The 43,431-nt window shown below is 44.1% G+C and carries 32 protein-coding genes; 18 read left to right on the forward strand and 14 right to left on the reverse strand.

The window, feature by feature from the left end:
- Positions 1-202 precede the first annotated feature (202 nt).
- Positions 203-901 (reverse strand): DNA glycosylase, encoded by a 699-nt coding sequence (locus B3Q63_RS04730; RefSeq protein WP_414706308.1) that lies wholly within the window; start codon positions 899-901, stop codon positions 203-205.
- A 271-nt stretch (positions 902-1,172) separates the two neighbouring features.
- Here B3Q63_RS04730 and upp point away from each other — a divergent pair, with 271 nt between their 5' ends.
- Positions 1,173-1,820 carry a uracil phosphoribosyltransferase gene (upp, locus tag B3Q63_RS04735; RefSeq protein WP_149490868.1) on the forward strand — a complete coding sequence of 216 codons (648 nt, stop codon included), beginning with the start codon at positions 1,173-1,175 and terminating at the stop codon, positions 1,818-1,820.
- An 80-nt stretch (positions 1,821-1,900) separates the two neighbouring features.
- Entirely contained in the window at positions 1,901-2,653 is a 753-nt protein-coding gene (locus B3Q63_RS04740) for an SDR family NAD(P)-dependent oxidoreductase (protein WP_296174370.1), read from the forward strand.
- 24 nt (positions 2,654-2,677) lie between these two features.
- On the opposite strand, the gene B3Q63_RS04745 is transcribed toward B3Q63_RS04740, so the two are convergent.
- The gene (locus B3Q63_RS04745) at positions 2,678-3,334 is read right to left on the reverse strand and encodes a hypothetical protein (protein ID WP_296174372.1); all 657 of its coding nucleotides are present in this window, start codon (positions 3,332-3,334) and stop codon (positions 2,678-2,680) included.
- Positions 3,335-3,569: 235 nt separating this feature from the next.
- On the opposite strand from B3Q63_RS04745, the gene B3Q63_RS04750 reads away from it, so the two are divergent.
- Positions 3,570-4,526 carry an alpha/beta fold hydrolase gene (locus B3Q63_RS04750; RefSeq protein ID WP_296174374.1) on the forward strand — a complete coding sequence of 319 codons (957 nt, stop codon included), beginning with the start codon at positions 3,570-3,572 and terminating at the stop codon, positions 4,524-4,526.
- A 76-nt stretch (positions 4,527-4,602) separates the two neighbouring features.
- On the opposite strand, the gene B3Q63_RS04755 is transcribed toward B3Q63_RS04750, so the two are convergent.
- Together B3Q63_RS04755 and tyrS are read right to left on the reverse strand one after the other, a co-directional pair.
- The gene (locus tag B3Q63_RS04755) at positions 4,603-4,830 is read right to left on the reverse strand and encodes a DUF1653 domain-containing protein (RefSeq protein ID WP_296174376.1); all 228 of its coding nucleotides are present in this window, start codon (positions 4,828-4,830) and stop codon (positions 4,603-4,605) included.
- 132 nt (positions 4,831-4,962) lie between these two features.
- Positions 4,963-6,174 (reverse strand): tyrosine--tRNA ligase, encoded by a 1,212-nt coding sequence (gene tyrS, locus B3Q63_RS04760; protein WP_296174378.1) that lies wholly within the window; start codon positions 6,172-6,174, stop codon positions 4,963-4,965.
- A gap of 230 nt (positions 6,175-6,404) precedes the next feature.
- Here tyrS and B3Q63_RS04765 point away from each other — a divergent pair, with 230 nt between their 5' ends.
- The 3 genes from B3Q63_RS04765 (at position 6,405) to B3Q63_RS04775 (ending at position 10,323) form a co-directional block, all read left to right on the forward strand.
- Entirely contained in the window at positions 6,405-7,757 is a 1,353-nt protein-coding gene (locus tag B3Q63_RS04765; RefSeq protein ID WP_296174381.1) for an anhydro-N-acetylmuramic acid kinase, read from the forward strand.
- A gap of 227 nt (positions 7,758-7,984) precedes the next feature.
- Positions 7,985-9,256: a beta-ketoacyl-ACP synthase II gene (fabF, locus tag B3Q63_RS04770; RefSeq protein ID WP_414706312.1), complete on the forward strand. Its 1,272-nt coding sequence runs from the start codon at positions 7,985-7,987 to the stop codon at positions 9,254-9,256.
- Between the two features lie 140 nt (positions 9,257-9,396).
- On the forward strand, positions 9,397-10,323 hold the full coding sequence (locus tag B3Q63_RS04775; protein ID WP_296174382.1) for a hypothetical protein: 927 nt from the start codon (positions 9,397-9,399) through the stop codon (positions 10,321-10,323).
- 118 nt (positions 10,324-10,441) lie between these two features.
- Here the strand turns inward: B3Q63_RS04775 and B3Q63_RS04780 are convergent, their stop codons facing one another.
- The 5 genes from B3Q63_RS04780 to B3Q63_RS04800 all read right to left on the reverse strand — a co-directional run bounded on the left by B3Q63_RS04780 (position 10,442) and on the right by B3Q63_RS04800 (position 18,084).
- A complete protein-coding gene (locus tag B3Q63_RS04780; protein WP_296174383.1) occupies positions 10,442-12,277 on the reverse strand; it encodes an aminopeptidase P family protein in 1,836 nt (611 codons plus the stop codon).
- A gap of 455 nt (positions 12,278-12,732) precedes the next feature.
- Positions 12,733-14,289 (reverse strand): peptide MFS transporter, encoded by a 1,557-nt coding sequence (locus B3Q63_RS04785; protein ID WP_201565152.1) that lies wholly within the window; start codon positions 14,287-14,289, stop codon positions 12,733-12,735.
- A gap of 352 nt (positions 14,290-14,641) precedes the next feature.
- Positions 14,642-15,088 carry a hypothetical protein gene (locus B3Q63_RS04790; RefSeq protein WP_296174384.1) on the reverse strand — a complete coding sequence of 149 codons (447 nt, stop codon included), beginning with the start codon at positions 15,086-15,088 and terminating at the stop codon, positions 14,642-14,644.
- A gap of 161 nt (positions 15,089-15,249) precedes the next feature.
- Entirely contained in the window at positions 15,250-16,824 is a 1,575-nt protein-coding gene (gene lnt / locus B3Q63_RS04795; protein ID WP_296174386.1) for an apolipoprotein N-acyltransferase, read from the reverse strand.
- Positions 16,825-17,184: 360 nt separating this feature from the next.
- On the reverse strand, positions 17,185-18,084 hold the full coding sequence (locus B3Q63_RS04800) for a CBS domain-containing protein (protein ID WP_201565149.1): 900 nt from the start codon (positions 18,082-18,084) through the stop codon (positions 17,185-17,187).
- Between the two features lie 278 nt (positions 18,085-18,362).
- Between B3Q63_RS04800 and B3Q63_RS04805 the strand changes: the two genes are divergently transcribed.
- Complete coding sequence (locus B3Q63_RS04805) at positions 18,363-19,670, forward strand: DUF4105 domain-containing protein (protein ID WP_296174388.1); 1,308 nt, start codon at positions 18,363-18,365, stop codon at positions 19,668-19,670.
- Here B3Q63_RS04805 and B3Q63_RS04810 read toward each other — a convergent pair.
- Positions 19,660-20,205, reverse strand: a complete 546-nt coding sequence (locus B3Q63_RS04810) for a YcgN family cysteine cluster protein (protein WP_296174697.1) — start codon at positions 20,203-20,205, stop codon at positions 19,660-19,662. The two genes, B3Q63_RS04805 and B3Q63_RS04810, sit on opposite strands and share 11 nt — an antisense overlap.
- Before the next feature lie 307 nt (positions 20,206-20,512).
- Here B3Q63_RS04810 and B3Q63_RS04815 point away from each other — a divergent pair, with 307 nt between their 5' ends.
- From B3Q63_RS04815 to mutY, 5 genes are all read left to right on the forward strand, one after another.
- The gene (locus B3Q63_RS04815) at positions 20,513-21,250 is read left to right on the forward strand and encodes a dienelactone hydrolase family protein (protein ID WP_296174390.1); all 738 of its coding nucleotides are present in this window, start codon (positions 20,513-20,515) and stop codon (positions 21,248-21,250) included.
- 178 nt (positions 21,251-21,428) lie between these two features.
- Positions 21,429-24,554 (forward strand): DUF2339 domain-containing protein, encoded by a 3,126-nt coding sequence (locus tag B3Q63_RS04820; protein ID WP_296174392.1) that lies wholly within the window; start codon positions 21,429-21,431, stop codon positions 24,552-24,554.
- Between the two features lie 150 nt (positions 24,555-24,704).
- Positions 24,705-25,661 (forward strand): ribosome biogenesis GTPase YlqF, encoded by a 957-nt coding sequence (gene ylqF / locus B3Q63_RS04825; RefSeq protein WP_296174394.1) that lies wholly within the window; start codon positions 24,705-24,707, stop codon positions 25,659-25,661.
- A 24-nt stretch (positions 25,662-25,685) separates the two neighbouring features.
- Positions 25,686-26,624, forward strand: a complete 939-nt coding sequence (locus tag B3Q63_RS04830) for a GIY-YIG nuclease family protein (RefSeq protein WP_296174396.1) — start codon at positions 25,686-25,688, stop codon at positions 26,622-26,624.
- A 67-nt stretch (positions 26,625-26,691) separates the two neighbouring features.
- Positions 26,692-27,954, forward strand: a complete 1,263-nt coding sequence (mutY, locus tag B3Q63_RS04835) for an A/G-specific adenine glycosylase (RefSeq protein ID WP_296174397.1) — start codon at positions 26,692-26,694, stop codon at positions 27,952-27,954.
- A gap of 89 nt (positions 27,955-28,043) precedes the next feature.
- Here the strand turns inward: mutY and B3Q63_RS04840 are convergent, their stop codons facing one another.
- Complete coding sequence (locus tag B3Q63_RS04840; RefSeq protein WP_201565142.1) at positions 28,044-28,946, reverse strand: acyl-CoA thioesterase; 903 nt, start codon at positions 28,944-28,946, stop codon at positions 28,044-28,046.
- Between the two features lie 356 nt (positions 28,947-29,302).
- Positions 29,303-32,191 carry an RNA polymerase-associated protein RapA gene (rapA, locus tag B3Q63_RS04845; RefSeq protein WP_296174399.1) on the reverse strand — a complete coding sequence of 963 codons (2,889 nt, stop codon included), beginning with the start codon at positions 32,189-32,191 and terminating at the stop codon, positions 29,303-29,305.
- A gap of 811 nt (positions 32,192-33,002) precedes the next feature.
- On the opposite strand from rapA, the gene B3Q63_RS04850 reads away from it, so the two are divergent.
- From B3Q63_RS04850 to B3Q63_RS04860, 3 genes are all read left to right on the forward strand, one after another.
- Positions 33,003-35,315, forward strand: a complete 2,313-nt coding sequence (locus B3Q63_RS04850) for a sensor histidine kinase (RefSeq protein WP_296174401.1) — start codon at positions 33,003-33,005, stop codon at positions 35,313-35,315.
- An 83-nt stretch (positions 35,316-35,398) separates the two neighbouring features.
- The gene (locus B3Q63_RS04855; protein ID WP_183620982.1) at positions 35,399-36,355 is read left to right on the forward strand and encodes a response regulator; all 957 of its coding nucleotides are present in this window, start codon (positions 35,399-35,401) and stop codon (positions 36,353-36,355) included.
- Positions 36,356-36,598: 243 nt separating this feature from the next.
- A complete protein-coding gene (locus tag B3Q63_RS04860; RefSeq protein ID WP_201624982.1) occupies positions 36,599-37,534 on the forward strand; it encodes a D-2-hydroxyacid dehydrogenase in 936 nt (311 codons plus the stop codon).
- Positions 37,535-37,726: 192 nt separating this feature from the next.
- On the opposite strand, the gene B3Q63_RS04865 is transcribed toward B3Q63_RS04860, so the two are convergent.
- Positions 37,727-39,358, reverse strand: a complete 1,632-nt coding sequence (locus B3Q63_RS04865) for a flavin-containing monooxygenase (RefSeq protein WP_201624981.1) — start codon at positions 39,356-39,358, stop codon at positions 37,727-37,729.
- Between the two features lie 78 nt (positions 39,359-39,436).
- On the reverse strand, positions 39,437-40,150 hold the full coding sequence (locus B3Q63_RS04870; protein WP_296174410.1) for an RluA family pseudouridine synthase: 714 nt from the start codon (positions 40,148-40,150) through the stop codon (positions 39,437-39,439).
- A 432-nt stretch (positions 40,151-40,582) separates the two neighbouring features.
- Between B3Q63_RS04870 and trxA the strand changes: the two genes are divergently transcribed.
- From trxA to B3Q63_RS04885, 3 genes are all read left to right on the forward strand, one after another.
- Positions 40,583-40,909, forward strand: coding sequence for a thioredoxin (gene trxA / locus B3Q63_RS04875; protein WP_149490841.1), 327 nt, complete (start codon positions 40,583-40,585; stop codon positions 40,907-40,909).
- Positions 40,910-41,436: 527 nt separating this feature from the next.
- Positions 41,437-42,705, forward strand: coding sequence for a transcription termination factor Rho (gene rho / locus B3Q63_RS04880; protein WP_149490840.1), 1,269 nt, complete (start codon positions 41,437-41,439; stop codon positions 42,703-42,705).
- Between the two features lie 391 nt (positions 42,706-43,096).
- On the forward strand, positions 43,097-43,333 hold the full coding sequence (locus B3Q63_RS04885) for a hypothetical protein (protein ID WP_201563623.1): 237 nt from the start codon (positions 43,097-43,099) through the stop codon (positions 43,331-43,333).
- Positions 43,334-43,431: the final 98 nt, after the last annotated feature.

A 43,431-nucleotide genomic window follows, 5' to 3' on the forward strand; every position in this document is an offset into this window, starting at 1 on the left:
ACGCGCTTTGGGATGGGGGTCAAGGGGGTTTGTCGGCTATTTTAAAGATTCTCTCGCCTTATTATTAATACCCTCTATTTATCAGTCAGTTAGGATTAAAAATAGTTTTACCGCTATTATAAATAGCCTTTTTTGCTTAAAACCGCTTATCTCTTCTATATAACAGTATCCTATATATAGCATTTTTCTATGTATGACACTTTTATAGCTTACCTATCTTTTTAAAGAAGTCTTTATAGGCAGCCACTTTCTTATCTAAGGCTAGTGGATAAGCACGCGAGGTAGAAGGCAGTCTATATAAGGTAAGATTATTCACATCGGCTTTTTTATTATTGTCACTCTGCCACTCATAAGGATAATCCATACTTTGATTGGTCTTCGGATACTTGGACTTGGCAGGTGGTTCGGCTAATAAATTGAGTAGCACCTCAGTTGCTTTACCGCCCGTGGTAAATAAGGTCTCAACCTTTGGCACTTGTGGCAAGATACTATCTAGGTTAACGGCGGTGACAACGGTTAAGTTTTTATCTGAGGCATTGCCGGTTTCGCGGATAGCCTGACTAACTGTCGGGCAAGAAGCAATGCCGCGCTCGAACATAAAGGCGCGAATACGCTCAGGGTCAAAACGCTTTTCATCGCCTACTCTGAAATAATTAACATCGTCAAAAAATACGCTGCCATAGATACGCCACATATCATTATAAAAGTTTGGATAGTGAAAGCGCATTGCCCATTTATCAGCGGTCGGTGGAAAAGTACCCATCATCATCACAGTGGCATCGGGCGGTAACACCGGACCAAAGGGATGAGTTTCTACTTCTGCGGCGCGAGCTTCGGACAATATCGAGTTAGTATCCATTTTATGAGTATTATCTTGCGTATGGGATGGTTGTGTAGTCATAAGATTCTTCATCAGAAAAGCGGTTTTTTTGCTATCATAGCAAGCCTAAACACTACTTCATTTATCAGCGCGCTATTATAGTCAAACATAGTCGGCTTAAATAAAATTAATCCTGTTATAAAGGCACTTGGCTTACTTTTTTATTAAAGCATTAAGCTTACTATTGATAGGCCAAATATAGGGTTGAAGTGCAGTAAGTGTTTGTATCTTTTATACTAATGGCAACCGCAGTAACTGCGCAAGCATCAGACCAAAAACCAAGAGAGACCTTATGAGCGACTTAAAAATCACCGTCATCGATCACCCGTTAGTCCGTCATAAACTCAGCCTCATGCGCGAAAAAGACTGTAGCACCTATAAGTTTCGTACATTGACCAAAGAGCTTGCTCGCTTGATGGCGTATGAAGCGAGCCGTGATTTTGAAATTGAAACCTTTCCGATGGAAGGCTGGTGTGGTGAAATCACGGGTGAGCAAATCATCGGTAAGACCGCAACGATTGTACCGATTTTACGTGCCGGTATTGGTATGCTCGACGGCGTGCTCGATTTGATTCCGACAGCGAAAATCTCTGTCGTTGGTTTACAGCGCGATGAAGAAACTTTGCAACCTGTACCCTTCTTTGAAAAGTTTGTCAGCCACATGGACAAACGCCCAGCCCTTATCATTGACCCAATGTTAGCGACTGGTGGCTCAATGGTTGCGACCATCGAGATGTTAAAGAAAAATGGCTGTACTAATATTAAAGCATTGGTATTGGTTGCGGCACCTGAAGGCGTACGTGTGGTCAATGAAGCGCATCCTGATGTGACTATTTATACCGCCGCACTAGATAGCCATTTAGATGAGCACGGTTATATCATCCCAGGTCTTGGCGATGCGGGCGATAAAATATTTGGTAAGCAGTTATTTAACAAGTAAGACAACGCCAATAAATCAAGACAAGCCGTCGTTATAAAAATCATGACACATGTATAAAATATCAATGATAAGGATATAAGATGAACGTATTGATTACAGGCGCAAGCGCGGGTTTCGGTAAAGCGCTGGCTGAGCGTTTGGTTGCCAATGGCCATCGCGTGATTGGTTGCGCCAGACGCCTAGATAAGCTCAATGCGCTAGCAGAAACTTTGGGCGAGGCATTTTTACCTGTGGTCATGGATGTCAGTGACACGGCGTCTATTCCACAAATCATTGCGGATTTGCCGGCTGATTTCAAGCAAATCGATGTTTTGGTGAATAACGCTGGGTTAGCGTTAGGTACAGAGCCTGCACACAGCGCCAGTCTCGATGACTGGATGCGCATGACCGATACCAATGTTAAAGGTTTGATGGCGATAACGCACGCAGTCTTACCAGCGATGGTCGCACGTGATAGCGGTTATATCATTAATGTTGGTTCGATTGCTGGTAGCTGGCCTTACTTTGGCGGTAACGTTTATGGCGCGACCAAAGCCTTTGTAAAACAATTTAGCTTAAACCTGCGTGCGGATCTCATCGGTACGCAAGTGCGCGTGACCAACCTTGAACCGGGTAATGTGGCGGGCACTGAGTTTTCAAACGTGCGCTATCATGGTGATGATGATAAGGCTGCTCAAGTTTATGATGGCTTTAAAACCATGACCGGCGATGATATTGGCGATATTTTATTATGGCTGATCGAGTCGCCTGCCCATATTAACGTCAATCGCTTAGAAGTCATGCCGGTTGCGCAAACCTATAATGGTCTAACGATTGCTAAGCAAGATTCTTAAACGCTTAACCAACCGTTTGGCTCATTAACGTAACTCGTAAGACCGAAGCAATATAGATTCCTCTATGTTGCTTCTTTTTTTGCCTTTGATATTCATCTCATTAACCAAACGCAATTCCTGAAAGTCTAGAATTAATACCTCATTACGTAAGCGTTCGCTGGTACGTTTATTGTGGCGTATCGGAAATCCTAAGACTTGCTTACCCTTAACCACTATCTGATTGATAATCATGGTCGGATTATTGATGGTAGCTTTTGCACTTACCTTCTGAGAATTAATGATGGCGGTAGCAGGATTAACCGTTGTGCTTAAAACCTTTGTCTGGCGCACGCTTTTTGGCATATCAACTGCAAAAAACAATACCTGCTCTAATGGCAAATACTGCGCGTGCCGCATTAATTCCTGACGAAATAGCAAAGGCATATCTGCATTAAAGCTGTCTTCTGTTTGCTGAGAGAACGCCGTAAAATTACGCTGTAAGTAACGTCCAAATATACTGCTATTAATCCAGTCTTGATAAGTATCATTTTTTAACAGCTGCTTTGTGAAAGCATCGGCATCTGCCGTGATATCTGCCGTAAGCATTGCTAACAGTAACGCCTGCGGATTGGTAAATTTTTTCTGCTGCCAGATTTGCGGATATAGGCTGCTATCAAGCAATGGTAACATCGACTTGTTCATACCTTAATATCCTTATATTTTACTTGCTGACGTTTGATTCGATTGGTCAAAGTCTATGACAATTCGCTACTTTTACCGCTCAACTGCTTTCAACACTTAACAAATTTTATGCTATGGTCAGTTACCTATTTTAATATAGTAGTCCTTCATTAGTGGCATAAATAATTCCACAATAAAGCATTTCGGCTAAATCGGCTTTATAAAATTGCTTAATGAAAACAAGGTATACTGCCTTATGAAGAAAAATTTAATTAACTTGCCTGCTAACTACCAGTTGAAAACGATTGATATCGCTTTGACTGACGGTACATTACTACCCGTATCTGTCATAGGCAATGGCAAACCCGTACTGCTGCTACACGCTTATGGCATGGATGCACGTGAATTTTTGCCATTTATTTTACCTTTGGTTGGCAAATATGCATTTTACCTGCCGCATTTGCGAGGGTTTGGCGCGGCAAAAGACATCAAGCTGACCCAGTTTGATTTTGTGCGCCAGTATGCCGATGATATCAGTGCCGTCATTGAGCAAATTTGCTTGGCGCGTAATATAGAATCCTTACCTGTTGCCGCTATTTCGATGGGTGCGCAAGTGATGTGGGCGTATTTTGAGCGTTATGGCAGCGAAAGAGTCAGCCGCTATTTAAATATCGACCAAAGTCCTGCTATCCATAACCAGTCCGACTGGCAAGGTGGCTTGTTTGGCACGCGCCAGCAAGAAGTGTTTGATATTTTTCATGAGGTGATTGATAGGACGTTACCTTATGCTGACATCGAAAGCTTTACCCATCTGCCTTTTGCCCTGAAACGCCGTGCAACGGATGTCGAACGGCTGTTTTCTCTATTATCCGTCAATCGCACACGCTCAAAAGCCTTTATACAAGTGATGACCTATAAAAACGACCCCAAACTTGCGCTTTATGATCATAGTATTTGGCATCATAAGATGCGCTGCTTACAAGCTTATTTAACATTACCCTATGACTTTCGCGGCGCTTTAGAGCGGGTCACTATTCCAGTGGTCAATCTGATTGGCGGGCGCTCAAAGCTATATGATGCTAAATGGCAGCAAAAAATCACCCAAATGCTACCTAATGCCACTGAGGTCGTATTGCCCCGCTCAGGTCATGCGATACCAATGGATGAGCCTGTTGGATTTTATAAAGTATTAAAAGGGTTTTTACAGGATTAGTTGTTCATCCATATAAAAAAGCGACCTTAACGGGTCGCTTTTTATTTGTGCAATAAATTTTGAACATTTTGAGATATCAATTAGCTAATACTTTAACTAACTCAAATCTAGCTACTTGCTTACCATCAACTTCAACAGTTTCAGTAAACATCGCTAATGGTCGTACCCACACGCCATACTCACCGTATAGGCAGCGGTAAACAACTAATATTTCTTCCGTTTCTGAATGCTGCGCGGTATGCAATACTTGGTAAAGGCTGCCTTTATAATGGCGGTAGATGCCTTGGGGAATGGCTTGGTTCATTTTCAAATCCTAAATTTTATTATAAATGTACGAATCACATACTGCCGAAGTATATTCATATCGCAAAATAAGTAAGGCCGACAATCAATGTCGACCTTATTTTTAATACCAATAGCTTGTCCCATTCACTTATTAAGCAACCGTCACTTTCGCATACGCCTTTTTGCCTGCTTGGATAACGACTGTCTGACCAGCAGTTAAACTAAAGCCCGCATCGACGACTTCGCCATCTACTTTTACCGCGCCACGTTTAATCATATCTTTAGCCGATGAGCTATTTTTGGCAAGCTCTGCTTGATTTAATATCTGCGTGATAAATAATGCGTCCTGCCCTTCTAACTCTAACGTCACTTCTGGTAAATCGACTGGTAATTCGCCATCAGCAAGTACGTTACCCGCTGATTTGTGCGCATTAGCAGCCGCATCAGCATCATGGAAACGCTCGATTAGTTCTTCAGCAAGAATACGTTTGATTTCTTGTGGGTTGCGACCGTTTTCCATCTCTGCCATTAACGCTTCGACTTCTTCCATCGGCTTAAAGCTTAAAAATTCAAAGTAGCGACGGATTAAGGTATCTGGCATCGACAGCAGCTTTTGGTACATGGTGCCCGGCGCATCGTAAATGCCGACATAGTTGCCAAGTGACTTAGACATTTTATTAACGCCGTCTAGTCCTTCTAAAATTGGCACTGTGATACAAACTTGTGGCTCTTGACCATAACGACCTTGCAGGGTGCGCCCCATCAGGATGTTAAAGGTTTGATCAGTACCGCCAAGCTCGACGTCGGCTTTTAGCGCGATAGAGTCATAACCTTGCACCAATGGGTATAAAAACTCATGGATAGCAATTGGCGTTTGCGCCGCGTAGCGTTTAGAGAAATCATCGCGCTCTAGCATGCGTGAGACGGTCAACTGGCTAGAAAGCTGAATCATATCGCCCGCTGACATATCCTTGAACCATTCAGAGTTAAAGACAATCTTGGTTTTTTCTTTATCCAAAATCTTAAAGACTTGTTCAGCATAAGTCTGCGCGTTGACTTTGATTTGCTCATCGGTCAAGGGCGGACGCGTGCTGTTTTTGCCAGAAGGGTCACCAATCTTGGCGGTATAGTCACCGATTAGAAAATAAATCTCATGACCCAAATCTTGAAAATGCTTCAGCTTATTAATCAATACGGTATGACCCAAATGTAGGTCAGGCGCGGTGGGATCAAAGCCTGCTTTGATACGTAGCGGGCGATTCAGTTTCAACTTCTTAACCAAATCCTCTTCAGATAGGATTTCTTGTGTACCGCGTTGGATTAAGGCAAGTTGTTCTTCTAGGGTATAAGTTTGGGTGGTCATGATGCTCTCTTTATTGTCTTTATTTAAAGGGTAAAGCGTTTGGGCTATTTATACCAAGCCAAAAAAATACGATTAGCAGCGTCAAACTCGTTTAGTCTACTATCTACTAAATGTAGTACTTGCACTCGTTTATCACTACTCTGGTTTTTGGAAATGGGATTAAAGTCTCGTAGCCGGTAAAAGATGTTAGAATTTGACAGATATACTAGCGTTTTTTAAGGTAAATTGCCATGACCAACCCTACATCGATTGCTGAGACCAATGATAATACTCATTCGACTATAAATTATGATAATAATTTAGATAACACTTTGGATAATGGTCTAGAAAATAGCTTAGCGCATATTGACGACTTAAATTATGCCACCTTGACCGATGCGCTTGAGCAAACAGTGTTTGAAAACTTCGATGATGGCTTATATATCGGCATGATGTCTGGCACCAGCTTAGATGGTATGGACGCCGTGCTTTGTCAATTCGGTGGTGAAGGAAATACTCAACAACCCATGCGACTATTAGCCACTCGTAGTCAGGATTTCCCACCGCGCCTGCGTGAAGTGTTATTGGCTTTATGTCAGCCTAATGGTGTGCAAGAATTAGTACCAGCAGTGGGTGAACCAAACAGCGAATTAGACTGGTTCGGCTGGGCTAGTAAAGAATATGCTGAATTTGCCAGCGACGTGGTCAATAATTTATTGCAGCAGTCCAATACTGATGTAGAGTCGGTGCTGGCGATTGGCTGTCATGGTCAAACGGTGCGCCACCGTCCGCAGATGGGTTTTAGCTTGCAATTGCTCGATGCCAACATCATCGCTGAGCGTACTGGCATTAGTGTGGTCAGTGATTTTCGCCGCCGCGATATGGCTGTTGGTGGGCAAGGAGCGCCCTTGGTTCCTGCCTTTCACCAAGCCTTATTTGCCACACCTGATAGCACACGAGTGTTATTAAACTTGGGCGGTATTGCCAATATCACGGTATTGCCAACCGATGAGAGCCCGGTAATTGGCTATGATACCGGCCCTGCCAATTTATTATTAGATGCGTGGACAGCTTTGCATACTGATAAAGGTTACGATGCTGGTGGCGCATGGGCGCAGTCAGGACAAGTCGTTGAGCCGCTACTTAACCAGCTGATAGAACATCCGTTTTTTGCGCGAACCTATCCGAAAAGCACGGGGCGTGAAGACTTTAACTTAGCATGGCTACAAAGCGAGCTGCAAAAATTTGACCAAGCATCTGCTCATATTCGCTATTCATCAGCCGATGTACAGGCAACGCTCACTGAGCTGACCGCCATGAGTGCTAGTATGCAAATCAATATGTTTATTAATGCACAAGAAAATAGCTCGGTTTACGTCTGCGGTGGCGGTGCATTAAATGATTATTTAATGACCCGCTTACAGGCACATTTGCCTCATTGCAAAGTAGAAACCACTGCCAGCTTAGGGCTTAATCCCGCTTGGGTCGAAGCCGTCGCCTTTGCGTGGCTGGCACGCCAAACCCTAATGGGCGAAACTGGTAACTTGCCAGCTGTAACTGGTGCAAGTAAAGGCGTTGTACTGGGTCAGGTTTGTTTTGCCTGATTGGTCAAATTTTAGTTTACATACGTACACTTATGTGTTTTATAATGGCTTTTGAAATAACATCCTCTTAGGACCGTAAGTACAGGATATAGCGCATGAGCCAGCATAGCAGTTTACCGACCGACTCACTTACCGAGCAAACGATGAATAATACTCCCGTGGATATTGCTGCCAAACAGGTATATAAGCCAAGACAAAAACCACCGCACTACGAGCGTTCTGACGATATGCGCGTGGTGGTCACCGGTATGGGCGCGGTGACGCCTTTGGGATTAGATGTCGAAAGCTCATGGACAAGCCTGCTTAATGGCGAGAGCGGTATCGCGCCAATTACCCATTTTGATGCAACAGACTATCGGGCGCGAATTGCCGGTGTGGTCAAGGATTTTGACGCCAAGCAATATATGAATGCCAAAGACGCGCGCCGCTATGATGAATTTATGCATTATGCCGTTGCAGCGTCTGCTATGGCATTAAAAAATGCCGGCTTTATCGATGAAGTCAGCGCTGCTGATGCGCCTGTGCAAAATGTCGACCAAGAGCGCTTTGGGGTGATTTTGGGTTCAGGCATTGGTGGTATCCAAACCATTGAAAACAGTCGCGATACCCTGCGTGAAAAAGGCGCGCTGAAAGTGTCACCTTTTATCATCCCTGGCTCTATCGTCAATATGGCAGCAGGTTTGGTTGCGATTAAACACACTTTAAAAGGTCCAAACCTTGCGACCTCGACTGCTTGTACCACCGCGACCCATGCGATAGGGATTGCCGCACGCTTGATTGCGTATGGTGATGTCGATGTGATGCTAGCAGGTGGCAGTGAAAAAGGCTCAAGCCCACTTGGTATATCAGGTTTTGGGGCGATGCATGCCCTCTCAACTCGTAATGACGAGCCAACCAAAGCCTCACGTCCTTTTGATAAAGACCGTGATGGTTTTGTGCTTGGAGATGGCGCTGGTGTCGTCGTCCTTGAAAGCCTTGCCCATGCTAAAGCGCGCGGAGCAACGATATTGGCTGAACTGGTTGGCTTTGGTATGAGTGATGATGCCAGCCACATTACCGCACCCCCAGAAGATGGTAGCGGTGCGGCACGAGCCATGCGCAATGCCTTAAACGATGCCGGTATCGAGCCTGCCGCAGTTGGCTACGTCAACGCCCATGGGACCAGTACTCCTGCTGGCGATGTCGCCGAATCTATTGCCATTGAAACCGTCTTTGCGCCAGTGAAAGACAGCATATTGGTCAGCTCTACCAAATCCATGACTGGTCATTTATTGGGTGCTGCTGGTGGTGTTGAAGCGATATTTACCGTCCTTGCTCTGCAACATCAGCATGTACCGCCAACCATCAATTTGGACAATGTCGAAGACAACTGTAATCTTGATTATGTTGCCAATCAATCACGCAAAGTTGAGAACTTACAATATGCAGTGTCTAACAGCTTTGGCTTTGGCGGCACTAACGGCTCATTGATATTTGCCCGTTGGCCGGTGCAACCCTAAAGCTAAAAGAAATACCAGAAACAGCGCCAAAAAGCTTTGGATAGTCGCCGTTGTAACCTTGGTGTCAGATTTACTACGTTTGTCCACTTGCAGCCCCTTATCGTACTTGCGTATGATAAGGGGTAATTTTTGGAACATTTATGGAAGATACCATGTCAAGCTACTCATTTTCCCATCAGTTTTACCAACGCTGGACGTGTGCACCTGAGCCTATACGCGCGGCAATCACCCAAGAACTAAAAGACATCACCACCTTACTGCAAACAGAGACACCATTTGAAAGCTTTGTTTTTAGCACCCATGACTTAGACGCGCATCTTGACAATCTTTATGAGAATCATGACGCTGAGCAAGCCATTGCCAAAGCCATCGCGGACAAACAAGCCCAAGCGCGCGCTGCTGCTGAAAAAGAACGGCTAGAAGAACAACAAAAAATACAAGCGGCCGAAGAAGCCAATCGTAAAGCAGAGGCTAAGATAGAAGAAGAAACCCGACTGCGTGAAGAGGCAGCGCAACAAGCACCACAGAAAAATGAGCCCCTAGCAGCGGATAAAAACAGTTCAGATAAAAGCGGTTCTGATGCTAAAACTGCTATCACTCATGCTAATGACACTAGCAAGGTCACAGCGCCAAGCGTAGATAATGTTGATAACAGTGCTGATGGCAATGCTGCTAAAGCTCAGCCTACTGAACCATCAAATGCCGTAAAAACTGATGTTAATAACGACTCTAGTGCTAGCTCTGAAAATAAAACTGTCAGCGAGCATGCCAATACGATTAGCGGCAATGCAATTAGCGATAGCCATATTGCTAATGATAAGCGCATTAAAGAAGATAGCAGCATTAAAACAATCAATGATAAAGCCAGCGCCGCCATCAAGCTGGCTTTAAAAGATGCAAAGCTAAATACCACCCATCAAGAGCTAATCCGTGAGCTTGAAATGCAAATTGATGATTATCTTAGTGAACAAATGATGCTGATGTCTGAAAACTTAAAATCTTGGTTACGAGCGGAGATGACTCAAAATTTAAGTGAAGATAAAGTAGAAACTAATAAAGAATCGTAAAAAAGCTAAATATTGCTATCCGTTCATAAATCGATAGCAACAAATCTCTAGAATAGAAAAAGCCCCGTAAATTTACGGGGCTTTTTTTGTTTTAAATTCAGGAATATAAGCTTTTATTTTAGATAGCTTTTGTACGCTCGGTTAACCATTCAAGTGCCGCACCGTCAACGCGGTCTTTTAGCTCGGCATAAACTTGGCTATGATAATTATTCAACCAATCTATCTCTGCTTGGGTTAGTAGTGCAGGCTCAATCAAACGCGTATCGATTGGGCAATAAGTGATGGTCTCAAAGTTTAAGAATTTGCCAAACTCAGTCTCAGTCGGACTCGCCACTGGCATATTGACCACCAAGTTTTCAATACGAATACCCCATTTGCCTTCACGGTATAAACCTGGCTCATTACTAGATATCATGCCTACTTTCATGGCGCGCTCTTTTGGCGTACTGGCACTATAAGCAATGACTTGTGGGCCTTCATGCACATTTAAGAAGTAACCAACACCATGTCCGGTACCATGACCATAATCCATTTGTGCCTGCCATAATGGCGCACGGCAAATCGCATCGATAAGTGGTGAAGCAATGCCATCAGGGAAGTGTGCTTTTGCCAACGCAATATGGGCTTTTAGCACGGTGGTAAAGTCACGTTTATGCTCAGAACTTACTTTGCCAATACCGACCACACGGGTGATATCGGTAGTACCGTTTTGATACTGGGCGCCTGAGTCAATCAGCAACAAACCGCCCTCGCCTTCATTAACATCAAGGTAGCTGAATTTTTCTGGCGTCGCGCGGTAATGCGGCAGTGCACCGTTTTCATTAAAGCCTGCAATCGTTGGAAAGCTTGGCGAGACATAATGCGGCTGCTGACTGCGTGCTTCGATGAGCATACTATCGACGTCAAGCTCACTTAAACGCTCGCCGGCTGCTAGACGCTGCTCAAATGTAGCGAAAAACTCACTTAATGCCGCCCCATCTTGACGCATGGCTTCACGTACATGATCGATGTCTGAGTCAGATTTAACAGATTTAAGCAAAGTACTTGGTGCCATTTGCTCGATAAAGCCAACATCGTCCGCCATTTTCGATAGCGTACCGACTGCGACTTTACTTGGGTCTAGCAATAATAAATCTTCTGGTGTTAATGTAGCCAATGCCTCTTGCACTGCTTCATAATCAGCAAGCGTGATACCGCTGTCTTTTAGGGCTTTTTCAATGTCAGCGCTGACTTTATTATTATCAATAAACAAGGTCGCTTTATCCGCATCAATCAGCATATGCGCCAAAAAGACAGGGTTATAATCGACGTCCGCACCGCGTAAGTTGGTCAACCAAGCGATATCATCTAAGCTTGAAAGCAAATGATGGGTTGCGCCTGCATCCGCCATACCTGCACGCACGGCGGCAAGTTTTGAAGTCGCAGACTGCGCAACAAATTGCTCATCGTGTTGGTATAGTTGTGCTGATGGCAGCGCTGGACGATCGCTCCATATATCTGTCAATACATCGCGTTCAGTGATTAAGGTAATATCGTTGGCATCAAAAGCGTCTAGTAATTTATCTTGCTCAGCGATAGACAGCACATTACCATCGACGGCCACGCTATCGCCCTCGGCCAAGTGCCCAGCAAGCCAATCGATATGGTTTGGCTGACCGGGTGCTAATTTTTCTAAAGTGATACCGGTGCCTGCTAATTGATGAGCGGCGTGTACCCAATAGCGGCTATCAGTCCACAGTCCCGCAAAATCAGCGGTAACGACCAGTGTACCGACTGAACCGGTAAACCCTGATAACCATAAACGCGCTTGCCAATACTCAGGCAAGTACTCAGATAAATGTGGATCTGCTGACGGCACGATAATCGCGGTCAGGTCTTGCGCCGCAATAGCAGCACGCAAGCTGGTAATACGTTGTTGAATTTCAGTTTTTGGAATGGCTTCTTGAGTAGACATAACGTCCCTTATTGTATATAAAAAATTAGTATAAAAGCACGAGCACCATGCTGTTTAAAGCGCTGCATAAAATGCTGTATAAGTAGAAAAAACTCACCGCAATACAGCGCCGTAGAATCGATAGGTTCTCGATATATTGTTATTATAAACTGACATCATCAGCTGATTATTAGCGGTTAATTAAGTGGGCGTTTATTAAGTTTGCTACAGATACAACCTAGCGCATATAACGATATGGGGATGATAACTGACTTATAAATGCCTTTAACAGCAATACCCATTTAATCGTGAAAGAATCGTGAACAAATCGTAAAAATGACCGATAACTCAAAATAAAAGAAGCCACTGTTTAGTAGCTTCTTTATTTTTATCACCTATCAAACGACGGCTATAGAGTGCTATAAATAGTACTAATACTCTTGTGCTTATATTAGCCTCTTACTTACATTCTTTGCTTACATTCTGATATTACTGCTGTTTTTAATCATATTGCTCATCGGTTTTGACAATGCTAATAAAATCAGCGCGGTCACTACCAAGAACATGGTCATAATAGAGAATAAATCCGGTAAACCTTCGATTTTATCAGCGGTGACATGGCTACCAAAGAAGGCGGCGACCAAGTTACCCATCGCAATAGAAGCAAAAAACAGCCCCATGATTTGACCTTGCATCCCTTCAGGTGCCAAGCGCGTCATTGACGACATACCAACAGGACTTAGCGCCAGCTCACCTAGCGTCAGTAAAAACAAACTGCCAACCAACCACAGTGGTGATGCCAAAGCACCGGGAGCGACCAAGATACTTTTTGATGCCATAATCATCAGCCCAAAACCTGCAGCGGCTAACAACATACCAAGCGCAAATTTTACCATGCTATTAGGCTCAAGACCTTTAGCACCGAGCTTCACCCACAAAATACTGATAATGGGCGCTAATAATAAAATAAATAACGGATTGAGCGACTGAAACCAGATACTTGGGATATGAAAACCCATGACTTCCAAATCCGTATAACGGTCAGCAAATAAGTTAAACGAGGTTGGCTGCTGATCAAAACTTGACCAAAACAAGGTCGAACCAATAATCAATAAAAGACAGACCAGTAAGCGTTTTTTATCAGAGGAGCTCAACCGTGATGACATAAACATCACCGCAAAATATAGCAGCACCACAGCTGCGATGGTATAGGTCATATACTCTGCGACCAATATCGGATTAAATGGCATCAAACCGGTGCTAATGAGCACAATCAATACCACAAAAATAGCCGCAACGCCTAATACCCAGCGCCCTATATTTTGGAAGCGGTCATTTGCATGCTCCCAATCAGCGGTGATGTTTTTGGCACGCGCATAACGATTTAATGTCTTTCTGGCTGAAAAACGGTAAATCAGTAACGAAGCCAGCATACCAATACCACCGACGCCAAAGCCTGCATGCCACATGCCTTTTTCTCTAAACACCCCAACAATCAGCGCTGCCAATAGCGCACCAATATTGATACCCATATAAAACAGCGTAAATCCTGCGTCACGGCGATTGTCCGTTTCGGGATATAACGCCCCAACCATGACCGTAATACAGGTCTTAAACAACCCTGACCCAATGACAATAAACATCAAACCGACAAAGAATAGCACCATGCCAAACATAGCTGACAACGCAATACATAAATGCCCAAGCGCAATAATGATACTGCCCCACCACAGCGCCCGCTCCTGACCAAGCCAGTTATCCGCCAACCAGCCGCCCGGTACTGCCGCCAAATATAATGAACCGGCGAAAATACCATAGATGGCAGAAGCCGTTGCTTCATCAAAACCGAAACCACCACTGCCAACCGTCGCCACCATAAAGAGTACTAATAATGGACGAATACTATAATAAGAAAAACGCTCCCACATCTCGGTGAAAAATAACGAGCTTAAGGGTTTAGGATGCCCCATAAAGCCATTATCTAATGCTTCTAATTCAGCAGCACTAGCGTTCGATTGTGAGTCTGTGCTCATAAATCTATTCCTTTAAAAACCACTGTAATGATGACCAAACTTCTAATTATTCTGCTAGGCGGTCACATAGGCGCATTATTGTTTCACTTGCCTAGAACCAAGTAAAGAAAAAAAGGTTTAATAATTACACAAACACTCACAAAAAAACCCGCCCTCAATTCGCTAAGGGCGGGTTTTTTGTGAGCTGTACAAATAAAACAATCGCCATGACCGTTTTAATTAATCAGTATTATTAATCAATACCATAGACATTAGAAGCAATATTATAAGAGATAGGGCTATGACAAACTCTATTGCTAGGTTTAGAAATTGCTAGGTCTAAAAATTGAATCAGCAGCTATCTGAATAAAAATTACTCTGCTGTCGCAGCTTTTTCAGTCGTGCCAGCATCCAAATCAGCATCGGCTTGCTCGGCTGTCACGTCAGCATCAGCAACCGCTGCTTGATTAACCGTACCTTCAGCCGTGGCTGTACCAGCTTCAGCGCTAACCACAGCACTGTCCGCATCGGTAGCTGGCGTTGCGTTAGCATCCGCTGCAGTATCGCTCGTTGCTGCTGCATCAGTCTCTGCAGCAGCCGCAGCCGCTGTTTCAGCAGTCGCAGCTTCTTCCGGAGCCGCAGTTGCTTCTGCTTCCTCGGCGGCTGACGCTTCAATGGTCTCAGGAGTGATATGCTCACCCGCTGGACGCAAGAAACCAGAAATGCCAATCAATAAGACGATACCTAAAAATAAGGCAACACCGCCTAAAGCATATAGGAATTCTTTCTTGGGGTTGTTATTAACGATATCTTCTGACATACCTTATCCACCTTGCACAGAATATTTAAAATATTGGGCTATTATATCGCAATTTATACTGATTTGTGAAAACCCTTAACTATTTAAAGGTTTTATTCATAAAAAAAGTGAAATCCGCTCTATATTGCCATGCTTAACGTATCAAATTACTAAATGGCAACCTAGGCAACCAAACGCGTCCGCGGGGTCGCACGCTTGCCAAGATAGCTTAATAATAATAGAAGCGTAATAAGGATTAAAATAGGATAATTACCAAAGTTCATAAACGGCGTGTTACCCACACGGGCTTGAATATCACCGCGTAATACCGTGCGCTCAAACTGCGGGGCGCGCTCAACGATACGACCTTTATGGTCAATAATAGCAGTAACCCCCGTATTGGTCGCGCGCATAAACCAGCGACCATTTTCTAACGCGCGCATTTGTACCATTTGCAGATGCTGCAGTGGACCTGCTGAAGTGCCAAACCATGCATCATTTGAGATGGTCAATAAAAAGTCAGTATTGATGGCGTTTTTACGGGTGGTATCAGGATAAGCAACCTCATAACACACTGCTGCGCCCAAGTTATGTCCACGAACCCGCAGCGGTGATTGATTGTCACTACCGCGACTGTAGCTTAAAATCTCTTGGCTACCCGCCAGATTAGGCAGAATATCTAACATGCCTTCAAACGGAATATATTCGCCAAACGGTACTAAGCGCTGTTTTTTATACAGTCCTTCTGCTTCCGCACCTAACGCAATCACACTATTATAAAACGGTGGATATTTGTCAGTTTTGGCATCAAAAGCCGCTTCATCTTTATAAGGAATACCGGTCACCCAAGTGGTATTGGTTTCTTTGGCCATTTTTACCATTTCGGTGATAAAACCAACCGCATCAGTCTGAAACATCGGAATCGACGATTCAGGCCATAAAACAATGTCACGCCCCCACTCGGTACGCGTCAGATTTGCATAGATTTTTAGCGTTTCTATCTGATATTCAGTCAGCCACTTTAAATCTTGCGGGATATTGCCTTGGATTAATGACACCGATAAATCAGGCGTACCTTTTGGCTTCGTCCACTGTGGATTTATCAACCATAATGCACAGCTGACTACCAGTAAAGCGCTGGCAGGAATCATATAACCGCCGCGACGACGCAGCAGCTCGACCAAACTTGCCGCCAATAATACCGCAACGAAAGAGACAGCAAACACGCCGGCAACGGGCGCTAATGACGATAGCCAATACTGCTCAGTAAAGGCATAACCGACAAATAACCACGGGAAACCCGTAAATAGCCAGGTTTTCATCCACTCTTGTAGTACCCAAAGCGCTGCAAATGATAACGGTTGCTTGCCGACCACCCGATTAAAAATTAACGCCAAAAAGCCATGGAATAACCCCATGCCCAAACCCATTAGCGCAATCATAATCAGCGCCAGCCAGACGGGCGTATCGCCATAAACATGGATAGAGGTATAGAGCCAAAATGCTCCCACACACCAAAGTCCCGTGCCATAAGCCTGACCAATGACAAACGCTCGCTTACCGCTCATCTGCGGCATCAGTAACGCGTATAAAATAGCAGGTGATACCAAGGCGACTGGCCAAAAGCCATACGGCGCGAGCGCAAAGATAAACACTGCCCCTGCCAGCAACGCAATCAATATAGTCAGCACCATAGGTAAGCCCTTTGGCTTATCGGGGTTCAGGCGTTTTTGCAAATCAACAGTAGACAGACGCATAGCAGTTATCCAAAACCTTATTATTCAGTAATTTAAAACTTATAAAACTTAAATGTTAACTTTGAGGGATTCAATTAGTAGCGCATTCAACGCTTACTTGATAGCCCTCTATATAACGATAAAGACATTACTCAAAAATCAAACCTGCCCATGATACCAGTCTGTACCACTCAATGGGTAAATTTGCGTTGCAAAACACGGCTTTTAAAAGCGAAAAAAAACACGACCGCAATCGTGTTTTTTATAGCTATAAAGACATCAAGTTATAACGTTACTGATAAACTTGCTAGGCCGTTATGAAAAGCTTAATAATAAAAAGCTCAGTCATAAAAACTCAGTCATAAAAAGCTGAATAATAAATTAATGGCTACCTATCAGTATTTGCTGGTCAGCATTGATTTTAGTCAGCTCTAAATTTTGGATAAAGCGCCCTTCGACATCGGTAATGGTGATTTGCCAATCATCGATAACCACGCTTTCACCTTCCAAATCACCAACGTAACCAAGCGCCTGCATGACCAAACCGCCCATGGTATCGACATCGGTATCATCGAAGTGGCTACCTAGCTCATCATTACAGTCTTCAATCACGGTCGACGCTTGCACGCGCCAGGTATTTGGCTTTTCAGGGTCGGCAACAATATTATTGATATCACTGTCTTCGTCGAAGTCATCATGCTCATCGACGATATCACCAACGATTTCCTCAAGTAAGTCTTCCATGGTTACCACACCGCCAAAGTTACCAAACTCATCGACCACAATCGCCATATGCACTTGGGTACGCTGCAATGAGCGTAACAAAGTATCAGAACGCGCGGTTTCACTGATATAGAGTGGCTGACGGACAAGGTCTCTGAGACGTTTGCTGTCGATTTTGTCTTCTTGGTCGCGCACCATATGCACGAGGATAGGAATCAAATCTTTTGCCAATAAAATACCGATAACAGCGTCGTCGTCTTGGCTATCAAATACCGGATAGCGCGAGTGCGTGGTCTCAAGAATGATGTCCATTACTTCAGCAAGACTGGTACTTTCATGCAGCCCAACCACTTGCGGGCGCGGGGTCATAATTTCGCGAACTTGGGTCGCAGGCAGGTCGAGCACGCCTTCTAGCATATCGACGGTATCAGGCTCTAAGAATTGACGCGAGTCCTGTACCAAACGAATCAGTTCATCACGGGTTTCGGGGGCGGTCGATAGCCAGCGTTTTAAGCCGCGCATCGACCAACTACTCGGGCTGGGAGTGTCGTCAGACATGGTGGTGTGATTTAACCTCTTTAGTTAATAGAATGAGTTAATAGCAATTGTGAATGTCATGTAAAATCATAAAAAATGTAGATGGGGATTAAAGTAATAAATAAAACCGGCCATTTATCATTAGATGATTAAATAATAAATATAAATAGACCAGCTTAATGTGTTTCACTTTATCGCAAGGCTTGCTGACATTCAACGACAAATTCACTCAAATTGTATTGTCAGTGTGTTATAAACTTTGCTATGGTCAAAGCCTTTATTTATCAATAACAAACACTATGTCCCTACGCGCGTTTTTCTCTCGCCTGCTCACGCCGCTCTCAAATAGCCATCGCTCAGAGAATGGCGCCGCTCATGGTCGCCAGCAAAAGCGGACTTGGCGATATTACCTTGTGCAGTTTTTTATCATTACTACCTTACTGCTATCTGCTATTTGGCTATTGATGGCGCTTTGGTATCAGTTTGGGATGCGCGCGCTTATCACGTGGCTGGCAACTATCGTGATTGTTGGCGTACTGATAGCCTTGCTTAGTAGCCGTTATTGGCCAAAAACCGCTAAGCAACTGAATAACCAGCAAGCGACTAGTCAATCAATTACTAAGGCAAAAACAAGCACAAATAAAAAATCAGCAAGCAAATGGCTAATGGGTTTATATGCCGCTATTTGGTTTGTCGGTCTTGGCTGGTTTTTCTCTATTAAGCCTGAGCAAGATCGCGATTGGATGCCTGAAGTCAGTGAGCGAGTCACGTATGAGCGTGATGCCAATAATCCTAATTTGGTTACTTTCACCAATGTACGTAACTTTGATTGGCATACGGATCAGGAAGCGACCGAACACTGGGACACGCGCACCATTGATATGTCTAAATTATCTGGCGTCGATGTCACCAACTCCTATTGGATGGGACCGCTGATAGCTCATACCTTGGTCAGTTTCCGCTTCGAAAATGATAGACCGCTTGCCTTCTCGTTTGAGATTCGTAAAGAAAATGGCGAATCGTTTTCGGCATTGGCAGGGTTTTTTAGACGTTTTGAATTGAGCCTGATTGCCGCAGAGGAGCGCGATATTATTTACACGCGTACCAATGCGCGTGGCGAGCAAGTTTATCTGTTTCCGGTCAGCAACCTACAGCAGCATGAGGTCAAGTCATTATTTGAATCTTACCTAACCGCCGCCGATGAATTGAATGCCAAGCCAGCGTGGTATAACACCTTGATTAGCAACTGTACCAATATCATTTTTTATATGGCGCGTATTGTCAGTGGTGACCGTCTGCCATGGGATTACCGGATTTGGGTATCTGGTTGGCTGCCAAACTATTTATACGATGTCGGCATGCTCGACGCCAATCCTGAAAAAGACGGCCAGCCTTGGTCAATGGATACTTGGTACGAGCGTACCCATATCAACGCCAAGGTTCGCGGCTTTGATAATCAGGCTAACTTAGAATCTGACATTAACAGTCGCGAAAACAGCCGCCAGTTCTCTGAGCAAATTCGGCAAGGTATCCCTATGCCGCTATTAGCTGATTCGCAAACGGATGCCGAAGCAAGTGCTAAATTGGCGGCTGATGCTAAGGATTAACCCAATTTACCACCCGCGTTTCCATCTCTTCATCAGACATACCAATCTCGGAAACACAGCGCCCTGCTACGCCAACATTGGCAGCGCGCATTTGCTGCTGGGTTGCCACCGCATCTTGGGTTAATAACAAATGCCAACTTGGCAAACCTTGTCCTTTATACAAGCGTTTATAAGCGCAGTGCGACGGTAGCCACATCATCTGCGGCAAATTCTCCATAGTCAGTTGAATACAATCGGGCACATGTTCTTGGCGCGTGTCATAGTGCTGACAATAGCCCGTCGCACAATCCATCAGCTGGCAAGTCACATCGGTATATTCGACCATTTCTGCTTCATGACTATTGTCATCGTCGCTAACGTGCTCATCGTCGATATATTTGATGAGACAGCAACTGCCGCAGCCATCACACAAGGCTTCCCATTCGCTATGGTTTAATTCTGACAGCGCAAAACGTGACCAAAACTGCGGACGCAATGTTTCAGTCGATTTATTGTCGCTGTCCTCGTCATTGGCACTGTCACTGCCACTGCTAATATTGCTAGCAGGAAATAGGCTCACGATTGGTTTTGACCCTGAATCTAAAACAGCATCTGAAGAAGATTTCAGCGGCTGAACAGAATCAGCGTTTAAATTGGCAGCAGATTGATTTAACAAGTTGATAGTCATAGCGTTGTAGTCGTTTTTTTATAAAGAGACATTTTGATAAAGAGCGTTACAGTATTATAGCTGTTTTTGCTCAACTTGGGCGTTAAGGTAGTACGAGTAAGCAAAAGGATTGCGCTAGCATACGCATTATTCATATTTATAGAACAACACTCATAACATAAAAAAGGACAATAATATGTCAATTAAGACCTTTGAATTAATCAGTACCACTGAAAATAACGTCCAACTGATCAGCTATGTGGCGCTGCCAGAATCGGCCTCAGATGATAATCCAGTAGCAGGGATTTTGGTCGCGCCAGAATGGTGGGGCGTGGTCGATCACCCAAAATCGGTGGTTGAGCGTTTGGCAGAAGCAGGCTATGCTGCCGTGGCGATGGATGTCTACGGTGAAGGCAAACTGACCAGCGATGCAGCAATGGCAAACATGTGGATGACACAAGTACTGGAAGATCAAGACATGCTGATGGCGCGCTGTCGTTTAATCCTCAATGATTTTGGTGACCAATTGGCCGTTAATCGCGATAACTTAGCAGCGATTGGGTTTTGCTTTGGCGGTAAAGTCGTCCTCGATATGGCACGCGAAGGCATGCCATTAAAAGCGGTAGCTACCTTCCATGGCAACCCATCGGCAAAACAGCCAGCGGACAAAAACTTTAAAGCTAAAGTGTTGGTCGCTCATGGTCGTGATGATTCAATGGTATCCATGGAGGCCATAGAAGGTCTGAAATCTGAGCTAGATGCCGCTGATGTCGACTACACTATCGATGTCTATGATAACGCTAAGCATGGATTTACCAATCCGCATGCTGATGAGCGCGCTGCCAAAAATGGTGTCGACCTTGGCTATAATGAAGCCGCGGCTAAGCAAAGCTGGGAGAATATGCTTGAGTTTATGAAAACCAACTTGGCATAAATCTCTGCAAAAAACGCCTATAAAAGGTAGTTAAAAAAGGGCCGCTTATCTATTAAGCGGCCCTTTTTATTTGTCTGATCGATTTTATGTTTATGACTTATCTTGTACTTCTGATTAAATCGCGTCATTATCGCTTTATTATCAAGTGGATTGAGTGACGAGGATGCTATATCTATTAATGAGCCCGTTGGGTTGGCTGGCTTTTATTGTTCTATTAATCGTGGTTGTGGTGCTATATAGCAAGATTAATCGGCAAATTGAGCAGCTGCGCCATGATATGACGGCGCTACAAGCTGAGCTTGAGCAATTTGCAGATAGCGTAAATATAGCAAAGCCCTCGCACGCTGCGTATATACATCCTACTCAACAGAGCCGGTCTGAATCAGTAGATTCATTAACACAATCAGTAGAAGAACTGGCTATATCCGCTGTTCTCATTCCCGATGCTACTTTTATTCCTAATGTCGAATCTACAAAAAACCAGCATTTAGAAATAACACCTCCAGAGCTGCCGATATTATCAAAGTCACCACAATCGCCCTCACCGCCACAATCGAAAATCCCACAAAAAACTATCGCAACCATAGAGCCGGACGAGCGCTCCTTGCCTATCGTCACCTCCGTTATTCACTCTATGCAAAATTGGTTTTTTGGTGGCAACTTAGTGGTGCGCGTTGGGGTATTGGTATTGCTCGTCGGCGTGGTGTTATTGCTACGCTTATTAAGCGATTATATCGAAATCCCTATTACCGCTAAGCTTATTAGCATTGGTATCATGGGCTTAGGACTTGCAGCGCTGGGATTAAAATTAGCAAAAAACCGTTTTGCTTATGGTATTACCCTGCAAGGAGCAGGTTTAGCGATTGCTTATTTAACCACCTTTTTTGCCTATAGCGTCTATCACGTGCTGGCGAGTGTGCCGAGCTTTATTGGACTTGGCATCTTGTCAGCCATCACCATTGGCTTAGCTGTGCGTCAAAATGCCTTACCGTTGGCATTACTAGCATTATCTGGCGGGTTTTTTGCGCCGATATTGACCAGTAGTGATATTGGTAATTTAGTGACATTATTCAGCTACTATCTATTATTAAACGTCACCATTGCCATTATCGCTCACTACCGCACTTGGAAAATGCTCAATCTGCTCGGCGTAATGGTCACCTTTGGACTGGCCTATTATTGGGGTGCGACTGAAAACTTAAGCGCTGTTATTGAGGCGCAGCGTTGGTCATTGGTATTACTAGTGACGCTGCATGTATTGTTATATTTATTTGTCGTCATTCGCTACGCGCAACAAATTATCGCTTATAACACGCTTAATGAAGCAGGTTTCGCTGATACAGATGCTGTAGATACTTTTAATAGTACAAGCAACGTCAACCACATGGATAAGGTTCATCTAGGAAACAACTCCTATGTATTTCCTATTGATACCGGTTTACTGTTTTCCGTACCGATACTAGCCTTTGGTTTATTTTCAGCATTATTGGATGGTATTCCTAACGCTTTAACCATTACCAGTGCTGTTTTAGCAGCGATTTATTTGGGCATTGGCTGGCTATTTGTGCAGCGTAGTCAGCGATATGCCTTAATTACTGAGGGCATGCTAGCGTTAGGGTTTGGCTTTTTAGCGTTGGTCATCCCACTGGCATTCGATGCTGAATGGATTGCCTTTGGCTGGTCGGTACAAGGGCTGGCGCTGGTATGGTTTGGACGGCGCTCGCTACGTGCATGGTCAGTATTGTTTGGATTGTTATTACAGCTACTCAGTATCGCCATGCTGATGATAAATGTGTTCTTTACGATCAAAGATTATCCAACGCTGGCATTGACGATTTCAGCTCTTAGCTATCTAGCAACGATGTTTATCTTACGCGCCAGCAACTCGCCTGTCGCTTTAGATAACAGTCTAAGCCGCGCTTCACAGCAGCATATGCCGTCTGATTTACCATCTTCAATCACCGATATAACAGCAAATGTCGCTGAGTCACTAGGTATTAGTAGCCAAGCTGCTCAGCAATGGCTTACCAGTATTAATAGCCAAAGTATGGCGTTTAATATGATGTGGCGCAGTCCGATTTTGAGTCGCTGTTTGACCTTTACCGCAATGGTTTGGCTGCTGTATGTATTGGTCATCGATTTTGACCAATGGCTTACCAGCTGGCAATTAGCAACGACGGCACTGCTAGGGTTGGCAATGTTAACGAGCTTAGTTATTTATCAAGCAATTAATCATTATCATTCGTGGCGTGAGATTAGGCAGTTTAGCCATGGTTTATTGCTGCTATTTTATGCCATGTTACTGTTTCAACTGCCGCAAAAATATGAATTTGATTATCAATGGACAACCTTTCATCGGCCGATATTTATTACCTTACTCATAGGCTGGTTGGTCGTTGGGCAACTATGGTTAAAAACATGGCATAAAGAAGCGGAATTAAAAAGTTTTGATAGCGCGAGCTGGCTTGGTGCTGGAATTATCCTGTTGGCAGAAGCCATGCATTATGGCTTGCCCGATTCAAAAGGCGTCATGACTATTTTAGTTCCGGTTGCCTTTATGCTGGCTGGATTATGGTGGACACAGCGTCATGCTATGGTTCAGTACAATGATAAGCAATCAAAAGCAGCTAATTCAGCGCTTGTACCTTATTGGTTTGATTGGCATCAGGCACTGTTAGACAGTGCCAAAATATTTGTACCTATTACCTTAGGCTGGGCCATTTTTACCAACTTCACTTACGATGGCGTCATTTGGCAGCTACCCTATTTCCCCCTATTTAACTTATATGATGTGACGTTATGGCTGGTGGTTTTTTACAGCTTGGGCGTTTATTTGCTCCGTCAGCCATATGGTAGGCAATCAAGAAATCTATTAAGCGCCATTCCTAAAAACGATATGCTATTAATTATCTTAGCGCTGATTGGCCTTTGGATAGGCTCTAGTATGTTGGTTAGAACGCTGCATGCATTTATCGGTACGCCTTTATGGACTGGCGGTTTATACGACGTTATAGGGGGCGCTTGGAATAGCGAGCAGGTACAGACGGGATTGACCATTTTATGGACGCTCATTGCTTTGGTCGCTACCATTATCGCCAGCCGCTACGGTCAACGAACACTATGGTTTATGGGCATTGGACTGTTGGGCGTTGTCGTGCTAAAACTGGTAATTGTCGATTTATCACAAACCGAGGCAATTTGGCGGGTGATTTCCTTCCTTGGCGCGGGTAGCTTAATTTTAGTCATTGGTTATTTAGCACCATTACCACCAGCGCGCGAGGATTTAACAGACGAATCTGCATGATAGTCTGCTATGAGCGTTAAATGAAATTATAACGTGATAACTTGATAACGTTGGGTGATAGCGCTGGTTGTGTAGTAAACTGGACGCCATTAAAGAGTAAGCAAAGAGTGTCTTACTTTTAGCATTTTTTATAAAAGGTTATAAAAGCAGATGGATAAGAGAGCAAGTATTCAGTGGTTCCCTGGGCATATGAACAAGGCCCGTAACGAAATCAAAGAAATCATGCCGCAGATGGACGTCGTCATTGAAGTGATTGACGCGCGTATTCCTTATAGTAGCGAAAACCCAATGGTCGCGGCATTACGCGGCGAAAAACCGGTCATCAAAATTTTAAATAAAGCCGACCTTGCTGATCCTGAATTGACCAAAGCGTGGATGGAATATCTTGAGCAACAAGATGGCGTCAAAGCCATCGCGTGCGACAATAATAAAGCCGATGACGTCAAGCGTATCATTGCGCTATGTAAAAAAATGGTGCCCAATAAGGTCGGCACCGGTCGCCAAATCAAAGCCATGATTATGGGTATTCCAAACGTCGGTAAATCGACCTTGATTAATACCTTAGCTGGACGCGCCGTGGCAAGAACCGGCGACGAGCCTGCCGTCACTAAGTCGCAGCAGCTGATTAAGCTTGACGATGACATTATGCTCTATGATACCCCCGGTATGCTATGGCCAAAGGTTGAAAACGAAAATTCTGGCTATCGTCTAGCAGCGACCGGCGGTATTCGTGATACTGCTTTTGACTTCGCTGATGTGGCCAGTTATACCGCTGAGTATTTGCTGACAGCCTATCCTGAGCTACTAAAAACCCGCTATAAAATCGAAGAATTACCTAAGACCGATTGGGAGTTTTTTGAAGTGGCGGGACGCAATCGCGGCTGTGTGCGCGCGGGCAATCAAGTCGATACTTATCGCATGTCTGAGATTCTGATTAATGAGCTGCGTAGCGGCAAGCTTGGGCGTATCACGCTCGAGACGCCTGCCATGATAGAAGCTGAAGAGCTGGTCGTCGCCGAACAACGCATCGCTGCCGAAGAGAAAAGAATCGCTAAAGAAGAAGAGAAACGTTTGCGTCGTCTAAAAACGCGGAAGAATCGTAAATAAATTGCATAAAGAATACTGGCTACTATGAATCCGTTAATACCCTCTGCTAAAACCATTCAAATTTATCTGCCAAAAGGTAATCCTCGCGGATTGCGCTTGGCAGAGATGACCACGCGTACGGTGCGTTTGATTGAGATTCCACGCATTCATATTGATGATTTTTTTGCGATGCCAGACGCCAATCAAGTTGGCTTATATTTTTTGATTGGTGACACCGACAGTATAGATAAGCCTTTACTTTATATCGGGCAAACTGGCGATTTGAAAACTCGTCTCAATCAACATCATAAAAAAGACTTTTGGACGCGGGCTTTTGTCATGCTTTCAACCAATAATTCCATGACCCAAACCCATGCGCTGTATATGGAGCATAAAGCGATTGCCACTGCCCTTGACGTGGGGCGCTATGAGCTAAAAAATGGTAATAGTGGTAATAAGCCGCATACACCCGACCCATTAAAAGCTGACTGCGAAGAGTTGTTTCACACCCTTGATGTTTTGCTATCAACCTTGGGGCAACCTATTTTTGAATCTTTAGCTATTCACGATAGCTTTTATAGCAACAAGACTGATGCACATAAACTGACTACATCTATTGGTGTTAAAGTTGAAAAAGCAGCTGAAGTATCTCCAATTAAACCTGTCCCAGTATTGTTTTATTACAAGGTAAAAGATGGCGATGCACAAGGCTATTATGATGACGATGGCTTTGTAATATTGGCAGGGTCTTTAATACGACAAACACAAACGTCATCAGCTCCACCATTCGTAGCTAAATTGAAAGAGAGTTTGCTTAGTAGCGGCAAACTCATAGCGGTAAATGATACAAGCTATAAGCTCACTGAAAACCATTTATTTAAAACACCCAGTGGCGCTAGTGCATTGATATCAGGTCGTTCAACTAACGGCTGGATTGAATGGAAAAATGCCACAGGTCAAACTTTAGACAGTGTTTATCGATAACGCCTTTAATCCCAACATCCGACCCTCATATAACCTTCATACTTTTTGAATTGCTCGCCCATTGCCTATGACAGCTATTAGTTTTATCCATACCGATACCAACCTCGACTCCCTCGCCCCACGCCTACTCCATTGGTTTAGTGAAAACGGTCGCCACGACTTACCTTGGCAACAGCACCAAACTGACACGCCCAATCCTTATATCGTTTGGCTATCAGAAGTCATGCTACAGCAAACGCAAGTAACGACAGTGCTGCCCTACTTTGTCCGTTTTATGGATAGCTTTCCGACGGTACAGGATTTAGCAGCTGCAGAATGGGATATGGTGGCGGAGCATTGGGCAGGGCTTGGCTACTATGCGCGCGCGCGTAATTTACATAAAGGCGCGAAGCAATTGGTCGAAGTCATTGATGAGACGGGCGACTTTCCGCAAACCTTAGCCGGTTGGGAGGCGATATCTGGCGTTGGCCCGTCGACCGCTGGCGCAATTATGGCAATGGGGCTACATCGCTATGGTGTCATCTGTGACGGCAATGTCAAACGCGTCCTGACACGCTGGGCAGCAATTGATGGCGATATAACTAAATCTGCCACCACTAAAGAGCTGTGGGCATTAGCAGAACGTCTAACGCCTAGAGAGAACTCAGGATTATTTGCGCAAGCGATGATGGATATGGGCGCAACTTTATGCACCCGTAGCAAACCTGCTTGTCTGTTATGTCCACTGCAAGATGATTGCTTAGCGCACGCGCAGGGTCGCGAAACAGATTATCCAGTCAAAGCAAAAAAGCAGCCCAAACCAAGTAAGTTTAGCAATGCCTTACTGATTAAAGATGCAGATGGCAATATCTTATGGCTACAGCGTCCCGATAACGGCATTTGGGGCGGGTTGTGGAGTTTACCGCTAGAATTTGTAGAAAAGATTAGCGGTAAAGCTGCTGTTAAAAATACTGGCAAGAATATAGATAAAAAACTGACGGAAGCGACTGCTGAGCAGCCTTTAGAAGTAGCCAGTAATAAAAAAATATATGAAAATATATATGAAACAGAATTTACCACCGCTGAGCAGATTATCAATGAATGGCTGATAAAGAATAATTTAGCAGCAGCACCCACTAATAAAACCTTACTTGATGACGCGCCTATTAAACACTCATTAACCCATTTCCATTGGTATTTAACGCCGCAATCAGTGACTTTAAATAATGAGCAAACTGCAGAAATAACCCAAGCATTACAAGCAGCAGAGATTAATATTAACTGGTTAAATGCTGATGCTGCACAGGCAACGCTTGGATTACCACGCGCGATGGTTAAGATTTTAGAATAATGAGTGAATGCAACTAAATAACATTCATAAAAAAAAGCGACTCACAATAAATCATGAGTCGCTTTTTTAATTTATAAAGCACTAAAAACTTAAGACTTCGGCACTCGTAAGCGCATCAAGCCTTCTTGTTGTACCGTTGCTACCAATCGACCATCTTGCCAAAACTGCCCATGGTTCAGACCCATGGCATTGGATGTGGTATCACTCCACATGTCGTATAGCAGCCAATTATTTAAGTCAAACTCACGATGAAAATGCATCGAGTGGTCGATACTCGCCGCTTGCAAACCACTGGTCATAAAGCTTACACCGTGCGACATCAGCCCCGTACCTACTAGATAGAAGTCGGATGAAAATGCCAATAGTGCTTGCTGAATTGCTATGGGTTGATTGCCCAATTCACGAATACGCAGCCAGTTTGCTTGCTTGGGTTTCATCGGTTCTGGATGAATTGGGTCACGCGGTTTGACTGGTTTAATCTCGACGTGACGACGACGCATAAAGCGCGCCTTAAGCGCATCTGGGACTTTACCGACATACTCTTCTTTTAAATCCTGCTCGGCAAGCAAATCCTCTGGCGGCGGATAAACGGGCATATCTTCTTGATATTCTAAGCCTTCTTCCATCGGTGAAAACGACGCAATCATCGAAAATATCACTTGCTCAACAGGCGCTTTACCGCGTACTTCTTTATATTGAATCGCCGTTACTTCACGCGCAGACAGGCTGCGACCATCACGCAGGCGGCGAACTTTATAAATGACCGGCTGATTGATATCACCACCGCGCAAAAAATAGCCGTGCAGTGAATGACAGGGTTTGTCTTTATCCAGTGTATGCGCCGCTGCCATAATCGCTTGCGCCAGCACTTGCCCACCAAAAATACGACTGCCAACATAGTCGTGGCTTTTACCTTCAAAAACATCAGGGCTGACTTCAATAAGCGCGACAGTAGCCAGCAGCTCATCTATCAGTTGCGGATAATCAGACATGACGATACGTTTCCTTATTTTTATCAATAACGCCAAGCATCTGGGTATAAGCACTAAGCACCTAACGATATTGATCTCGATACCATATGCTTAAGCCAATACGGCGTTTTAATTTAAAATAATATGAAATGGCTTGCAGCAAGCTACAAGATAACGCTTAGAGCGCACAATAAATGACCAGTAAAACGATTACTAAGAACTCATTATAAAGCGAAAAGCCAATCATCTTAACGAATATTAACGGTTTTGACTAGGCAGTTACCGCGCAATGTTAAGCATAAAACAACTATCTAGGATAGTGTTAATAAATAAAAAACGAGATGCCTACTGCCATCTCGTTTTTATATTTGCCAAATTTATGGTTTCACTGCCACGAGCACACGGATAGAGTCTGGTACTAAAGACAGATTACCCAATGCTTGCTCGCCTTGGGCTTTTAGCTGCTCTAAGCGCTCAATCTCTTCTAGGCGGACGTTAGGATTGATGGTTTGCAAATGCTTTAGGCGTTTGATTTCACGTGACCACTGCTGGCTAAAACGCGCACTGGCTTGTTCACCAATCTCTGCTAACTGCTGACGGGCAATGTCTTCGGCTTCATAATAGCGCTGCTCAATCACATCGCCGCGTACTTTTATCACTTGGCGGGCGCGGTTTTTATCCAAACGTTCAATATGCGGCATAATCATATCGGCGCTGATACGGGCGGATAAATCACTGCCCTGCTCACTGATAAAGACACGGATATTTTGTGTGGTCAAAGTCGCAGGTAAATTGAGCAATCTTGGCGCAATGGCTTCGACGCGGAAATTCACCTCGAGCAACACCATACCTTGCGGGACGGCAGCACTTTTTAGCATGGCAACGGTGGTATTACCAAAGGTGCTGGTACTTGCCAGCTCATAAATCGCGCGCATCAATGGATGCTCGTGAGTGATAAATTCGATATCTTCACGCTGCAGCGCTTGCTCACGCTCAAAGGTCAAGGTCATACCATCTTCATCACCAAGTGGCAGACCGTCGATATAATCGCTAATCTCAGTGCTATCAATCGGTGCAATCACCCATGAACCATCACGTTGGATATTGTGATCGATATTAGCGGAAGCAAAAAAGCGCTCGATAAATTGCGGCAATAAATTATGCCCATCAAAATCACGCATAGCGTCAGCGATACGACCAGCGACACGCGGACGGCATGAGTTATACTCTAAAAGACGATCGCGACCGGCTTGCAACTGCGCCTCAAGATCCAAACGCGTTTGTAGCGCGTCATCAATAATATCTTGCAAAGTGGTGCGGTTAGCGTCGTTATCCGCGCCTTCAAGCATCGGCTTTAGGTCTTGGATATACTGCTCTTGCACGCTTTGGGCGGTCGGTGAAATCTGATTGAACATATTTAGCGCGTCGTTATACCACCGATATAGACGCTCTTGCGCCGTACCTTGTACATAAGGGACGTGCAGCATGATCTGCTGCGTTTGTCCGATACGGTCTAGGCGACCGATACGCTGCTCTAAAGTATCTGGGTTGGCGGGCAGGTCCCACAATATCAGCTGGCTTGCAAACTGGAAGTTACGACCTTCTGAACCAATCTCCGAGCACAATAATATCTGTGCGCCTTCACTATCAGCAAAAAACGCCGCAGCTTGGTCACGCTCAAGCAAGGTCATCTGCTCAGTAAAAATGGCGGTTTTAATACCGGCATGCAGACGTAAGACGGCTTCTAAGCTTTCAACCGTCGCCCCACTACGGGCAATCAGCAATACTTTTTTATGCTTAAGCTCAGCCTTTAAGATATCAATCAACCACGGCACACGTGGGTCATCCTCTAACCAGCTACCGTCAGGTTGGTTTTCTTCGCCCCATAGCTGCTCGCGCAATTTACCCTTGGTTTGATAGCTATCGACCCATGCTTCAGGTAGCGGCAATGGATACGGCTGGCTGCTACGACCATAGAAGCCTTTGACACTTTCACGGGTATTACGGAATAAAATACGCCCCGTACCATGACGGTCAAGCAACTCATTGAGCGCATAAGTACGCAGTTTTTCATCTTCATTAATGTTTGCTAATTCATCAATACTAATAGTAAGCAAGCTGCTTAATGCGGCAATTTGACCATCGCTTAACGGCTTATCTTCGATTAAGACACTAGCAACCGCTGCGGTTTCGGCAAAGGCTTCTTGACCGTCGATAAACTCATCCAAATCATCAAAACGATCGGGATCTAATAAACGCAGACGGGCAAAGTGACTTTGTGCGCCAAGCTGTTCAGGCGTCGCAGTTAATAGCATCACACCCGGCGTTTCTTCAGCGAAATCAGCAATCAAGTCATATTTATCATTGCCACCTTGCGCTTCATCCCAATGCAGGTGATGCGCCTCATCAACGACCAATAAATCAAAACCGGCTTCCATCGCTTGGTCATACAAATCTGGATGGTCGAGCAATAAATCCATACCTGCAATAATACATTGCTCAGTAGCAAAGACGTTTTGCTCAGGGTCGTGTTCTTTAATCGCTGCCGTACGTACCAAATCAAATAAGGCAAAGTTTAGATTAAAACGGCGGCGCAGCTCAATCATCCACTGATATTGCAAACTGTCTGGTACAAGGATTAATACGCGCTCAGCTTTGCCAGTCAATAGCTGCTGATGAATAATCAGACCCGCTTCAATGGTTTTACCCAAACCGACTTCGTCAGCAAGCAAGACACGCGGCGCGATACGTTTGCCAACTTCATGCGCTATATAAAGCTGATGCTCAATAATATCGACACGCGCGCCCATTAGACCTTTAAGCGGATGACCCGCTAGCGCCGATTGCATACGCAAGATATCTTGACGCAGCTCATACCAATCGCCACGTTCAATACGACCAGCAAGCAGGCGCTCAAGTGGCTTAGCAAGCGTGATATTGGCCGCCAAACGGGTTTCCATAATGCCTTTTTCATGCTCATCGACACTGTATTTGAGCACGCCCATCACTTCTTCGACCGCAGTTACGGTATAGGTTTTACCGGCTTGGTCAGAAATGCTATCGCCTTCTTTGAACACCACGCGCGATAACGGCGCAGAGTTTTTTGCATAGACGCGGGTCTCTTCACTTTGTGGAAATAAGATATGTACACAGCGGTCATCAACATCGATGACCACCCCCAAGCCAAGCTCAGACTCCGTATCAGATAAATAACGTTGACCAACGGCAAATTCGGTGCTGTGCAATGAAGCGATAGAGATAGTCATAAGGCGATGTCTTTTGTACTCAGATGATAAGAAAATAGATAGTTAATGAGGCAAGCTACGTTTACTGGCCAAGCTAGCATTACTGGCTCGATAGCTCAATGTCATTAATAAGCTGCTGGTCATTGGCGATATCAGCAACGCCCAACTTAAAAGCTAGGTCGATTGATAAAACAGACCATTATATAACGTTAGCGCCTAGATGAGTGCGTTAAGTTGACTTTTCAAGAGCAGATTTTGCCAAGATTGCCGCAAAGCCAAGCATGAGTTGGTCTTATAAAACAACAAGATAACGACTCGCAAGTAAACAAAAAATATTGCCATCATATAATTGTTGCTGTATTGTTAAAAAATGCAATAAGTTATTTCTTTATGCGGCTAATTTGGCTAAGTGTTTCTGATTAACTATCTCTGGATAAGTGTCTCTAGATAAGTGTCTCTGGCTAAATATCTTTGACTAGACACCTCTGACTGAAGCTCTACAGTATTTAGCTGAGCCATATTGAATGACCGTCTGCGTTGTCTAAGTTTACCAAGTGCCTATTATCTATCATCTATATTTAAGCATTAACGGTATTTAATCCCACTTTTATAGATTCATAGTCGTTATATATGCTGTCTAAACGCTATAGAGATAGTAGTGCTTATTATAGTCCCTTTAGTTATCACTTATAATATTATACATAATTATATTTTATGAGAGTAATGATAACTTTGAGTGTCATATCGCATTAATCCCTTTAATCCCTTTAATCCCTTTAATCCCTTTAACAATCTTCTTTGTGCTTCTTATCATCCAAGGACAAACCCCATCATGAGTGCCTCCAAAAAAGTTGGCTTTTTTAACCAAGTCAGTACCCAAGTGACGACCATTCTATTTATCGCTTTTGCGGTCGTACTGGCGGTCGTCGTCTATGTTGTTGATAAAGAAGGCTATGAGAAAATTCGCCTTGAGTCAGCAAAACTGGTCGCCGAGCGTGGTAATACAGCGGTCAATAGTATCTCAGCCGATATCAATCGCGTGATGCGTAGTGCCCTACTACTGCAACAAAGCGCGCAAACGCTGCCACCACAAGAAGCGATTTTGCAAGCCAGTACCGCCAATGCCTTTGATAAGCGTGATTATAACTTATTAGGTAGTGGCGGCATTTGGCCTGAAAAAGGCGCACTTGGTGTCAATGCTGCAACCCATCCGTTTTTGATGGTACGTCAAAATGGCGATTATCAAGCGGTACTCAGCGACCCAAATCCTACCAATCCTTATTATCAAGAAGATTGGTTTAGCGTTTTAAAGTTGCTCAAACCTGAAAGCTGTATCTGGAACCATGTCCGCGCCAGCCAAACCAAAGGCGAGCTGGCAATGAGCTGCGGTGTTGCAATCGAGCGTGACAATCAGTTCTGGGGTGCCAGTACCGTCAACTTTACCCTAAACCAGCTACAAGAAAATATCGTGAAGCTAAGCGAAAGCTCGGGCTCAGGTTATATTCTATTGCTGGATAATAGTGACAAGGTTATCGCTTCATCTAACCCTGAACGCTTAAGCTATATTGATGAAAAAACCGGTACGCCGCTTGATATCAAACAAGTTATCAACGCTGACCCTGCTTGGAATCCGGTATTAAACTTCTTGGAAGCTCAGCGTAACGAGACTATCGAGCGCGTTGCAGCTAGCGTATCGCCGCAAGTACAGCAAGTATTGAATACGATTGATAAAGCAGAAACAGGTGATTCCAAAGGTTATTATTTGGTCAACTATGCCGCTTATCTAAATAATAGCGAAAACAAGCAAAACGCTATGGATAGTCGCTTATTGCAGAGCTTTGAGCTGACTAAAGACAACTTCTACAACGGCAGTCAAGCGTATGTGTTTGAGATTCCTGAGACTTATTGGAAACTTATCGTTGTCCAGCCTGACGCTGAAATTAACGCCATTGCCGATAATCTCAGTGAAAACTTGATTAACTGGATTGCCTTGGCGCTATTAATCACAGCGGGTGTGATTTACTTTATGTTGACCTTCTTAGCCTTTAAACCGCTAAAAGAAACCACTGATAAAATCTCGCAAGCGGAAAAGCTGATTAACGACAAGCAATACAATAAGCTGAGTGAGGTTAAATTCGCTGAAGGTCGTAACGAGATTGGACTGGTAAATGGCTCTATTAATGACCTACTAGACCGTATCCAATCTAACGAAGGTAAGCTTGCCAATATCAATCAGCAGCTAGAGATTAAAGTCGAAGAACGTACCGCTGAGCTGCAAGATACGCTAAAAGAGCTGAAAAACTCACAGCTACAATTGATTCGTTCAGAAAAAATGGCGACGTTAGGTCAAATGGTGGCGGGCGTTGCTCATGAAGTAAATACACCACTGTCTTATGTGCAAAACAACCTTGAAATTATCGGACAGCTAACTGAGCAATACGAAGAGCTGATTGAACTGGTACAAGGGTTAAAAGCCGTTAAAACGGATGCCGCTGCTGATGGCAAAATTGACAAGCTATTGGCAGATATCGTCCGTGCTTCCGATGAAATCCAAGAAGATGATTTGTCCGCTGAGCTCAAAGAGCTGATTAAAGATTCGTTATTTGGCGTTGAGCAAATTACCGAGATGGTACTAAATCTGCGTAACTTTGCCCGTCTTGATGAATCAAAAGTGAAAACCATCGATGTGCGCGAGTGTATCGAAGCGTCATTGAAAATCGCTGGTAATTCTATCAGACATCAAGAGATTGTTACTGATTTTGCCCCGACGCCTGAGGTTAAATGCTCGCCGTCACAGATTAACCAAGTCTTGGTGAACTTGCTCAATAACGCCGCACAAGCCATGGGAGAAAAACCGGATGGCAAAATCGAAGTGCGGACGCGCTCTGATGACAGCAATGTCTATATCGATGTCAGCGACAACGGCAAAGGTATGAGCACCGACGTGCTTAATCAAATCTTTGAGCCGTTCTTTACCACTAAGGGCGCAGGCGAAGGGACTGGACTTGGTATGGCCATCAGTCAGCAGATTATGGAGCAGCATAATGGCGACATTAAAGCGGTCTCGACCGAAGGCGTTGGCACCACCTTTACCTTAACGTTACCGATTGATAATGATTTAACGGAACAAAGCCTAGCAGCGTAATCGCTAGGTTCTGTCTTATTTTAATTGCTATTTTAATGATTATATAAAGCTATAGCACTATTATTCATCATAAGGATACCATCATGAATGAATTGGAAATGGAAACCCCTAGCACGGAGTTAGGGTCTGAAGCGAAACCGAAGTTGGCGTTCATTGACGATGAACAACGTATTTTACGTTCGATGAAACTGCTGTTTCGTAAAACACATGACGTTTTTATCACCACTGACCCGACTGAATATATCGACTATATCAAAAACAACCATGTACACGTGGCGGTCAGCGACCAGCGTATGCCTGAGCGCGTTGGTGTCGATATCTTGCGCGAAGTCAAAGAAGTATCGCCGTCTACCATGCGGATTTTATTGACCGGTTATGCTGATTTGAACGCGATTATTGGCTCTATTAACGATGGAGAGATTTATCGTTATTTGACCAAACCTTGTAAATCTGAAGAGCTGCTTGCCGTCGTCGGTCGCGCCACCGAAATCGCTTTAACCTATAACCCAGACGAAGACGCTGAGCAATTCGACAGCTCGGGCAACAAGCAAACGCTATTGGTCATCGATGAAACCAACGATCTGATTGAGCAAATACGTAAGCAATTTTCTAACAGCTATAGAGTCCTGCATGCTAAAGGCTTAGAAGAAGCTTATGATTATTTGGCGAATGAAGATATCGGTGTTTGTATTACCGACATCAATGTCAGCGGCGAGAACATTGCGCCAATTATCTTTACCTTAAAACAAGATGCGCCGCACTTGGTAGTTTTAGTACAGACTGAATTCCAAGATGCAGGCTTGTTGATTGACTTGATTAATAAAGGTCAGGTCTATCGCTGCTTACCAAAACCAATGCGCGCAAGCCTGCTTGAGATTAGCGTCAATCGTGCATTCCAGCATCATACAAAACTGAAAGCCAGCCCTGAATTGGTTAAGCGCTATGAAGTCGAGCACGACCCTGAAAACGACGTGCGTATCGATTTAAGCAGTCGCGTACGTAGTCTGATTGGCAAATTGCGTAAGCGCTTCTCTTTATAAGCATAAAAACGACATAAGCACAAAAACTCTTGTCGCAAAAAATAAAACCTCTATTTCAAGTTGAAGTAGAGGTTTTTTACTGTGTGATTTTTGATAAGGTTTTTGACACACTTTTGACTAAACACTGCAACGTGCTACATTAAGCGGATAACTATGTCAGCCTATTTAAAATGCAAGACCATTTAAAACGTACTCTATTTAAAATATCATCTATTTAAAATAACAATGAGATAAGGAATCATCATGCAAGCGGTTTTTTTAGACAAAGGTACTTTTTCTGATAATGTCGACTTGCCAGCACCCGTTGGCGTTACCGACTACATTACTTACGACGATACGCCTCAGGAGCTGATTATTGAGCGCTGTCAAAATGCCGACATTATTTTTACCAATAAAGTCCAAATCAGCGCTGACATCATAGCCAATTTGCCCAAGCTTAAGCTTATCCAACTGACAGCGACAGGTATGAATAATGTCGATCAAGATGCCTGTGCTAAGCACAATATCGCGCTGTATAATGTCGCTGGTTACGCGGTCAAAAGCGTGCCCGAGCATACCTTTATGCTGATGCTAACTGCCATGCGTGCTGGTATCCATTATCATGAAAAAGTTGCTGACGGCACGTGGCAAGATAACGGTAATTTCTGCTTGCTCGATATCCCACTGATAGATTTGGAAGATAAAACGCTGGGGATTATTGGTGTTGGCACTATTGGTAAACGCGTCACCGACATCGCCCGCGCTTTTGGGATGACGGTATTGTGGGCGGAGCATCAAGGGCGTGCGCCGCGTAATGAGGATTATACGGCCTTTGAAGACGTACTGGCGCAGTCTGATGTACTAAGCTTACATTGCCCATTAAACGAGCAAACCAAGCATCTTATTAATGCAGATACTTTAGCAAAAATGGCTAAACAGCCGCTGATTGTGAATGTCGCCCGTGGTGGTATTGTCGATAGCCAAGCGCTAACTAATGCGATTAACAACGAGCAAATTATTGGTTATGCCACCGATGTATTTGAGCAAGAGCCGATTGTCAAAGACGACCCTTTATTGACCCTTGCTAACCATCCGCGGGTGATATTTAGTCCACATAATGCGTGGGGCAGTAAAAGCGCGCAAGAAACCTTGTGGCAAATCTTAAGCAAGCAAGTGTCAGAATTTATCGATAAGCATTAAAAGACAATCACTAGGGCGCGTCCTCATTTTAAAAATGGTGATAAAAATGAGATAAATTGTAGCCAAACAAGGAAAATAGTGCAGTTAATATCGGGATATTACCAAGCTATTTGACGAAGTTTGGCAAAATTTAGCCATTTTTAGACCATTTAGATGTCCATCGATTGAATTGAGGACACCCCCTAATAAAGCTTAACGGCTAAAGCGCAACCAATCGTCTTTTATGTTACGGTATTTGAGCATCACACGGTCACTAAGATAATTGTTAGTGACCCGCCAAGGATAAATATCGCCTTGTTTTGGTAGCTCGTGTTGCGCGCGCTGGACATAGCCTGCCGATAGCGCGCCCATGACTGTATCTGGCTGAGCATGTGCCTCGCTATGCGCAGTTTTTGCTTGCGGCACTGCCACTTGATAACGATGCTTATGCATATGGTTGAGCAGCCGCAGCACATATTGACAAGCCAAGTCGATTTTTAGCGTCCACGACGCATTGGTATAGCCAAATAGCGCCACCATATTTGGCACGCCTTCAATCATGACCGCCTTATAAGTCATGCGCGAGCCGATATCGATTGCTTGCCCATCGACATATACTTTAGCGCCGCCAAGCATTTGTAGCTTTAGCCCCGTTGCGGTAACGATGATATCAGCCTCAAGGTGTTTGCCCGAGTCAAGCATGATGCCAGTCTTGGTAAAATGGCTGATTTGATCGGTCACTACGGCAGCTCGTTTGCCATGTAGCGCCATAAATAAATCACTGTCTGGCACGGCACAAAGCCGCTCATCCCAAGGATTATAAGCGGGCATAAAATGCGCAATATCGACCCCGCTGCCCTTTAATTCGGTTTTAACGCCACGTTTTAATAATGCTTTCATCACCTTGGGCGCAAACACAGCCGCTCGATAAGTCCCTTGTTGCATCAACACATTGCGCGTGCGCAGTAGCTTATAAGCTTGCGTTTTCGAGAGTGGCGAAAACTTGCCTGCCAGCCAATCAAGCGCATAATCATCGCCCGGTACACTTGCCACATAGGTCGGCGACCGTTGTAGCATGGTAACGTGCTGCGCGCACTGCTCGCTTTCTTCATCGACCATAGCGGGCAGTAGCGTCATCGCTGTCGCACCGCTACCGATTATGACCACTTTTTTATCGTCATAATTCACATTTTGCCAATGCTGCGGATGGACAATAGCACCCTGAAAGTCCGCTTCTTTATCAAAATGAGGCCTGTAACCTTGCTCATAATCATAATAGCCTGTAGCACCGACGACAAACTTTGCCGTTAAGGCAAATACCTCACCGCTTGCAAGATTTTTTACCGTTGCCGTCCACTGCTGACTATGGCTTGACCAAGACAGCTGCTGCACCTCATGCTGATAGCGGATATGTTCAGTGATACCAAACTCGCGCGCCGTATCAGCAATATAGTTTTTAATATCACCGCCTTTTGCCAATACTCGATGGTCCAACCACGGACGAAAGCTATAGCCAAAGGTCAAAGCATCAGAGTCGGAACGCACCCCTGGATAAGTAAATAAATCCCACGTACCGCCCAAATCCGCGCGTTTTTCTAATACCACAAAGCGCTGGGTAGTTTTTTGCGGCTTTCTTTTTACTAGCTGTTTTAAGCGACTTGGGCTTTTATGCCCAAACAGCCCTTTGTGCTTTTGCTGCTGCAATCGACTGGCCATACCGATACCGGCAATCCCAGCGCCGATGATAAGCACCTCACAATCGACGGGCGTATTCAAGGCTGCTGGCGATGATTTAGATCTAAAGCGCGTTTTAATTGCCTGTTTGCCGGCAGTCATATCAAGCATAATACAATCCTTGTTTTTGCATGATGGGTTTTAATTTACATGGTCTATTTAAAATCAATCTATTTAAAAGAGACCTATTTAAAAAGGGCTTGGGCTTTCCCAATCCATCCAAGCACCAAGTGTCGGATGTTTTAGGCGTAGCTGCTGGGCATGTAAATTGAGCCGTGGCGCAATCGTCAAGGCGTCACCTTCAGCATAAATTGGGTCGCCAACCATCACATGTCCAACGTGCACCATATGTACACGCAGCTGATGACTGCGACCGGTAACAGGCTTTAATAGCACGCGCGTGACGGTTTGCCCGTTGCACTCTTCATGCGCCAGCACCTCATACAGCGTTAATGCATGCTTTGACCAATCATGGTCAACGATATGACGCGGCTTAGTTGCAGGCTCATAACGTACTGGCACTGATATCTCACCTTTAGCACCGACGCTTTGCCATTGACCAAAGACACGCGCTTGATAACTTTTTTGTGGCAGCCGCTCAATAAACTGCTTACTAATATGGGTTTGCGCGGCAGCATTTTTGGCAAAAATCAGCAGTCCTGAGGTATCCATATCTAAGCGATGAATCAACTTAACCGCTGGATTGGCGCGCTCAAGCCGTGCTAATAAACTCACCTTGAGCGTTTTACCATCGACGCTTAATAATCCTGCAGGCTTATCGACGACCCAAATATCATCATCTTCATAGACGGTAACGGCTTGCGCAAATTCTCGAAAAAACTCCGGTGGATACGCATTTTCTTCAGCATTCAGGGCATGTATTTTTTCATCAGTGAAAGGCATAAAATTTAGCTACTTATAGTAATGGGTTATATATTGATAAGGTTTCGATATTCATAAATAGGCTATATAAACAAATTACCGATACTAATTAACTTTGAGCAAAATGGGTGGTGAGTGCGCAGTTAAAATAATAATAAATCAGTATTTGACCAGTATTCAAAGCGACGACTGGATTTGCCTTAAAAATGACGATAGCGATGGCAAGTGACAGATAAAACATAACCTGTGTCGTTATGTTTCGATTTATTGTGCTAATAGTAATTGTTAAACAATTTAACCGGCCTGCGTCTGTCAACTTTGAGCAAACATGTTAATATAATGGCAGAATTTAACCCCTTCTTAACCATTCTTTAGCCATTCATCTGTTTAATATGACCCTCATATTTATATAGACGGCTGGTAATAGAAATAATAAAACAAGAGAGAAAAATTATGTCAGACCTTATTGTTAACACCACCGATGCAAACTTTGACCAAGATGTTCTACAATCAGACGTACCCGTTCTAGTAGATTTTTGGGCAACTTGGTGTGGTCCTTGTAAAGCCATTGCACCTATTTTAGAAGATTTAGCGACTGAGTACCAAGGTAAAGTTAAAATCGTTAAAGTCGACGTCGATAGTAACCCACAAGCGGCCAGCCGTTTTGGTATTCGTAACATTCCTACCCTGTTTGTCTTTAAAGACGGCGAAAAAGTTGATTCAGTGATGGGTCTACAGCCAAAAGCCGCATTAGCAGCCGTACTAGATAAGCATCTATAATCGTTTTTAGTAATTGTTTACTAAAAGGTTTTTATATAAAAGCCGACACCGAAAAAGCTATTGTCTACAGCAGATAATGGCTTTTTTGCTGCTTTTCTGAGCAAAAAACAAGATTATGCGAATTTTTTGGCAAAAATTATTGACAATGCCAGCTTGAAGCCCGTATAGTCTGCTGACAAGAGAAAACTAACCATTTTCCTAAGTGTCTTGTCGCTATTCTCCTCGTGTTTATCAACAAAAACACAATCGTCATTATAAAATACCACTACTGAACGCAATGACTAAACACAATTACTGATATTGAGTTTTTGACGCAGACTCTTATGTAGACTTCTTTATCTTTACCTCTTATGAGCGTGCCTGACTTTCTGGCAACGCGTCCATAAGCTGGCACGTAAAATCCAACCTACATAAACCCCAATGCTGTGCATATACCCGCTATCGCCCTATATCCGTTGTTTTAATCAATGTCTTGATTTGTGCTGATAATGGCATCTCTCATCTGATCAACTGCTAATGACCTATCTATGAATCTTACTGAATTAAAGAAAAAAACAATCGCTGAGCTATTGGCCATCGCTAAAGAAATGGGTCTTGATAATATGGCGCGTAGCCGTAAACAAGACATTATCTTTGCGATTTTAAAAACCCATGCCCGTAACGGTGAAGCCATTTATGGTGACGGCGTGCTTGAGGTTCTTCCTGATGGTTTTGGCTTTTTGCGCTCATCTGAAGGCTCTTATTTAGCAGGTCCTGACGATATTTATGTCAGCCCCAGTCAAATCCGTCGCTTTAGCTTAAAGACTGGCGACAGTATCGCGGGCACCATTCGTCCGCCAAAAGACTCTGAGCGTTATTTTGCGCTATTAAAGGTCGGTGAGATTAACTTTGATACGCCAGATCGCTCGCGTCATAAGCTGATTTTTGAGAATTTAACGCCGTTATTCCCAACTGAGCAATTAAAGCTCGAGCTTGGTAATGGCACGACTGAAGATTTGACCGGTCGTATCATTGACCTGATTGCCCCAATCGGTAAAGGTCAGCGCTCGATTATCGTTGCACCGCCAAAAGCCGGTAAAACGATGCTGCTACAGACCATCGCGCAGTCGATTACTCGTAATAACCCCGAATGTTATTTAATCGTACTCTTGATTGATGAGCGTCCAGAAGAAGTCACCGAAATGGTACGTACGGTACGCGGTGAAGTGGTTGCTTCTACCTTTGATGAGCCGCCACAGCGTCACGTCCAAGTGGCTGAAATGGTCATCGAAAAAGCCAAGCGTTTGGTTGAGCACAAACAAGACGTGGTCATTTTACTTGACTCTATTACCCGTCTTGCCCGCGCCTATAACACCGTGATTCCATCATCAGGTAAAGTGTTGACCGGTGGGTTGGATGCCAATGCCCTTGAGCGTCCAAAACGCTTCTTTGGGGCGGCGCGTAACGTTGAAGAAGGCGGCAGCTTAACCATTATTGCCAGTGCGCTTATTGATACGGGTAGTAAAATGGACAGCGTTATCTTTGAAGAATTCAAAGGAACCGGTAACCAAGAGATTACCCTTGAGCGTGATTTGGCGGAAAAACGCGTCTTCCCAGCCATTAATATCAAAAAATCAGGCACACGCCGCGAAGAGCGCCTGCTTGATGAAGATAAATTGCGTAAGGTTTGGATTTTACGTAAGCTGCTTCAACCAATGGATGGCGTCCAAGCCACTGAGTTCTTGCTAGACCGTCTAAAAGAAGCCAAAACCAACGACGAGTTCTTTGAGCAAATGAAACGTAAATCACAAAACTAATTAATAGTTATTGTTTATTAAATTGATTAGATAGTGAATATGCAAACATAAAGACTGCCTTAGGGTGGTCTTTTTTGCTTTTTAAATACTCGTTTAAAGACTTTCTCGCTATATAGTCGATTCCACTTAAAAAGAATATAGAGCTGTGGAGATAATCCTTAGAAACAGTTAGCGGACTTTCATTATAAATACAATAACTCCAAGCAAAAGCCCTACCAACGATACAGTGAAGCAACATACTTTACAGGCTATTTGCAAAGCTTAGCGTTTCTACTACGCCGCGATAGACATAAACGGGCTACTATGCAAAGTAGTACTAACATCACTAGATACATATTGTATTTTAAACTGTATATTGTATTTTAAATTTGACGACTTAATAGGTGATAATATGAAATTTGCTAAAACTTTTGCAATGACAGCCATTACTAGTTCAGCATTAATCATGACTGGTTGTAATACAGGCCCATACGGTAACGCAAACAACACCGTAAGAGGTGCTACTGCAGGCGCTGCTGCTGGTGCTCTAATCAGAAGTAAAGGCGATAGTAAAGACATCGCACGTGGTGCATTAGCGGGTGCTGCTCTTGGTGGCGCTGGTGGTTATATCTACGACCAAACCAAATAATATATTTTAGATAGCTATCAACAGACAGTTATCAAAATAAAAAGCCTGCAATTAAATTGCAGGCTTTTTTATGTTTATTTATTAAGCAATGAAGCAAT

Origin of the sequence: Psychrobacter sp. UBA2769, assembly GCF_002352555.1 — a bacterium.
Taxonomy (GTDB): Bacteria; Pseudomonadota; Gammaproteobacteria; order Pseudomonadales; family Moraxellaceae; genus Psychrobacter; species Psychrobacter maritimus.

What these genes read in the sequence shown, in the direction of transcription:
- B3Q63_RS04730 (WP_414706308.1), bottom strand. Translation starts at nt 901, where the DNA reads ATGACTACACAACCATCCCATACGCAAGATAATACTCATAAAATGGAT.
- upp (WP_149490868.1), top strand. Translation starts at nt 1,173, where the DNA reads ATGAGCGACTTAAAAATCACCGTCATCGATCACCCGTTAGTCCGTCAT.
- B3Q63_RS04740 (WP_296174370.1), top strand. Translation starts at nt 1,901, where the DNA reads ATGAACGTATTGATTACAGGCGCAAGCGCGGGTTTCGGTAAAGCGCTG.
- B3Q63_RS04745 (WP_296174372.1), bottom strand. Translation starts at nt 3,334, where the DNA reads ATGAACAAGTCGATGTTACCATTGCTTGATAGCAGCCTATATCCGCAA.
- B3Q63_RS04750 (WP_296174374.1), top strand. Translation starts at nt 3,570, where the DNA reads ATGAAGAAAAATTTAATTAACTTGCCTGCTAACTACCAGTTGAAAACG.
- B3Q63_RS04755 (WP_296174376.1), bottom strand. Translation starts at nt 4,830, where the DNA reads ATGAACCAAGCCATTCCCCAAGGCATCTACCGCCATTATAAAGGCAGC.
- tyrS (WP_296174378.1), bottom strand. Translation starts at nt 6,174, where the DNA reads ATGACCACCCAAACTTATACCCTAGAAGAACAACTTGCCTTAATCCAA.
- B3Q63_RS04765 (WP_296174381.1), top strand. Translation starts at nt 6,405, where the DNA reads ATGACCAACCCTACATCGATTGCTGAGACCAATGATAATACTCATTCG.
- fabF (WP_414706312.1), top strand. Translation starts at nt 7,985, where the DNA reads ATGCGCGTGGTGGTCACCGGTATGGGCGCGGTGACGCCTTTGGGATTA.
- B3Q63_RS04775 (WP_296174382.1), top strand. Translation starts at nt 9,397, where the DNA reads ATGGAAGATACCATGTCAAGCTACTCATTTTCCCATCAGTTTTACCAA.
- B3Q63_RS04780 (WP_296174383.1), bottom strand. Translation starts at nt 12,277, where the DNA reads ATGTCTACTCAAGAAGCCATTCCAAAAACTGAAATTCAACAACGTATT.
- B3Q63_RS04785 (WP_201565152.1), bottom strand. Translation starts at nt 14,289, where the DNA reads ATGAGCACAGACTCACAATCGAACGCTAGTGCTGCTGAATTAGAAGCA.
- B3Q63_RS04790 (WP_296174384.1), bottom strand. Translation starts at nt 15,088, where the DNA reads ATGTCAGAAGATATCGTTAATAACAACCCCAAGAAAGAATTCCTATAT.
- lnt (WP_296174386.1), bottom strand. Translation starts at nt 16,824, where the DNA reads ATGCGTCTGTCTACTGTTGATTTGCAAAAACGCCTGAACCCCGATAAG.
- B3Q63_RS04800 (WP_201565149.1), bottom strand. Translation starts at nt 18,084, where the DNA reads ATGTCTGACGACACTCCCAGCCCGAGTAGTTGGTCGATGCGCGGCTTA.
- B3Q63_RS04805 (WP_296174388.1), top strand. Translation starts at nt 18,363, where the DNA reads ATGTCCCTACGCGCGTTTTTCTCTCGCCTGCTCACGCCGCTCTCAAAT.
- B3Q63_RS04815 (WP_296174390.1), top strand. Translation starts at nt 20,513, where the DNA reads ATGTCAATTAAGACCTTTGAATTAATCAGTACCACTGAAAATAACGTC.
- B3Q63_RS04820 (WP_296174392.1), top strand. Translation starts at nt 21,429, where the DNA reads ATGAGCCCGTTGGGTTGGCTGGCTTTTATTGTTCTATTAATCGTGGTT.
- ylqF (WP_296174394.1), top strand. Translation starts at nt 24,705, where the DNA reads ATGGATAAGAGAGCAAGTATTCAGTGGTTCCCTGGGCATATGAACAAG.
- B3Q63_RS04830 (WP_296174396.1), top strand. Translation starts at nt 25,686, where the DNA reads ATGAATCCGTTAATACCCTCTGCTAAAACCATTCAAATTTATCTGCCA.
- mutY (WP_296174397.1), top strand. Translation starts at nt 26,692, where the DNA reads ATGACAGCTATTAGTTTTATCCATACCGATACCAACCTCGACTCCCTC.
- B3Q63_RS04840 (WP_201565142.1), bottom strand. Translation starts at nt 28,946, where the DNA reads ATGTCTGATTATCCGCAACTGATAGATGAGCTGCTGGCTACTGTCGCG.
- rapA (WP_296174399.1), bottom strand. Translation starts at nt 32,191, where the DNA reads ATGACTATCTCTATCGCTTCATTGCACAGCACCGAATTTGCCGTTGGT.
- B3Q63_RS04850 (WP_296174401.1), top strand. Translation starts at nt 33,003, where the DNA reads ATGAGTGCCTCCAAAAAAGTTGGCTTTTTTAACCAAGTCAGTACCCAA.
- B3Q63_RS04855 (WP_183620982.1), top strand. Translation starts at nt 35,399, where the DNA reads ATGAATGAATTGGAAATGGAAACCCCTAGCACGGAGTTAGGGTCTGAA.
- B3Q63_RS04860 (WP_201624982.1), top strand. Translation starts at nt 36,599, where the DNA reads ATGCAAGCGGTTTTTTTAGACAAAGGTACTTTTTCTGATAATGTCGAC.
- B3Q63_RS04865 (WP_201624981.1), bottom strand. Translation starts at nt 39,358, where the DNA reads ATGCTTGATATGACTGCCGGCAAACAGGCAATTAAAACGCGCTTTAGA.
- B3Q63_RS04870 (WP_296174410.1), bottom strand. Translation starts at nt 40,150, where the DNA reads ATGCCTTTCACTGATGAAAAAATACATGCCCTGAATGCTGAAGAAAAT.
- trxA (WP_149490841.1), top strand. Translation starts at nt 40,583, where the DNA reads ATGTCAGACCTTATTGTTAACACCACCGATGCAAACTTTGACCAAGAT.
- rho (WP_149490840.1), top strand. Translation starts at nt 41,437, where the DNA reads ATGAATCTTACTGAATTAAAGAAAAAAACAATCGCTGAGCTATTGGCC.
- B3Q63_RS04885 (WP_201563623.1), top strand. Translation starts at nt 43,097, where the DNA reads ATGAAATTTGCTAAAACTTTTGCAATGACAGCCATTACTAGTTCAGCA.